Below are 57,472 nucleotides of genomic sequence, written 5' to 3' on the forward strand. Positions count from 1 at the left end.
GGGGCAGCTTCCCAATGTGCTACGGCTCGGATTTCATCTCCGAGCATATCGAGCAGGCGTGCATCGCCCTCAAAATCCGCCTCATCCATTCGCTGCCGGGGCGTCCTCGCGGGCGCGGCAAGATCGAGCGGCTGTTCCGCACCATCAACGACATGTTCCTGCCCGACCTGCCCGGCCACCTGATCGCGGGCAAGCCGCTGTCGGCGCCAGTGCTCACGCTCGACGAGCTGCGCGCCCGCTTCGAGGCGTTCGTGTGCGGCGTCTATCATCGTCGCCCGCATGGCAGCACCGGCGAACCGCCGATCACGCGCTGGCAGAAGGGCGGGTTCCTGCCCGCAATGCCCGACAGCCTTGAACAGCTCGACATGCTGCTCGTGCACGTGCCCAAGCCCCGTAAAGTGCTGCGCGACGGCATCCGTCTGATGGGCAGGCGCTATGTCGAACCCACGCTCGCGGCCTTCGTCGGCGAGCAGGTCGAGGCGGTCTATGACCCCCGCGACCTGACCGAGATCCACGTCTACCACCAGGGCCGGTTCGTCTGCCGTGCGCTCAGCTCCGAGCACGCTGGGCACCCGTCGTTGCGCGCGATCCAGCGCGCCCGGCGCGGCGCGAAGGAGCGCGACAAGCAGGTGCCTGCCCCCACGGAGACCTTCGATGGCGACCAAGAGGATACGGCTTCCCGGCCCACCACCTACCGAGGGCTCCGGCTCTACGCCGCTGACGATTGAGTTCCTGGTCGAGCAGCCGTTCCTGGCGACCCGCGAACATGCCCGGTTCGTCGAGTTTGCCGAAGCCTGCGCGCACTACCGCTATATCGGCGTGTGTCATGGCCGGCCGGGCGTCGGAAAGACGCGATCGGCGCGCGAGTTTTCCAGCTTCCCCGACCTGGGGGAATATGCCGCGCTCCGTCCCATTGCCGCGCTCCTTGGCGAAAAGGTCGCTCGCTGCCGCGCCGTCTTCTACACCGTGTCGGTCAGCAACACGCCCAAGACGATCGACGCGGTGTTGGGCCTCAACCTCATTAAGCTGGGCTATGCCCGGCTGACGGTCGCGGGCGGCTCGCAGGACGAAATCACCCATGACGCCGCCCGCATCGCCTGCCCCCTCGTCATCGTCGACGAGGCCGACCGCCTGACCATAAAGTCGCTCGAACATCTCCGCGACATGGCCGATCGCCACGGCTTCGGGCTGATCCTGATGGGTATGCCGGGCTTGGAGAAGCGCCTCGCCCGCTATGCCCAGCTCTACTCGCGGATCGGCTTCGTCCACGAGTTCAAACCGCTTACCGAGACCGAAATGCGGCTGCTGCTCGCGACCCACGCCGGCGATTTCGGGATCAGCTTCGACCCGGCCCAACTCGACGCGATCGAAGCGCAGGCAGCCGTGATCCGCATCACGCGCGGCAACTTCCGGCTCATGGAGCGCCTGTTCGCGCAGATGCGGCGGATCATGACCCTCAACCGCGTCGAGGAGGTCACCGCTGACATCGTTCAGGCCGCGCGCGATTGCCTCGTCATCGGACCCGGCAACTGACAAATAGCGCGATCAGAACGCCGCCATTTAGCGCGAGCGTTTACACGCAATCGCCCCGGGGCGCGTTACCCCGCGAAACTCTGTATAATCGCAAGGGCCGCAGGATGGATGCCGAACAGGCGGGTTGCCCTGTGCCAAAAGTCATCATTGGCGGTGGGCAGGGCCGCCGATTCTTGTATTGGCAAGTCCGGACAGATACCATCATTATTTGCTCATAAGGGCTGAGGCTTGACTCCCAGCTTCTGTCCATCCCAGTCCAAGCGACTTCTGTATGGCAACATAGCTGGCGGTGAGGGCCGCAACCGCACTGTGCAGGTTTGCCTCTGCAAGCCGCTGCTGGCGGTCAGCCTCAAGAGCGTCGCCTCTCGAAATGACCTGCCGCGCATAGCGCTGCCGCATCAGCGTTGCCGCTTCATCTGCTGACCGCTTGATTTCGGCAAAAGCGGCGACGTTTCGCCTTTGCTGTGCAAAGCGCGCAAGCGACGTCTCCGCATCCTCAAGCGCGCCGAGCACTACCTGCCGATATTGTGCCTCGGCTTCATCGCGACCAGAGCGTGCCTGTGATATCGCCGCTGACGTTCGTCCAAAATCGAGCAAGCCCCATTGCAGCTGAGGGACGGCGATGTTGGAAATATTGCCCAGATCTACCAGGTCTCCGATCGACGTGCCGCCAATCCCGAGAATCCCCATGAAGCTGATTTTCGGAAAACGAGCTGCTTCCGCGACTCCTATCCGGGAAGTTGTGGCAGCGAGACTGCGCTCCGCAGCGCGGATGTCGGGACGGCGACGCAGGAGCGCCGAAGGGTCTCCGATCGACACCCGCGCAGGGGGCATCGGGATATCGCGCCGTGGCGTCAATAGCGGATCGAGAGATCCCGGCGCTTCACCGGCGAGAACCGCTAGCGCATTCATATATATTACGATCTCAGCATCGGCTGCGGCGAGATCGCTGATCGTGGCCTGAACCGCGCGGTTCGCTTGGCCGACAGTAAAGGCCGGGATTGTGCCTTGCCCGAAACGCTGCCGGGCTAGGGCGAGCTGCTGCCGCTGAATGTCGAGACCTTCGCGAAAAGCGGCGGCGCGCTGCTGCCGGTCACGAAGATTGGTATAGGTCTGCGCGACTTCAGCGCTGAGCTGGACCTTTGCGTCTGCAACATTATACGCCGCTGCCGCCGCCAGCGCGTTTGCCGCTTCGATTTTTCGCACCTGCCCGCCCGCGAGATCTATTTCCCAGTTTGCGTTCAGACCAAGGTTGTAGAAACGCAGAGACGTGTCCGCATCCTGGGCGGATGAAGGCGCCGGAACAGGTGTGGGTGTAGTACTTCCTTGACTGGTCTGGAGATCGATCCCGGGAAGATCGGCAAATATGGCCGTGCCCTGAGCACCAGCCGTCGGCAGGCGGTTTGCTCGCTCCTGGCGTACAGACGCACGGGCTTGGCGAAGTCGGGCCTGCGCAACATCAATCGAGGGATTCGCGACAAGAGTGCGCCGCTCGAGCTCATCGAGAACCGGATCTTGCAGCGTCGCCCACCATTCGGCGAGTTCAGGCTCGCTGGTCGATGCATCTGCTGGTTGACGAACGAATGTTGGCCGCGGCGCGGCTTGGCCGAGCTCTGGTGGTCCGGAATAGTCCGGGCCGACCACACATCCACCAAGGAGCAGCGGAAGGATGAGACCACTTAACTTTGCCATTACCACCTCAATGCATCGTCAGCGACATCCCCTTGGGGAGCGGGCGAAGGAAAAACACGAACGGGAGCGTCACAAAAGTCGCTACCGCCATCGTCAAAAATATGTCGTTATAGGTCATGACGAACGCCTGCTGCTGAATAGTGCCAGCGAGCGACTGAAGGCCGGCGTCCATATTTCCCAGAGTATGAGACATCCCCGCGATATACTCCTGCACGCTTGGATCGTTTGCCCACAGCGTTTCCTCCATCCGTCGGCTGTGGAGTGACATGCGCTGGTCCTGGAACGACGTCAGGGCCGCCAGAGCGAATGAGCCACCGAGGTTTCGCGCAGCATTGAAGATGCCCGAGGCATCTCCAGCATCCTCCTTGCTGACTGAGGTAATGGCGGCTTGGTTCAGAAAGAGCATGACAAAGATCATCCCCACCCCGCGCAGCAGCTGACCGGTAGTAAAGGCTTCGCCTGCGGATTCCACTGTGAGACTGGTGTTCACAAAGCAGCTAGCAGCCATAAGCGCGAGGCCAGCACCAACGGCCAGCCTGATGTCGACAAACCGCATCAGAAACGGTACGAATGGCATCACAAAGAAGGCAGGAACGCCCATGAGAAAAATGACCTGTCCGGTCTCGAGGGCATTATAGTCGGCGATAAGCGACAGGAATTGCGGGATGACGAAGGTCGATCCGTACATCACCATGCCCAGCGCTAGCGCCATTATAACGACGCTGCCGAACTGTCTGCTCATGACGATTCGCAACTTAAGGACGGGCTTTGTTGCCCGGATCTGTCCGATCCCCAACATCACAAACCCTGCTACTGTTATAAACGTCAGCCGGATGATAAGCGTCGATTCGAACCAGTCTTCACGGTGCCCCTCCTCGAGCACGATCGTCAGTCCTCCAAGGCCAAGGATCAGGCCTATAATACCCAACCAGTCGGCCTCGCGAAGATAGACCCAATTCGTACGTTCGTGCGGCAGGCCGAGCAACAGGAGCAAGAGGAGTATCCCGCAGACCGGCACATTGACGAAGAAGGCATAATGCCAGCTCAAATTTTCCGTCAGCCAGCCACCGAGCAAGGGGCCAAGAACGGGCCCCAAGATTACTGTCATTCCGAAAAGGGCCATCCCGATAGGCTGCTGGGGTGGCGGGAGTCGCTTTGCGACAATCGTCATGGCGGTCGGTATCAGCAGCCCTCCCATAAGGCCCTGCCCGGTTCGTCCGATGATCATCGTCATAAGGTCGGTGGCGATGCCGCATAGGATGGAGAACCCGGTAAAGGCAGTCACGGAAATGAGAAGGAGGGTTCTCAGTCCCAAAAGCCGCTCCAGCCAAGCGCTCAGCGGAATGACGACGATCTCGGCAACGAGAAAGGCGGTGGCGATCCACGTTCCCTCAGTGCCGGTTGCTCCGATTTCGCCTTGGATCGTTGGCAGTGCCGAGTTGACGATCGAGATGTCGAGGGTCGCCAGCAGTGCGCCGAGCGAGCCGGCAGCCACAGCGATCCAAGCGGTCAAGTCCGCACGCGCGGAACGAGCTGCGTCTGGAGATGCTGTGACCGTGACCACTGTCAACGCTTCCGGCTTACGGCCTGACGGAGTCGATCCATCTCTCCTCTGGCTGAACGCGTATCGACCGTTACTCCAACCGACATTCCCGGCACAAGGAGCCTGCGCACTTCGAGAGGAGCATCGATTGCAATGCGTACAGGCACGCGCTGTACGATCTTTGTGAAGTTTCCGGTCGCATTCTGGGGGGGGAGCACCGAGAACTGGGCGCCCGTGCCAGGAGCGACACTGGCAATACGCCCGGTCAGTTCGACGCCAGGGAGCGCATCGATTTCGATGCCAACAGGCTGGCCGACGCGCATAAGCCCCAGTTGAGTCTCTTTGAAATTCGCCTCTATGAACAATCGATCGACAGGAACCAGTGTCATCAGGCGCGTACCGGGCTGCACGAATTGCCCGACACGGACAGCCAGGTCGCCCACACGGCCATTGATGGCAGCCTTAAGCACTGTCGATTCGACGTTGACGCGCGCCACCTTGAGTTGGGCACGCGCGGCCTCTGCTTGCGACTGGGCCTGACGTACCTGCGCGCTCAGTGTACCGACACGCCGTTGCGCGGCAATCAGCGCGGCATGCGCAGCATTGGTTCGCTCGCGAGCTTGCCGTGCCTGCGTCTGAAGCTGCGCGAAACGCTCCCCTGGCTCGGCGCCGGATGCGGCAAGCGGCTGATATCGCGTAACCTGCTGTGCGGCGAAAGCAGCCTCGGCGCGCGCCGCGTCGAGCTGGGCTTGCGCTTGCGCTATGGTTGCCTGTTGTTCGGAAATCTGAGAGCGCGTCGTATCCCCCGCAGCCGTTGCCGTTTCGATCTGGCTGGTAATCTGTTCAGTCTGCGCCCGATATTCGCGGGGATCGAGTTCAGCTAGAGACTGCCCCTGCCGAACCGTCTGATTCTCGATAACGAACACCCGTTCAACATATCCGGCGATCTTGGGCGCTGTGATGACGGAATCCGCCGCAACATAGGCGTTGTCGGTCACCTGCATGTATCGGCCCCGGTTCTGATGATCCAAGTACCAGACAAGGCCACCAATGAGCAGCAAGATCGCGCTAATGAGCATCGCCAGGCGAACGCGTGGCGATTTAAGCGGGGACGCTGCCGATTCGCCGAGGCCCTCAGGATCCGCCGAAGCAGTGGCCGACTTGTCCGCCATATAAATTACAATTCCCCATGATGCGCGGTGCGGTTCTGCTCTTGCAGCATTAAAGGGCGCTCGGCAATTGCATATTATATGGAACCTCAGCGTTTACGCCCCTATCATTCGCTCTTGCCCGACGCCGCTGGACCGGTACTAACCATCAGCCGCCCTATCAGGCTGTAGCTCCCCCCAACTTCACGTCAGAATCAGAATATACCGAGGAACGATTTGTTAAGCTGGGGCACAAATACAGAAGCTGAACGCGCATGATGCCCACCATTTCGGCGAGAAGATTACTGGTGCCTACAGGACGGTCGATAAAAACTGAGCCGAGATCCGATGTCCAGGTTCAATCCGCGCAACGATGGGCTATCGTGATATGAGCAGCGCCATCCGAAAATTGCCGTGCCACTTTGATTGGATGGGTGCCGTCACCTTGTCCGACAGCGATATTATGGGCGGTCTCGACCGCTAGTACTTTCTTGTTAGTCTCGCCGGAGTTATTGCCCTGCAATGCCAAGCTCACGAGATAATGCGCAGCCTCACACAGCGGCATTGAATTCAATAGCGTCAGCTTTCGTCGTTAATTTTTACTACCCGGACAGCGCCGTGCGAGCGCTGTTCCACGAAGAAAGCCGCGGCGCGCGAAGCCGGCGTCGATTGCTGACGCCAGGCGTCTTTCGGCCGGAGCTGCGCCCGAAATCTCCCGAACTAAGCCCCGAAACGGTATGATTGTGTTAACAATAGTTTTTCCTCCAGCCTCGGCTAGCCGACCAGGCCTGTTCTCTTTTTTGTTGTTGCCGACGGCAAAATCAGGTCCGAGGACGCTATCGAGCTCCGTGGTTGCGGCCTTGATCTGCGCACAGGATTTCAAACCGGAGAGGCCATATGGATTTTCTTGCGCTCTTTCCAGAATAACTGGAATTTCAGTTTTGGCCGCGCCAATATCTTTCGCCGGCTGAGTGACGATTTCCCGACCGCGGTCAACTGTCTCATCTTTTCTGGCGGGTTGCTCGGGGCTTTGTCCAAGAGCCGCCATGGCAAAAATAAGTATCATCATCCGCCAAATATCCTGAAGACAAGGTTGAAAGCATAAACACGACCGCTGTGGGGTTCACTGTTGCCGCGCTTGAAATAACAGCAGATGCCCACAAGGGCATGACGATCACATTGAGTGGCGCCCGTGAAGAACGGGCGCCACTATGATCATTGACCGCCGGTCAATGCTGAAGGAAGAAGTGCCTTCCCGTTGGTGAGTTCTTGCTCAAGTGTGGGAACGGCGGTGCCCGCGACTTGCTTCAAGGCTGGGTCGGTGCCGTCTTGCGCATAGCCTTTGTTGATGGCCCATGCCGCCTGCAGTACCTGGGCGGACTGGGATAGATAAAGATTATCGAAGCTGCCGCGCGGCGTCTTCTGGAGCAGCTTCACGAGTGCGGCTCTGTCGGAGGAAAGCGATGACGATGGCGCTTTTATCGTCCGCTGATCGTTGCGCAGCGCCGCCATGAGAGCTTTCTGGGCGATTTGCGCTTCTGTCTGAACACGTTTGGCATAAGCCTTCACATCGTCACGCTGGGCCTTGGTCACGGCGAGCTGCGCCGCTTTTATTTGATAGAGGTTCGCATCCGATGCAGCCATCACAAACGCTGGCTCATTCTGTCCAGCTATCGGTGTCGTGCCGGTATCCATGCTCGACATTGAACCTGTGTTCGTTGGCGAAACAGCTTGGGCAAGAGCCCCTGAACCTGAAAGCGCTAGCGCGCCCGCGGCCATAATGACTTTCAGCATAGTACCTTCTCCGTAGAATAGATTGCGAGCGGTCAAGTGGCCGCATCACGTTAAACGTGACCACGTCGTAACGATGCTGTTGGATAATCGTTCCACCATCACCCGCATTGCATAAATTGAATTGTCAAATCAATAGCAATTGAATCGGCAGCAGATTCCATTGGCTAATCGGATAGAAATATTAGGAATTGCAAGATTTGACTTATCACATGGTCGATATGCTATCGCTTATTAAGACCTGGAACCCGATATTCACTATCTTACTTAATTTGGCTCCGATCGGGTCGGTCCTTCAAATAAAAACAAAACTCGTAGATACCTACGAAGGTATCCGGCGCATGGCGATTTTGTACATGCAATTACGCCCGAAAGTTGCTGAGATCGGCGACAGGCTCATGATCAATTTATCTCCTGCTTGCGATCCATCCGATCCTTGGATGTATCTAGCGCGCGCTCTGTGGAATGCTTCCGCGCTGTATCCGCGGACCAATCCGTCAATTCTGTGGTTGAGCGAGCTACTGCACGATCGAAAGCGGCGACTATCCCACTTGTGGTATTTGCGGAAGCTGGCTCCTGCACCAAGAAGCGCTTGGCCTCGACGGGACGACGATCAGAAAGATCAAACAGGGTTGCATCGCCTTCGATAATGACAGTGGGCGGTGCTTTTTCACCCCCATCTAGGGCATACCTTGCTTCGAATCGCTCGATATCAATCTGCAGCGCATGCGATGCCCCGGTGGCGTTTCTCACGCCCGTCAGGCGCACGTCAGGTGCCCGCGCCGCATATTGACGCATCAGCGCCTGGGTGAAAAGATCGGGGACCGGCGCCACCCAACGAACCCCCTTGAGGTAGAGCGCACGCTCCCCCCGCGTGGTGAGCATGCGATCGCCCTCCACCTCCTGCGAGAACCGGGGGCGAAGCAGAGATACAGAGCGAGTCGGGAGCGCACCCTGCATCCCGGTGACGGGCGTGGGGTCAACCACGCCAAACCTGAAAAGGTCAGCGCGCTCGCCGCCGCCTAGCAGGTTTCCACAGCTAGCCAGCAGCAAGGCGCTCGACAGAAGTGCAAAAGTCCGATTCCTGGTTGATAATGTCACTTAGGCAACTCCAGTTCAGTACCCCGGCTTTTGGCCAGAGCTTCGCGGGGACTTTGTCGGATCCCGCGAATTAGCCCGTCCAGCGATTCAGCTGTTTCTTGCAATGTCAGCATAGTCGCATTGATATTAGGGATCGTGGTCGTGCCGATATCGGCGCTTTGCGTGTCGAGTTTGGCGATCACGCCGCGAGCCTCATGAACTGCCGATTTGAGCTCGTTTGCCGCTTGGGAGATGTCGGCGAAGGCGCGCTTGCCATCGCCATCGGCAATCTGCCGAACGGACGAGGCCGCGCCCTGAATATCGTCAGCCGCCCGATCCAGTTTGGCGAGCGCAGAACCGGCATGGGCGAACATGGTCCGATTGGCCGCCAGTTCCGCCGTAGTCATTCGGACATCGCGAATGGCGCCGCCGATGTTGGCGATATTACGGTCAGACAGGACCTTGTTCACACGGCTCAGTGCCTCGGTCGCGCTTGCCACCACCTGTCCGCCGCCTTGCAGCAACGAAGACATAGCGTTGGGCTTGCTGGGGATGACAGGTCGCTTACCGTGATCATTGGTCTTGAGAAGGGGCTTGCTCGGCGTGCCAGCGCTGATTTGAACGATGCTGACCCCTGAGATGCCCTGACTTTCAGAGGATGCGACCGAATCTTCGCGGACCGGTGTCCCGCGCGTCAGTTCGATATCCGTGATAACACGGTTGGGGTCGCGTTGGTCGAGGCGGATTCCGCCGATTTCCCCGACCTTGATGCCGTTGAACTGCACTTCGCCTCCAACGCTTAAGCCTCTGACCGGCCCATGAAACACGATCTGGTAAGAATCACTTCCTTTGGCCGAACCGCCGAGCCAGACAACAAAAACAAGCGTGGCGATAAGCAACGCGATGGAGGCGGCGCCTACCAGAGCATAGTTGGCATGGCGTTCCATCAGCTTTCTTTCTCTTTTTTGGCGGCACGGCCTCGCGGTCCCAGAAGATAGCTCCGGATCCACGGGTGATCTGACCGTTCAAGTTCTTTGATCGTTGCAACAGCGGCGATTTTCTTGTCAGCGACAACCGCAACGCGGTCGCAAATCGCGTACAGAGTATCGAGGTCGTGGGTGATTATGAACACGGTGAAGCCAAGAGCATCCCGCAATGTTCTGATAAGATCATCGAATTCGGCTGCAGCAATTGGATCGAGGCCGGCAGTCGGCTCGTCGAGAAAGAGGATATCCGGATCCAGCGCGATTGCGCGGGCTACCCCCGCGCGCTTGCGCATTCCGCCAGATAGCTCGGCAGGCTTCAAGCAGCCTGCATCTTCCGGCAAACCAGCAAGCTTGATCTTCAGCCTTGCAAGATCGTGCACATACTCATGTGTGAGTTTCGTATGTTCTAGAAGTGGCGCCTCGACATTTTCCTGTACGGTGAGAAAGGAGAATAATGCGCCTTGCTGGAACATCACCCCAATCCGACGCTCGACTTCACTGTGCGCTTGCGGATCGCGGATGTCCTGCCCGAATATCTCGACGGATCCGCCATCGGGCTGCTTGAGGCCCAGGATAGTGTTGAGCAGCACCGACTTACCGGAACCCGATCCGCCAACCACACCCAATATCTCACCGCGCTTGACCTCAAGGCCGAGATCCTCATGGATGACCTTGTCGCCAAAAGCCGTGCGCAGGCCTTTGACGCGAATGGGCACGTCTTCGGCATCGGTTTCCAGAGGCGCGCTCACAGATCGAGCGCCATGAAGATCACCGCGAAAATCGCATCGAACATAATGACCATGAAGATTGACTGGACGACCGCGGATGTCACATTTTGACCAAGGCTTTGGACATCGCCGCCGACCATAAGGCCATGCCGACAGCCCGCAGCAGCGATGATCAGAGCCAGAAACGGCGCTTTGCACATGCCTATCCAGAAATGCTTAATGTCTACCGTTTCGAGCGTACGCTGGATGAAAAAGACCGGGCTGATATCAATCGTCACCCAACTGACCAACAGTCCGCCAGCAAGACCGCCGATATCCGCGCAGAAGGTCATGAGAGGCATCATGAGAAGCGCGGCTAATATGCGCGGGATTACCAGCGCATCGAAACGGTCCACACCCATAACCTGCATCGCATCGGTTTCCTGGTTCATCCGCATCGAACCGATCTGAGCGGCAAAGGAAGATGCGGAACGTCCAGACAGAAGGATGGCGGTGATCACTACGCCGAACTCGCGCAGGATGGCCACGCCCACCAACTGGATCGTGAACACCTCAACGCCAAGCGTTGTCAAAAGGTTGGTGCCAACAAGCGCAATGACCGCGCCGATGAAGAAGGTCATGATAAAAACTATCGGAAGCCCATTAATGCCCGCGTCCTGCATGAAAGCGACAAGCGGCGTCATGCGCAATCGGCGAGGATTGCCAAGCGTACGGCCGAGCGCGATAATAAGCTGTCCAGTGAACACCAGCATCTGGTAGGCGTCACCGGCGGTCCCGATTACCTGACGGCCGAAGCGCTCGAAAAATCCTAGAACACCAGTGACGCCAGCCTTACCGGACGACTCTTGTTCAAGGGCAGGTCGAACAAGGTCTATCAGCCTTTGCAAATCCTCTCTTTCGCCAAAGTCAATTTCGGCGCCTGGAGCCATGGACCGCAAAAGTAGGAGGGCACCAGCAGTGTCGATCCGCCCTAGAGCAGAAAGATCGAGACGCTGCACGTCTAGACTCCTGGCCGCCTGGGCATCCAGGCGCCCTTCCGCATCGCCCAAAGCAAGCGAAGTCCAGTCACCGCTCACATGCAGAGTCTGGCCGCCACCCTCGTCAATATGCCAATCTGCCGCGATCATCGCACTGGCAGCATGGGAATTGAACAGCGGACGATTTCGGCTGCTGCTGGCATCAACGCCACGCAGCGCATATCTTGAACTACGCCATGGTCAAGCATTGGGGTCTCACGATGACGATCGAGCAATGGCGCGCCAAAGGCCAAGAGCGGTCAGCTTCGTCGCAGTCATAACTTTATCCTCTCCTCTTGCCATGCCATCAAAGATTGAGCAAGGACATAACATATGGAACCTCAGGAAGTTCATTTGCGCGCGCTCGCGACGGCCTTTGGCTGGACCTGGTACAGAATGCGGCGGCTGATCGACGCGCACCTTGCGTCCCAAGGTGCATCGATGGCCCGTCTTAAGCTGCTAGTATATCTCGCCGAGCAACCCAGCCGCTCAACCGATATTGCAAGCTTCTTCGATCAGGCCCCGCGCACGGTAACCCAGGCGATTGACTGGTTGGAGCAGAATGGTCTGGTCACACGCTCGCCCGTTGAAGAGGACCGCCGTGTAAAGCTCGTGGAAATCACGGACGCAGGCAGGGCGATGCTGGAGCAGGCCCTGCCACTCTACGATGGCATTGTGGCAAAGACCTTCGGCAGCTTGACCGCGGAAGAACTGGAAGCATTGGATAGGGCGATCCTTCACCTCGACAAGGTCGTGGATCAACTCGAAACGCAAGCTGGCTTCCGCCAAGGTCGGGTCCCCACGCTCAAGGCACATAACGATGGCTGATCCTCATTTGATGGACGGGCCTGAAGCGGTCGCATTGAAGGAGCGGGAGCGGTTCGCACAAATCCTGCTTCTGTTCGGGCGACATGGCCTCAAGGGAATGGCCTCCCGGCTAGGTCTCAGACTGGGTGGTGAGGAACCATTTGATAGCGCTCGACCAGAAGCAGTCGTTGCGCTGCTGCAAGATATCGGTCCTGCGGCGGTCAAGTTCGGGCAGATTCTTGCAATGCGAAGTGATCTGTTGGAGCCCGATTGGATCGATGCGCTTTCGAAACTTCAGGACCGGGTTCCGCCGCTGCCGTTCGCCACCGTGCGACCACTTATCGAAGAGGCGATCGGCGGAACTGTGGAAAGCTATTTCGCCTCGTTTGAAGACGAAGCGATTGCGGCCGGCTCGATCGCTCAGGTCCATGCAGCAACGCTGCTCGACGGCCGGGACGTTATCGTCAAGGTCCGTCGTCCCGGGATCGAGCGGATTGTCGACGCCGACCTTCGGCTGCTGCGCCGCGTCGCCCGGATCGCAGAGCGCCGCATCCCCGAGATCGCGCGACTCAAGCCGGACGAACTGCTGCGCCACTTCGCTGAAAGTATCGATCGGGAAATGGACCTCGGCGCGGAAGCTCGCGCCAGCGATACGATCGGAGAGTATCTCAAAGCTTTCGGCGTGCGAACGGCTCGCTTCGACTGGGAGTTGTCCGGCAGGCGTGTCAACATACAGGAGCGGTTTCGAGGCCTCGCGGCAAGCGATCTGGAGGCGGCACGGCAGGGCGACCTTGATCTCACGAGCCTCGCCAGCACCTATGCGCAGGCGATCCTCCACATGATCGTCATCAATGGTCATTTCCACGCCGATCCCCACCCCGGCAACGTCTTTTTCCTGGAGGACGGAACGCTGGCGCTTATCGACTTCGGAGCGGTGGGGACGCTTCTGCCGAGACGCCGGGAGGAATTGGTACGGCTTGGCCTGGCGATCGCGGCGGCGGACACAAGCGGGGTCGTCGATATTCTGCTGCTTTGGGCGGGCGACCCTGATGTTGACCGTGTCAGGCTGGAAGAGGCCCTGGACGAACTGATCAACCGTTTCAGCAATGTTCTGCTGGAGCAAATTGACCTTACCGACATTTTCAAGATGGTCTTTGCGATACTGCGCGACTTTCATCTCGCGCTCCCGCCCGATCTGGCACTGGTGCTCCGGACGCTGCTCACAGCAGAGGGATTTGTCCGGCGCATCGATCCGACATTTGACATCACTCGAGAACTGGCTCCGCTGGCAAAGGAACTGATGCGCGAGCGAACGAGTCCTGCGCGATTGCGTGGCGAAGCGGGCAAGCTATTTGCAGCGCTTGGAAGAGCCGCCTTGTCAACGCCGAGCCTGGTGGGACAGATCGAGAGAGTTGCGCGTACCGGGTCTATCACCGTCAGTATCGCACCCAGGGATCTTGAACGATTGCGCGGCGATGAGCGCAACAGCAGAGCCACTCCCCAGCTCTACCCCGCAGCATTGGGAATATGTGCTGCAATCCTTTTCGCCTCGGAACCGATGATCGCCGGGCTGCTGGCGGTGCTTTCCATTGCCCTGGCAATTGGCGAACGAGTGAAGCGGCGATGATCACGTTCCAAATCTCGCGAAAAGTCAAAGCTTATTTGTCGCGCTGCCGGCTCCAGGATTTCTAGGTCGCATGGAAACGCGTTCGAACTGGTTGAAGGTGAGCCTTGTTGTCGGCCTGCTCATAGCCGCCGTCATTGGGTTCACCCTGTGGCTCATCCAGTCGCGTGAGGCTGACGGGGCCACGTATGAGGTGCAGTTTAAACAATCGGTCGACGGCGTTCAAATCGGATCGGGCGTCAACCTTCTTGGTGTTCCCGTCGGGAAAGTAACCCAGGTCCGGCTCCAACCTTCAAATCCGGGTACGGTGATGGTCCGGTTCGTCCTTACCAAGGACATCTTACTCCATCGCGGCGTGACAGCGTCGATCGATAAATCATTCTTCGATGGATCGGCAGAAATAAGCCTGGCGGGAAGCAACAAGCGTGAACCGGCACTTACAGTTCAAGCGGGACAGCCATTCCCGCTTGTGCCAGTGAAGACCGGCGGTCTCCTGAGCGGTGATCTCAATCCAGGCGAGATGATCGCCAAGATATCGTCAGGTGCCGAGAGCATCTCAAAGAAGCTGGACCCTGCCGGTCAGCGATCAATCGAGGAACGTCTTGGCCAACTCGCGCTGCGCTCGCGGGACTGGAAAAGCGATGCCAGTCAAATCGCGGCGGAGGTCCTGCAGGAAGACAGGATCCATTCTCTAGGGAATGTGATGGCTCGGGCGGGAGACGACGCGGAGAGGCTTCGCCTGAGGCTCGAGGCATCGCGGGGCGGTCTTCGCGACAGCCTCGGCCGGCCCTTGCATGATGCCGAAGGCAAGGCCCGGTCTCTGGGCCTATCCATTGCACACGCACGGCCCCGGATCAGGCAATTGGAAGGGGATGCGCAACAAATCGCCGAAACCGCCCGCTCCGTTCGCGAACCAGTTCGACGCGTGGGCGATGCGGCCAAGAAGATTGACCGGGAAGGCTTGGGATCTCCCAAACTACCTGACTACCGGCCCACGACTGAGGAACGGAAATAGATGATCGCGATCGACCGCTCAGGAACGGACCAACCCTCGTCTTCATGCACAGGCGCGCAATCAGCTTCTGTGAAGCACGAAGTCAGGACGATAGAACGACCCTCTCAATTCTTCGCGCGTGTGTGGATGCAACGTCCTGAAGTGGCGCAAAGGCAACGCCAAAAATGGACTAAGGGGTTTATCTTCAATCGGGCCTGCAAGACCGAGACTGGTGGATGACCGGGAAGAATCGCACAATCGATGGAGCCGCTGGTATCAGCCTGGCTGTTGAAGTGAAGGGCGAGTGCGGGGCGATGCCCGTCTTGCTTGCCCACGGGGCGGGTCAGACTCGCCGCGCCTGGAAGCGGGTAATGCAAGATCTGGTCGAGGCGGGGTTTCGCGCTATCGCTATCGACATGCGTGGGCATGGCGACAGCGACTGGTCGAGCGCAGGTGCCTATGACGTGCGCGACTTTGCGGCCGATCTCGTCGCGGTAGCATCAAGAATGGATCGCAAACCGGCTCTGGTAGGCGCCTCCCTTGGCGGCCTTGCCGGAATGATAGCCGAAGGAGACCTCGCCCCAGGCAGCTTCGCGTCGCTCACTCTTGTAGATATAGCCCCGCGTATCGATCCGGGCGGCGTGATGCGGGTGGTCAGCTTCATGCAAGAACATGTCGAGACTGGCTTTTCGTCTCCGGAAGAAGCTGCACAAGTCATTGCGCGCTACATGCCTCATCGTCGCAAGCGCAGAGCGGGTGATGGCCTGCGGCACTATCTCCGGCATAAAGAGGATGGCCGCTATTACTGGCACTGGGATCCAGCATTTATTAGCAATATGGTGGCTGCACATTGCAGCGATACCGCGCATCAGGAGCAGCAAGTCAATATATTATACAAGGCTGCCGCTAATTTGACGCTACCGCTTCATCTGATCAGGGGCGGATCTAGTGATCTTGTCTCGAAAGGCGCTGTCGAACATCTACGCGAATTGGCGCCGCATGCTGAATATACCGACATAATCGATGCCACGCATATGGTCGCAGGCGATGCAAACGACGCCTTTTCTGCCGCAATTCTCGGCTTTTTAGGGCGCCAGTCGACCTCCTAGAGGGACGAGCATGGGAGAAGAGATTTTGCTCCAGATCATCGAGGGTCGGACGACTTGCTGTGCAGAGCGCCATACATTGGTGGGTTTGCCTAAGATGACACTCGGTAACTGGCTGCTGCCTCGCTCACTGGACTGCTATCCATAACGAAGGTGACGAAAGTTGACGACCAAAAATCTGACCGGCATGCTGGCCAAAAAGATGCCGCAGGAAACAGGCACCGCGCGCACAAAGGGCGAAACCCTGTTCCAGCTATTCTTTGCGCTCATCCAATGGCCTTGGCTGTTGAAAAGCCTTTATGGGGGAAACAAAGCTGAAAAAAATGCTGTTCTTGAGCGTATAAACCTTGAACAGGACGCCTTGCCTCATCTTGGCAGCTGGAAAGCAGACACTTACCTTCTTCACAGGATTGTTGATGAGATTGAAGTCCGACAACCGAAAAATGTTGTGGAATTAGGTTCCGGAGTAACTTCGCTGGTTATCGCCAAAGCATTGTCGCTTCACGGTGGCGGGCATTTATACAGCTACGATCAGTATGAACCGTTCGTTGAGCAGATGGGCATTTGGCTCGCTGAGCACCACCTGTCGGCAAGTTTCAGCCATGCTCCGCTGAACTTTCGGGACAAGGCCTGGCCTGGATTATGGTATGTCTTGCATCACCTTCCAAAGACAATTGATCTGCTTGTCATAGATGGACCGCCTTGGTCAATACATCCCTTTACCCGAGGAATGGCGGAACGCCTTTTCGAACGTATCGCACCGGGAGGCCTTATCATGCTCGATGATGCAGCAAGACCAGGAGAAAGATACGTGGCGCGACGCTGGAGGAAAACCTGGAGAGACTTCGAGTTCAAGTTCGAAGGCAAGGGCGCCAAAGGCCTGCTAACGGGACGGAGGATCGACGGATCAGATAATCGCCAAAAGTGACGCTGCAATGCATTATCGACTTCCGTTGCTGATTCGGTTTGATCATTCCCAAGGGTTCCGGACGAGTCTTTGAAGGGCACGTCCGGAGCCTTTTGAGCACCAATGCTGCATTGGAGCGGATCATCTTGCCCATCCTCGAAGCATGGCGCAGCATGCGCAGCCAGACCGCAGAGCTCGGGAAGCAGCTCGTTTGCGGGGCACCAGAGCGACGCGTGCAAGCTGGCAGTCATAATGCATCAGATGCTGAAGACTGGCGAGCTGTTCGACAGGTCAGCAAACGCAAAGCCTTAAACCAGTTCACGAGGAAGCTAGAAGGAAAAACCATAGCCGATCACGCCGGTATCCGGCGCCCGGTCGTCTCGTCGGGACGTTGGTCAGGCCATTCCGTCCAACAACGTTCCAGTTGCAATTACTGTCGGCAAAATGCGCGCACCACACTGGAAGGCCTCTCTTGCGAAACCCATCATGCGGCGGAACATGTCGACCGCGCAGACAACCATGCTCCTGGCAGCGCCCACCTTAAAGGCGCCAGGGTACCGAGCCTGTCGATCTTTATGACTGCAGCTGCCTGTCATCCCGCCACGGCAGCCCAGTGATGTTGCGAAAAGGTGCTTGCTCAGCGGTTCGCGATTAGACAACACCTTGGGCACAATCTAAGAAAGCCGTTGCACCGCCCCGTGCTGGCACCAAAGAAGGCCTCGAAATACAAAGGGGCTAGGGAGCAGCTGTCGATACCGGGCGCGGTCATTTCAACCTGTCCATCAGGCGGCCGACGGCGCCCGCTTCGGCGGCCAAATTACGGTTGTAGCTCAGTGGCATTCGTGGCGACTTCCACCGCAAAGCATCCATGATACCCGCGAGATCCTCGCCACTCGCGAACAAATCCTGGTTCAGCCCGATCCGTGTCGAGTGCGCGCTGATCCCTTTTAGCAATCTGGCCAAATCCTCGGCTGTCAGATCGGGCAGCGCGCCGAGGTCGAACGCCCGCTTGATGATCGACCGGAAAATCGGCCCGATCGAGCCCGGGTGGAGCGCCAGGCTGCCGATGTCATATTCGACGCGCGCCTTCACGGCAGGCTTCGAGAGTGTCTTGCGCAGGTCCCAAGCCTCACGACCTGAAATGCTGTCGATCGCCCGACCGCGCACGGCGGCGCGCGCCTTGTAGCGCCGCACCTGCACCCGCCGGAACAGCGGCCCGGCCGATAGCTCGGCAGCCTCGGTCCAGGCCATGATCGCCGCGACGGTGCGGGGGCTAAGATAGGCGGTCGCCCCCTCCCCGTCCTGATCGCCCTTACTGCGCAGGATCTGCAGCAGGCGTGACTCGGGGTCGATCGCCTCCTCGATATGCTCGACGGCCACCGCCACGAGTTCGGAGGCTCGCAGGCCGGTATCATAGGCCGCCGACAGCAATGCACGATCGCGAAGGCCCGGCAGATCGTCTCCGCAGCTCTCTAGCAGCGCGCGGATGTTGAGCCCACGCGCCTTGTCACGCTCGACGTCGCGCACCGGGCCCTTGAACCGCAGCGGCCGCGCCTGCTTCTGCGCCGTCCCCTTCTCACGGCGCACGGCCTGCAGCCGCAACTTGACCAGCGGCGCCGGCGTCGGATCCTGGCGGTCGAGCAGTTGATGAATCTTGGCGATCGACGCCTTGTACCGGGATAGCGACGCTGGACGGCTCCCCTTCCCCGCCCGCGCATCCAGATAATCGGCCACGGTCTCAGCCGTCGCCGGCAGCGCGATCCGGTTGGTGCGCCGACACCAGCTGTCGAATGCTTCGATGTCGGACTTGAGCGCGCGGATGCTGTGAGGCGACGAAGCGGCCTGATAGGCGGCGATCAGCGCCTCGTTGACGGCAATGCGCTCGCCCGCGCGCATCTGCACGATCGTCCAGGCAAGGTCGGCCGGCGCGCTAACGGTTGGCAGGATCGCCTCAGGCGCCGCCACAGCGTTTTCTGACCCTTCTAAGCCGGTTTCGGTGCCCATCCTGCGCCACGCTCCTCAGCGGCCCTTGTAGCTCACCTAATAAAGAGAGGTCAATTCCGCTTATGCGATAACTGCAATTATCACATGTCGATTTCCCATCAGTATCGGCTGCCTCAACTAACATGTGACTTTGGTTGAGATCACCGATAACCATATCGGATGCCGAGGCCGCCCTCCCCTGCCCCACTGCTGCTCATCGGTCGGCTCGACGGTCGTCTTTTTCGTAGTCCAGCACGCGACATTTGGCTTGGGAGAGCGCGAATGTCAGCGACCTCAACAGTTGCCGCGCTCGCGGGGCTACCGGTCGACACAAGCGACCTGCTTGCCTGGATTACAGGCCGGAGCCCTCCTCCTCGCCACTGTGAAGGCCTGAATGACCCCATGTCGGTCGCAGCACTCGTGCACTTCGTGCTGCTCGCACAGGAAGCAGAAGGTGATGCCGTGGCCAAGGCGACGCTCAACGCGCTGCGCCTGCTGCTCGACGATCGAGAGGAGGCGCAGACCTGGGGCCGCCACGACCTCGTTCTATTCGGATCGGCGTTTCGAGCGGCCAAGCGGAGGTTGGCCGAACCATATCCAGCCCCTACCCTTCTGGCGGTCGCAGAGCGCCTCCTGGAGGTCCACGCGGAGCTCGAGATCGCGCCGGTCGGCGGTCGGTCCCTAGCGACGCTGGACGGGCGCCAGCTCACCGTCGATCCCCGAACCTTCGGCACGATCTGGCTGTTGGCCTGCCATCTTCCAATGGCGCTGCTCGCCGCAGGATTTACCTCCCAGATCATCCCGTCGTTCGTGTGCCTTCCAAGATTCTTCGGCGTCACTGCGCGCGATCTTGCCGTTGATCTCGAAAAGCGCCTTGGAGACACCGCGCTGACTGGCCTGAAAGAACTTGATGCCGTTGAAAGGCTCGATGCCAACCTTCCCAAGGAGCTCGGCGTCACCCGGCGCAGTAAGCTCCCTGCCCTCATGCGCTTAGAGGCTGCCTTTCCGGGCATCCGCATCCCTGCGATCGCACGGCTTCTTAAAATCTCTCCTCAAGGAGCGGCGAAGCTTGCCAGCCGGGCGAGAGAGAGACGCGGCCACCCTTATTGAGGCCAGTGATAATCGAGAAGGTCGCGTAATGCTGCTTCGGCCTCCGCTCGACTCCCGCCGCCTTTGTGGAAGAGCGTCAGCGTCACGCCACGCCTGTCCTTTCCGTCGACGCGAAGCAGTGCCGTGCCGCCGGGGCTATGCACGACCACGGAATCCGATCCTGTCCTCTTGGGGGCTTTTGCCGGCTTGGGCTCCTTCTTGCGCGGCGCGGCCGACCCGACCACCGCTAACAGGGCGCGAATCGTCTCAGGAGCATTGGCGGGCAACCCCTCATTGCCTGCCGCGCGCGCTTCAAACAGACGACGCGCCTCGGCGAGCACACGCGAGCGATCATCGTCGGATTTCAGCACAGGCTTCAGACTGCCGATATGCGAGATCTTCAGCTCGAAAGGATCTGGGAAAGCCGCGACGACGGCTTCAGGCAATCTGGCTAGATCAAGGTAACGGCTGACCCACGCCTCGGACTGGTTCAGCCGCCTCGCCATCTCCTTCTGGCTGCCGCCATAATAGAGATCGAGCGCCTTAAGATAGTCTCGCGCTCGCTCCAGATCGCTGAGATCCTCGCGCGCCCGGTTCTCCAGATCGGAAATGCGAAACGCCTGCTCATCCGTCAGATCGCGCACTTCCACGAGGTAGCGCACCTCGGGATGATTGTTCGCCCGTAGCCAAGATACCGACCAATGGCGGCGAGCCCCGCAGATGATCTCGAAATCATAGTCCGGCTCATGAATGCGCCGAACGATCGCGGGGACCTCCTGCTTGCCCTGCGCGAGGATACTCTCGATTAGATCGTCACACCGTTCACGGCTCAGTGCGCCGTAGTCCCGATTGTGCCGTTCCCAAATCCGGCAGCGCGCCGGATCAACGAGTTCCTGCGGGTTATTCACCACCGCACCGGAAGCTAGTTCGGCCAAGCGATTGTTACGGCCGCCAAGGACCCCTACCCCCAAACGCGGACCACGCTCCTGACCTTCGGCGCTGGGCTCCACAGAGGACGCCAGATCGCCTAGAAAGCTCTTGTTCTTCGAACTCATTTTGCCCCCCTATTTGCCGAAATTGCAGGGCTGCAATTCTTGTCCATCACGCATGCCCATCCTTGCGCAAACGGCTCAGATGGCTGGGCCAGGTCTTACGAATATCAAGCTCGATCTCGGCATTCACGCCATCGAGATAGGTCAGGCAGCGATCACGCACGGTCTTGCTCGTCATCGGGCCGTCCAGTTCGTAAACGGTCATCAGACGGGCGGTAGCGTTGTCGATCTCGGCAGAGTCCTTGAGCGGCGAGCGTACCATGGCGGTTCCGTAAACCTGCCGCATCAGGTCGAGCAGGCCCTTCTGCATCGATTTGCCCTCATCCACCTTCGATGCCACGAAGCGCAGGAAGGACAGCTGCGGCGCGAGGTCGTGCGTCGAGAGTTCCTGAATGGTCTCGTCGAGCATGGCGAGAAAGGCAGCCGTCGAGGAGAAGTCCATCACGGTTGGTGGAACCGGCACCACCAGTGCGTTGGCTGCCCTGAGAACGGATAGGGAGATTGCTCCCAAGGCTGGCGGCGGATCGAGGATCACTACATCGTAGAGATCCTGCACCGAGGCGATACCCTGCGCCATTCGATCGAGCAGAGCCCCCTGCCCCCGCGCCATACGCGCCGCGAGTTCATATTCCGACTGGAAGAGACGCAGGTTGGCCGGGATCAGGTCAAGACCATCGAAATGGGTCTTGCGGATCGCATAATCGAGGGACTTGCGTTCACCCTCTCGCAGGTACGGATAGAGCGTGTCGTTCTCGTTCAAATCGAGATCCGGCACATAGCCGAAAAGGGTCGTAGCAGACGCCTGGCTGTCGCAATCAATCAGGAGGACACGATAGCCGCGGATCGCCAGATATTGCGCCAGATGGACCGACACCGTCGACTTGCCGACACCACCCTTGAAGTTCTGGACCGCGATGACAGAACACGGGTCGCTTGGATCGCGCCATGGGCGCGTGCCAAAGGCGCCACGCATGTCATTCAACTGAGCAAGCGTGTATCCCATGCGCCGACCGCTTTCTGTCCGCGGAGGTGGCACAAGACGGCCATCGCTCTCGGCCTCGCGAATCGCTCCGGTCGTCCGCCCCACCAGATCGGCGGCCTTTCCGATCTGAAACGTCGGTTCTCGCCGCTCGTCGGCGCGCGCGCTTCGGGCCGAGTTGCGCAGCTTTTCAAGGACAGAGGAAGACCGAGCAGCGAGCGACGCAACATCGAGTGTTTCCCCCATCCGCACTTCATCAATTGCGGACGCCATAGCTGCTCCTGTTAAAGTCTGGAGCATCCATGTTCGATTTTCACTTTTTGGTCAATATCCGCCCGAAATTTGACAGTTGGACCATGGAGACCGTCGGATCGCCAGCCCGTACTTCTATCCTGTCCTCTTGGGGGCTAATCGACGCCTTCATGGCAGGAATTGCAGCCCTGCAATTTGTGCCAGACGCGCCTTCCGCTCGCAACCTGACTCGGTGGGGGCACAGGATTGACGATAGCGCGACGTTCATCCTTGCGGGTCGCAAGTGACCGCGTTGATATGTGTCGTCATGACAGAGAGCCTCAACCCCGCGCTTGCCCGACGCATCGCCCTTGCCGCGCAAGGCTTTGGTGAGGCCATGCCTTCTATTGTCAGGGCTAACCATTTGCGGCGTACTATCGCCCGGCTCGGTCTCCACCAGATCGACAGCGTCAACGTGTTGACGCGAGCTCACTACCTTCCGGCCTATTCGCGCCTTGGTGTTTATGATCCGAGGTTGCTGGAGGCCGACGCCTGGGGGCCACTCCGATCGCGTCGGCTCTTCGAATATTGGGCGCACGAAGCGTCTTTGATCCCCCTCCCCCTCCAGCCGTTGCTGCGATGGCGACAGGCAATGGCAGACGCTGGCGAGACTGGATGGAAGGGTCTGCGCATATTCGCGCGCGATCGGCGGGCGGACGCGATCTCGATCCTCGAGCGCATCCGCAACGACGGACCCCTCGCTGCATCCGATATCGAAAGCGGGAAGCGACGCGCAGGCTGGTGGGAGTGGGGCGACAGCAAGATGGCGCTGGAGTGGCTTTTCTGGTCCGGCCACATCACCACTGCGACACGACGTGCGAGTTTCGAGCGAGTGTATGATCTCACCGAGCGCGTGTTGCCACAGACGATCCTCGCTCTCCCCACCCCGGAACCTGCGGCAGCCAGACGCCAACTCATTGAGCACAGCGCCCGCGCCCTTGGCGTAGCAACGGCAAAAGATCTGCGTGACTATTTCCGGCTTTCTCCAACAGAGGCTCATCCAGCTATTGCGCAGCTCGTGGAGGAGGGCGTCCTTCAGCCCGTGAAGATTGATGGGTGGAACCAGTCAACGTGGTTGCACCGGGAGGCGAGGCGCCCACGACGAATACGCCATGCCGCTTTGCTAGCGCCATTCGATCCATTGATCTGGGAACGCGACCGCGCCGAGCGCCTCTTTGGCATACGCTATCGGATCGAAATATACGTCCCTGCTCCGCTGCGCACCTATGGATATTATGTTCTACCGTTCCTGCTTGATGAGCAGATCGTCGCACGGGTCGACCTGAAGGCAGACCGGAAAGCGAAAGCGCTACTCGTTCAACAAAAGACGTTCGAGAGCGACGCGCCTGCTCATGCCGGCGAAGAGCTGGACGAGGCCCTCCGGTCAATGGCGCGGTGGCTGGGATTGGACCGTGTGATATTCGGCGATGCGGTGAGGGGCGTGTGACCGCCTGCACGACCCTTTGTGGCACAAATTGCAGGGCTGCAATTTGTGCTGTTACGGCCGGCCTCGCCGATTGAAAAAGGCTTCGCACCAGCCCTTCCAGGACTTTTCGAGTTTCGTACCGGACAGGGTGTTCAAGCGAGCGCCCATATGGTCGCGATAGGCCTCGGCGATCATGTCGACGTCCCAGCCACCGCCATAGCGAACTCCAATCTCACGAGCCGCCTCCTCGGTAGCCCCGAAATGCAGCCGGCCCCGGGGGAACCTTGCCCACAATTCTACCCCGCCCGACGACGCCGCGTCCGAGCTTACCAGCGCAGCAGTTACCTTCTTCAGGACATTCGCCACGTCCACGCCGTCGACGGTCGGGCTGTGGGGAAGGGGACTATCGCTTGCCACGACCTTCTCGACGGTATCGTCGCGCCTAGCTTTCCGTCCCTTCGAATGACGCTCGAGTTCGTCGACCGTTGCAATCTGCGCCGGCGCATCTTTCGAGACGAACCGGAACTCGATCTCGATCACGGCACGGCCTCGCCGGATCTCTTGCCATTCGACTGTGAAGTGGGCGAGCTGGTCGATCTCTGCCTTGGCGACCGTCAGAACCTTGCGGCGTAGCTGAGCGAAGTCGGCATACTTGTCGGGATCGATCCCCAGCGCCGCGCGCAAACCCACCATATCGACTTTCCACACAGGTTGCCGTCTGTGGAGGCGAAGAGCGCCCTCTTCGTACAGCTTCAGGGCATAGGCTGACCTGAACCCTAGCACGGCCTGGCGGTTCATCACCGCATAGGTTTCGGACTCCTGGATAAGCCGGCGAGCGTCAGGCGTGAACTGCCACTCGATCCAGCCCGTTTCCTTGTCGTTGTCCTCGACCTCTTCCCAAGACGCCTGAATAAGGTTGAAACGCTTCGTGGCGCGCTTGCCGCGCCAAGATTTGTCATCCTCTGCGAAGAGCGTTCTGTGCAACTCTTCAAGCATATCGACAATTCGTTCGTTGCCCTTGTGGCCGCGACGGATGTCCGACTTTCGCATACGGTGCGTCGTGTCTTGCCAGGCATCGCCGCCCGCAGTCAGGATCATGAGGGCGAGGAGGCGGGAGGCGGTCAGACTGAGCGATTGCCCTTTGACGAAGCGGACCTCGACAAGGCGACCGGGTTTGGCGAACTGGTCGCCACCCTTGCGAGCGAGCGCTGCAGCCACGCGCATCGAGCGGGCGGCCGAAGTCTCTTCGCCGCCTTCCTCGTCTACGCTTTCCGCTGGCACTCCCATGCGATTCACCTCACACTGTTTCGGAAACTGCCTGTCCTGACCTCGTTCGTCAAGTCAGGTCAGGTTAGACTCTTCTTAGAGCCCCCAAAAGGTCAGGATAGATTCGCCGTGAGAATCGGACATTCCGCCTGTGATTCCGCCGAGTCGCAATTGTCAGCGGTATCGCGCGAAACAGGGACCAAAAAGCGGCTCGAAACACATGGTTCGGTCACGATACCACGCCTCCCCCAAGAAGACAGGATGATCCCCAAGAGGTCAGGTTAGAGCCCCCGCCAGGACAGGTTACATCCCCCGCGAAGTCAGGCAAAAGCCCCCAAGAGGTCAGGTTAGACCCTGATTCAGTCTGTGGTTTCAAACACATAGCGGCCCTGAATCATAGAATCATTAGAATCTTAGAATCACCCCGACGCTGCGCGCCGGGCGTTTTTATAGATGGAGTCTTTCAGAAGAAGTGATTCGGTGGTGCCCGGTGACCAGCGGTGGCAGCTATCGCTCATCAAGATCCGCATCATCAGTCGGGCGTAGCTCGTCCCCAAGATCAACCGCCAACCATCGAGTGAAGACGGCCTGTTGCTTCCCCTGCCTATCCCTCCAACTGGGGGGATAGGAGCCCAGGTCGTGCTCCCGTACCGTGCAGCCCACGGCAGCTCAGCAGTCATATGGCGTGCGAAATCCGATCGTTTGCTCGTTCATGTTTGCTCAGCGCCAAGCTGGAGGCACCATGATCAACTTCGCAAAGTTCGAGATTATAGGGCGGATCGGGGAGATCGACGCCAAACCCAAGGTCACCAATGTCTCGGTCTGCGCGAATTATCGCCGCCGTGGTGAAGGCGATGAGTGGATCGAGGACAGCTACTGGAACCGCGTCGTGATCTTCAGCGAGGGCCAGAGAAAGTATATCGAAGAACGTGTCCATGTCGGCGATCTCGTCCGGGTAGCGGGCCGGCTACGCGACAGTTCCTACGAGCGTGATGGAACGACCCATTACACGACCGACCGGATCGTCGAGGAATTCGGTGTCCTCGCACCAAAATCAGCATAGCGCCGCGAAGAGGGGAGGGGGCAGGCCGGGTTTGCGCTTCCGGTTCGAGAAGGAGTTTCCCTATGCCTGCCTCTTTAGACGCAGCGACTCGCGCAAAGCAGATCGTCGAACGCCTGGGCGGCCGATGGACAGGCTCACACGGCGAGTGCCGATGCCCTGCGCATGATGATCGATCGCCAAGCCTGTCCGTTCGCTTGGGAACGAAGGCCATCCTGTTCAAATGCTTTGCCGGCTGCACCTCGATCGACATCCTGAAGGCGCTCGATCGGCAGGGCCTCCATGACCGCGCCCCCATTCACGTTGAACCGCGCCTGCCTGCTCGTGATCTGAGCGGTCTCGCCAAGACCTTATGGCATCGCAGCGTTGCTATCGATGGCACGCTTGCTGAAACCTATCTCAGCGCCCGAGGCGTGTTCAGCCCGACACCGGAGTTGCGGTTCAATCCCTCGACTATCATCGGGAAGGGCAAGGATAGACGAAGTCTGCCGGCGATGATTGCCGCCGTGAAAAACGAACTCGGACTGGTCGCGGTCCATCGCACGTTCCTGGATCCTTCCGACATCCTGCATCGCCCGTTTCGCAAGCCGAAGCTTGCGCTCGGGCTGCTGGGATCGGGCAGTGTGCAATTCGGCGTACCGCAAGACACGCTTGGATTGGCCGAAGGGATCGAAGATGCCCTTTCAGCGCGCGACTGGTTTGACCTGCCAGTCTGGGCGGTGCTCGGCGCCGAGCGCTACGCCCATGTCGGCATACCCTCGAGCGTCAGGCGGGTCATAGTATTCGGGCAGCGCAATGAGGCGGCACGGACATGCTTTGAGCGCGCCTACGAACATCTCTCTGCCAACGACCGCCAGGTCGAACACTGGCTTCCAAAAGATCATGACGACTGGAATGACGCCCTGCGCGACAGGCTTGCCCGCAATTCGGTTCCCAGGTCCGGTCTGCTGACCCAGCCATTGTAGAGAGGAGAGGGGGCCTTCGGCGAGGCGGCCCGGTGCTGATCATCGGGCGACATCAAGGAGCCCCATTATGCCCGCTACCGCCTCCGCCGTTGCTGAACTCGACTTCTCCGACCCCGCCATCATTGCCGCGCGCGAAATCGCCGCAAAGATCGGGAGCAATATTCCCATCGATCGACCCACGCTGATCGGCGCCATGACCCGCGCCTATGGCTCGGCACCCGCGAGCGGGGACTGGTCGATCCGTGATGCCTATGATGTGCTCGAACTGGGGCAGGTGCTCTTCCTGTCCGGCAGCACATTGCCGGACGCGGCGCCGGCTCAGCTTGCGCTTGTCGCCGCCATGGTCGCGCGCCTGCCGGTTCATAGCGTACGCAGCGAGAAGCAGATTGATCTCCAGCAATTCTCGACACCGGCATCGATCGCCCTGATCGCGACGCGGCTCGCCGGCATCGGCGAGCGCGACGTCGTACTCGAACCCTCGGCAGGGACTGGCCTGCTCGCCATCTTCGCCCGTCGTGCCCAGGCTCGTCTGATCCTCAATGAGATTGATCCCTGGCGCCGGGCCATGCTCGCGGCTGCTTACCCCGATGCCCGCATCTTCGGCCATGACGGTGAGCTCATCGACGACCTCCTTCCCGTCGATCTGGTGCCGGATGTCATCCTGATCAATCCGCCCTTCTCGCGCAGTGAGGGCCGCGGCCGTGATCGGGTTGCCGGCCTTCGCCACCTGCGCTCTGCCCTCACGCGCCTGCGTCCGGGTGGTCGCTGTGTCGCAATCCTTCCCACCCGCGTTGATCCGCAATCGAGTGAATGGAAGATCGCGACGGCCGGTTCTACGCTCTTCCGCCAGATCGAATTACCAGCGTCTGCCTATGCGCGGCACGGTACGACACAAGCTGTCCAGCTTCTCCTCCTGCACAAGGGCGTTGAAGGCGTCCCTGCCAGCGCGATCGCCTGCGCAACCTTAGACGAAGCCCTCGATGCCTGTTCCCTTCACCCAATGCTCACTGCGGCGACGTCGTCCATACGCCCAGGCCGGGTGGTATCGCGCCCGTCAGCTCTGCTAGCCGGCGCCCGCCGTGGTGCCATCAAGCCCTTGGCACCGAAGCGCATCGACGTGGCTGCCCCGGCGGAACCCATCGCATTCGAGGTGCTCGACGCCCCGGCGCCGGTCGGTGAACCCTCCGGGCTCTACCTTCCCTATCGACCGAGCCGGATCGCCCTGGCAGCAGCGCGGCCTCACCCGACGGCGCTCGTGGAATCGATCGCCATGGGTTCGATCGCAGCGCCCAAGACACGCTATGCGCCGATCCTGCCGCCGAGATTGCTCACCGAAAATATACTCTCGGATGCGCAGCTCGAGACCGTCATCTACGCAGGCGATGCGTTCGAGCGCGATCTTCCGGGCCGATTCCTGACCAAGGATGAAGGTCTCACTTTGACGCCCGACGAGGCGGGCAGCGGGGTTCGCACCGGCTTCTTCCTGGGTGATGGCACCGGCGCTGGCAAAGGCCGCCAGGTTGCAGCGATCTTGCTCGACCAGTGGCTGCGCGGCCGCCGCAAGCATGTCTGGATCTCCAAGAGCGAAACGCTGCTCGAAGATGCCCGTCGTGATTGGGTTGCGGTCGGCGGGCTTGCGCTCGATCTCCAGCATCTCAACCAGTGGAAGCTCGGAACGGCGATCGGGGCCAGTGAGGGCGTGCTCTTCCTCACCTATGCTACCTTGCGGTCGAGCCGGGGCGACAAGGGCACGCGCCTCAAACAGATCACCGATTGGCTGGGTGACGGCTATGAAGGCATGATCGTCTTCGACGAAGCCCATGAAATGGCCGGCGTGGCTGGCGGGGAAGGGCGGTTCGGCACCTCCAAGGGATCCGAGCAGGGCATCGCCGGCGTCCGACTGCAAAATCTCCTACCCCGCGCCCGCGTTCTCTACGTGTCCGCGACGGGGGCTTCGGACGTCAACAATCTGGCTTATGCCACCCGGCTCGGCCTTTGGGGTCCGGGAACGGCCTTTTCCGACCGCCGCGATTTCGTCGAAAGCCTGCGCCGGGGCGGCATCGCGGCAATGGAACTGATCGCCCGCGATCTGAAGGCACAGGGTCTTTATGCGGCACGCGCGCTCAGTTTTGCTGGCGTCGAGTATGACATTCTCGAACACCAGCTAACCCCGGACCAGATCGCAATCTACGATGCCTATGCGGATGCCTGGGGTATCATTCACCGCAACCTGCAGGCCGCGCTCGACGCGACCCGTATCACCGACAGTTTCAGCAAATCGACCTATAATGGCGGAGCGAAGGCTGCGGCGATCTCCATCTTCGAATCGACCAAACAGCGGTTCTTTGCCCAGCTTCTGATTTCACTGAAGCTGCCATCGCTGATCCCCGCCATTCATGCCGATCTCGCGCGCGGTGATTGCGTGGTGATCCAGCTCGTCTCGACGGCCGAGGCGATGCTCGACCGGACGCTTGCCGCCCTGGATGCCGAGGCGAGGGCCAATCTGGATATCGAATTGTCGCCGCGCGAGTTCCTCATGGATTATCTGAGCGCGGCGTTCCCGACGCGACAGATGCGAACCTACACCGACGATTCCGGCAATGTCCGGTCCGAGCCGATGACCGACGAAGACGGGCGACCTGTTCACAGCCAGGAGGCGCTGCAGATGCGCGAACAGCTGCTGGAAGAACTGTGCGCTCTCCCAGTCGTAGGCTCCGCGCTGGACCATATCATCGGCCATTTCGGCGTCGATCAGGTTGCCGAGGTCACCGGACGATTGCGCCGGATCGTGGCTGACGCGCGCGGTGGACAGCGTCTCGAAAGCCGGTCCCCACGCAGCAATCTTGCCGAGACCGATGCTTTCATGCGCGGTGCCAAGCGCATCCTGATCTTCTCGGATGCCGGCGGCACTGGCCGCAGCTACCACGCCAGTCTCGCGGCCGAGAACCAGAGCCGCCGCATTCACTATCTGCTCGAGCCGGGCTGGCGAGCCGACGCCGCGATCCAGGGGCTCGGGCGTACCCATCGCACCCATCAGGCATCTGCACCGCTATTTCGTCCGGTATCGACGGACTGCCGGGGCGAACGCCGTTTCATTTCGACGATCGCGCGCCGTCTCGACAGCCTGGGCGCACTTACCCGCGGCCAGCGCCAGACCGGCGGACAGGGTCTGTTCAATCCCCACGACAACCTGGAATCGGATTTTGCCAAGGATTCGCTCGTTACCTGGTTCCGGCTGCTCTTCGCCGGTAAGCTCGCCTCGACCAGCCTCACAGATTTTCAGGCGCTGACGGGCCTCAATCTCGAGGGTGAGGGCGGTGGCATGGTAGAGGATCTGCCGCCCATACAGCGCTGGCTAAACCGTATTCTTGCGTTGAGGATCAGCCTTCAGAACGCGATCTTCGACGAATATCTCGGCTTGATCGAGGCCCGGATCGAGGCGGCGCGGGAAGCTGGTACGCTCGATGTCGGCGTCGAGACGATCGATGCCGAGCGGATCACCATTCTCGACCGGACCTGTATCCGTGAAGACCCTGTGAGCGGCGCTGTCACGGAAATCCTGCGGCTCGAGACCGAGCAGCGCTATCGTCCGGTCAGCCGCGACCGTGTCGAATGGCTCCTCCAGGGTGGCGAGAGCCGGTGCGTGGTGAACCGCCGATCTGGCAAGGCCGCCATCTGCAGCGCCACCCATTCGCTCACCGACGAGGACGGCCAGCTGGTCAAGCGCTGGGAGCTGGTCCGCCCGGCACGGACCGAGCGTCACCGTCAGGACCTGTTTCTCGAAACGCTGTGGGAAGATGCGGATGCCGAGGAATTTGCGAAGCTCTGGGATCAGGAGGTCGAGGAACTGCGACACCGCACCCGAACCGAGACGATCTACCTCGTCACTGGCCTCCTCCTTCCCGTCTGGGGCAAGCTTCCCGACGATCATGTCCAGGTCTGGCGCCTGAAGACTGAAGATGGGCAGTCGCTGCTTGGCCGTCTCATCCCGGCGCCAATGGTGTCCAAGGTCAGCAGCGCATTCGGCGTGGCGGGCGGGATCGAGATCGCACCGACCGATATTGTTCGGCACGTACTCGATAGCGGCGGCGTGGAGCCGGTTGGTGCATATCATCTCAAGCGCAGTCTCGTGGCGGGCGAGCAGCGCCTCGAGCTGATCGACTGGCCTCCAAGCCGGCTGGCCGAACTCAAGGCGCTGGGCTGCTTCTCCGAGATCATCGCCTATCGCACCCGACTGTTCCTGCCGCCCGCCCGTGCTGCCGATATCCTGGCTCGCATCGCTGCCTGATCCTCTCGGCGGCGATCACGCGTGCCGCGCCGCGACAACCGGCGAGGGAAGACCGTGATCGTCGCCGCATTGGTCCTGTCGCGCAGTGTCTGGCGCGCGTCCGCACGTCTTCGACGGTCCTCATCACCCTTTCTGTGAGAGGGGAGGGGGCTTCGCCTTGGTGGGCCTGATGAGCAGGTCCCGAGCGCGGCACGCTGGCGCTCGTCTCTCCTTCGGAGAAATTCGATGATCCAATCCGTCAAAGTGAAGAACCTGTCCCTGTCCAAGGACAATGTTCGCAAGAGCAATCGCGACCTCGATATCGAGTCCTTCGCTGCCACCATCGCGGCGCACGGGCTGCTGCAGAATCTCGTGGTCACCCCCCTGAAGAAGAACGGCCATTTTACGGTCAAGGCCGGTGGGCGTCGTCTGCGCGCGCTCCAGCATCTTATCGCGACGGGCGTCCTGCCCGCTGATCATGAAGTGCCCGCATTGGTTCTGGCTGACGATGCCGACAGCACCGAGGCGAGCCTTGCGGAGAATTTCGGCCGCTTGCCGATGAACCCGGCGGACGAGGCAACCGCATTCAATCACTTCATCGACAAGGGCGCGTCGGCCGAGGACGTGGCCAAGCGGTTCGGCGTGACCACTCGCTTTGTTGAGCAGCGCGTTCGCCTCGCGGAACTGGCACCCTGCATCTTCCAGGCCCTTGCTGCCGGTGAAATCAGTCTGGGCGTCGCACAGGCCTATGCGGTCACCGGCGATACCGACCGCCAGGCGCGAGTCTTCGAACAGATGAAGTCGGCCTATTACGGCAATCAGCCCGACAATATCCGGCGTGCGATCCTGAACGGCACCGTCAAGGCGAACGACGCCAAGGCGCGCTTTGTCGGCCGGGACGCCTATCTCGCCGCCGGCGGCCGCATCGAGGGCGATCTGTTTGCGACCGAGGGCGACGAGAACTGGATCGATGTCGAGCTCCTGGAGGATATGGCGGCACAGAAGCTCGAAGCTGCTGCCGCCGAACTGGCCGAATCTCAGGGTCTCGCATTCGTCACGCCGGTGGCGGCGACGCATGTGCCCTACGATACCGAACGGCAGCTCCACGAATATCATGCCACCGCCCGTCCGCTGTCGGAGGCCGAACAGGAACGGGTCGATGCCCTTGCGGTGGAAAATGACACGCTGGTCGATCAGCTCGAAACGGAGCTGGTCGACGGCACCGACGCGGCTGACGCCGCGAACGCCCGGCTCGAAGAAATCGAGCGTGAACTCGACGAACTCGACGCCGCCCGCAAGGTCGTCGACCCAGAGGTCCGCGCCCAGCTCGGCACGTTCGTCTATATCGGCGGCGACGGCACTGTCCGCGTCCATACCCGGATGTTCAGCGAGAAGCCGGTGGTCGATCCGAACGCACCTGTCGTCATCAGCCCGATTGGCGGGGCCGACGATGTGGGCGAGCAGGGGGTGAAGCTCAGCGCGACGCTGGTCGACGAGCTCGCTACCCAGCGGCGTCAGATCCTCGTCGCCCACCTTGCAAGCGACCCGGCTCTCGCGCTCGACCTGACCATCTTCCTGATGGCACAGGATGTCGTCTTCGCGAACAATTACGTCCGCAGTCACTCGACGCTGAAAGCATCACCATCGCAATTCCCGATCTTCGCGTTTCGCGACGAGGGCTCGCTTGCGTCGCAGACGATCGCCGATCAACGGCAAGCGCTCGATACCAGCTGGGCAGGGCACGATACGATGTCGGCGCGCTTCGATGCCTTCCGCGCGCTTGACGACGAAGCCCGGGGTAACTGGGTCGCCTTCGTCATCGCCCAGACGCTCGAGCCGACGCTGAATGCCGGTGATGGCGGTCGGCTGAACGGGTTCCACGATCACCTCGGCCGGATTCTTGATATCCAGGTCGAACAGTGGTGGCGTCCCACCGCCGCAAACTTCTTCGGCCGGGTGAAGAAGGATGTGATGCTGGACGCGCTGGAGGACATCGGCGGCCCGATCCTTCGCGGTCGCTACAAGGATGCCAAGAAGGGCGACCTTGCCAGCACCTGCGCGTCGCTCTGCAATGGCCAGGGTATCGTCGAGGCTGAAATCCGCGAGAAGGCGACCGCCTGGTTGCCCGACGCCATGCGGTTCGATGCGATCGAAAAGCCGGAACGTTATCCCACCCGCTCGGCCTTCCTTGAGGCCGAGGATGACGAGGATGTCGAGGCGGTCGATGACGCGCTGGACGGCGAGGACGTCGAGCCGGTGGGCGAGATCACCGACGACGATGACCTGAGCGAAGCGGCCTGACGCTCAGCCGACAGTTCGAGGCGACTTGGGGCGGTGCTCTTCTGAGTGCCGCCCTTTTTTTCATGATCCGTCAGCCGTCGGGTCCGCCTCTTTTCAAATCGGAGATTGATCGTGGCCAAGACCACCGACAAGCCATGGCCCGCTGAATTCATCACCAGCACCATCATCGACAGGCTCGAAGCCGGCGTTCGTCCGTGGGTGAAGCCCTGGCGCCCCGGGCTCGGTGGTCGTCCGCTGCGCGTGACGGGCGAGCCCTATCGCGGCATCAACTGCTTCTGGCTCTGGCTGGTCGCGGAGAGCGCTGGATATGCCGCGCGCACCTGGATGACCTACAAACAGGCTCAGGCGCTCGGTGGCCAGGTCCGCCAAGGTGAAAAATCCCAGTTCGCGATCTTCTACAAGACCTTCACCAAGGAGGTCGCCTCGCCAGTGACGGGAGCCGTGACCGACGAGGTCCGGGCGATGCTGCGCAGCTATGCGGTCTTCAATGTCGACCAGATCGAGGGGCTGCCCGCAGACTATTATCCGAGCCGTGTCGCACTCGTCGCGCCGGGTGACGTATTGCCCGACCGGGCAGATCGGTTCGTGCGCGCCCTTCCTGCATCCGTGCAGGTTCGTGGCGACCGCGCCTTTTACGACCGCGTCGCCGACAGCATCACCATGCCGCCGATCGAGTTGTTCACCACGAAGGCCTATTGGGCATCGACGCTCGCCCATGAGGCTGGGCACTGGACGGGCCATCCCGACCGCCTCAATCGCGAATTCGGCAAGAAATTCGGCGATGACGCTTATGCGTTCGAGGAACTGTGCGCCGAGATGACTGCTGCGCTGCTCGGGGCTGATCTCGGCCTTCCGACCGCGCATCTCGATGACCATGCCAGCTACATCGCCTCATGGCTGCGCGTGCTCAAGCGCGACAGTCGGGCGGTCATGACCGCTGCCGCCAAGGCGGAAGCGGCGGCGGGCTATCTGCTGCGCGCTACCGGTCTTGCCGATGCCCATGATCGAAACGAGACCGTTCGTGAAGCGGCGTGATCATGGACGGCCTCCCCGACCTCGCCGCCTACCGCCGCTTCGTCGTGGCCTTCAGCGGCGGCAAGGACAGCCTCGCCAGCCTTCTCGTCCTGTTGGCGCACGGCGTTCCTCCAGCACGGATCGAATTGCATCACCATGATGTGGACGGTCAGGGGCCGAGCTTCATGGATTGGCCCTGCACACCGGCTTATGTCGACGCGCTCGCCCGCCATCTTGGGATCGTCCTATACCGGTCCTGCCGGGTCGGCGGTTTCGCGCGGGAACTAGACCGGGAAAATGCGTCGACCGCGCCGATCATGTTCGACACCCCCGATGGTTCGCGCGTTGCGGGCGGGGCCGGGCCATCGGGCACTCGGGGCCTGTTCCCCCAGGTCTCGGCCGATCTTCGGGTGCGCTGGTGCAGCCCGGCGCTCAAGATCGATGTGCTTGCGGCGGCCATCCGCAATCAAGGCCGCTTTTTCGAGGGCAAGACCCTCGTTCTCACCGGGGAGCGCGCGGAGGAAAGCCCCGGCCGTGCTCGCTATGCGGTTCTCGAACCCCATCGGACCATGAGCGGCCGGCGCCATGTCGATCATTGGCGGCCGGTGCTGCTTTGGACCGAGCAACAGGTGTGGGACATCATCGCGTCGGCGCGGATCAGGCCGCATCCGGCATATCGTCTAGGTTGGGGCCGCCTCTCATGTCGATGCTGCATTTTCGGGACGGCGGATCAATGGGCGACCCTGCGCCTGATCTTTCCAGACGCGTTTGAGGGCATCGCCCGCCGCGAAGCGGCGAGCGGCAGGACGATCCATCGCTCGTTTAGCGTGACCGAGTTGGCCGACCGCGGGTGCCCCTATCCCGCAGCTCTGACCCATGAGGATGATCGGTCGCAGGCGGATGATTCCGTCTGGCGGCTGCGGATCACGCTCGACCCTTGGTCGTTGCCGGCAGGCGCGTTCGGCGAACGTGCTGGCCCGACCTGATCTTGGCTGGAGCGAGAGGAGAGGGGGCCTTCGGCGGGGTGCGCATCATTGCGCCAAGCTGGAGGCTGACCGATGTTCTACGATACGCTCTATCGCCATAATCAGGCGCTCATTCCCGACCCGGATGCAACCATAGGCGCTGCGCTTCATGGGTTGCTCAGTGCGATCGACGACTGTCGGCGCGCCGGTAAGTCCATCGAACAGGACGCAGCGATCCTGCTTCTTATCCGGGCGCTGGCCGGCAGCGCTGCGCGCGCCGCACCGGATGTCGCCGCTCTTGCCGCACGATGCGCGGCCGATCGCGCAGCGATCCTCGCGCATCCGGCTCTGCTCGCCATTGCCGGCCATCGGGTCGGCGGGGACCGTATCGCCAAGCGGACCTTTCATGCGCAGGCGCGTCAGGCGCTTGCGCGCGTCACCGAGGCGCTCGGTCTCGCTCCAGAGGAGTGCAAGATCGTCGTCACGGCTGGTGGCGATCATGAGGATGGCATGACCGAGCTGCGCCATGCCGACTTCACCGTCCGCGTCGTCCCGCGCGGCTTTTTGCCCGATAGCGAGGTAACCTGGTTCCGCTGCGCGCGCGGCGTGATTGCGGGGCATCCCTGTCACGGCAAGGCGGCGCTTCTGCTCGATCCCGGCGCCTTCGCTCGCCGCCTTTCGGCGCTGCGCCCCGCTCGCACGCCCTTGCCGGTCGCGGCCTAACCACCGGTTTCATCCATGCGCCAGTTCGTCCGGCGCGCAAATCAAGGAGGCTATTGTGGCTGACTATTACACGCATTGTTCCTGCACGCTCGATGTCGGGAACCGCGCCAATGTCGAGCAGGCGCTCGCCTTGTACGCTGATACGCTCCCAAACGAGGATGGCCTCACCTTTCCCGATGGCTTCAGGCTCGAACCGCCCGCCGATGAAGGCACCGAGCTTTGGATCCACGACGATGGCGGAGGCGATGTCGAGCTGGTCATCAGCTTCGTGCTGCTTTGCGCCGAGAGGCTCTTCCTGGAGGGGCGGTGGGGCTTCGAATATGGCCTGACCGCTTCGCGTCCGTTGCTCGATGGCTTCGGCGGGGGCGCGCATGTGGTCGACCTGTCCGACCGCAGTTCCCTCAGCTGGACGTCGACGTCGGAGTGGCTGGCCGGCGTCCTGGCAGGAGGCGACGGCAATGCCTGAGCTTGTCACCACCAACGTCTATCGGCTCCAGGAGCTGTCGGCGACCGCTAAGGATGCGGCGCGCCGCTGGTATCGGCAGGACGCACCCTGCGATGACTGGCATGAATTTGTGTTCGACGACTTCGCGCGCATTTGCGAACTCATCGGCGTCGAACTGAGCAGCCATGCCGTCCGCCTGTACGGGGGAGGGACCCGGCAAGCACCGCGCATCTGGTTCTCAGGCTTCTCGAGCCAGGGCGACGGAGCGTGTTTCGAAGGGCGCTACCGCTATGCCCGGTCTTCGGTGAAGGCGATCCGCGCCCATGCGCCGCGCGATGGCGAACTCCACCGGATTGCGGATACGTTGGCGGCGATCCAGCGGTTGAACTTCTACCAGCTCGGGGCCGGCATCACCCATCGCGGCCGCTATTATCACGAATATAGCATGACGATCGACGTCGAGCGGTCCGGTCCTGTCGAAAGCGCGATGACCGACGGTGCCGAAGAGGTGGTGGTGGAGGCGCTGCGCGACCTCGCACGGTGGCTCTATCGCCAGCTCGAAGCCGAATATGCGTATCAGACGGCCGACGAGCAGGTCGATGCGGCGATCATCGCCAATGACTACAGCTTCACCGATGACGGTGTGCGCTTCCCATGACGCGGCCCCCTGTCATCGCTGCATGGGGCGCCGGCGTCGATTCAACCGCGATGATCATCGAACTGGCGGAACGGGGAGAGCCCATCGACATGGTGCTGTTCGCTGATCCAGGTTCCGAGAAGAACCAGACCTATGCCTTCATCCCACTCTTCCGCACCTGGATGGAAGAACGCGGCATCGCCTCCGAAATCGTTCGGTATCAACCGCGCAATTTCAAGCACTGGCCGCCTTATGCGACCATCGCCGAAAATATGCTCTCGAATGCGACGCTCCCTTCGGTCGTGTTCGGTGGGGGGTCCTGCTCGCAGAAATGGAAGGTGGCCCCCCAGGAAGCGTGGACGGCGGGCTGGGAGCCGGCGCGCCGTTGCTGGGACGAAGGAGGGCGGGTCACCAAGCTGATCGGCTACGATGCTTCAGCGCGCGATACGCAGCGTTACCGCCATGCGCTCGTCTGCGAGGATCCGCGCTACCACTACCGTTATCCGTTGCGCGAATGGGGATGGGATCGCGCGCGGTGCGCGGCGCGGATTGCAGCCGCGGGTCTGCCCGTTCCCCCCAAGTCGAGCTGCTTCTTCTGCGGCGCGATGAAGCCGGACGAAGTCATGGACCTGTCGATCGATGAGCTGCGCGTCATCGTGTTGATGGAGGCACGCGCGCGGCCACGTTTGCGCAATGTGCAGGGTTTGTGGCGCAAGCCGGTGCTCGGCTGTCGCGGTGCGATCCCCCGTCCCGGCAGCATCACCGAGTTTATCCGCGAGCGGGGGCTGCTGCCACCGTCCGAGATCGACCAGATCATGGACATCGCGCCAGACGCGCTTTTGGATTTTCAGGCGGCGCAAGCCGCCCTTCCTGTCGAGAAGCGGACGCCGATGGGCGACTGGCTCTACGATTTCCAGCACGCAGCTGCAGCGCTGCGCACCACAACACGCCTGCCTGATGATCCCGAGCGCGCATCAGCCAGGTCGCGTTTCAGCCAAGGAGGACCGGATGCCACGCTATAACCACCTTGTCACGATCGCCTTCAGTATCGTTTCGGACCACGAGCGCGGCGAGGATTTCACGCCAGCGATGCTCAAGGAGGCATTGTTCGCGCGGATCCGTGACCTCGACACTAGCACCGACGGGGTCGAGTGGCTCGAAGCGGTCGGCGCGCCATGCGACACCTATGAGGAAGAGCCGCCTGTGGTCTCCGATCGCTGACACCAACGACGGTTGCGCGAACGATGGCCCGCGTCGGACCATCTCGATCAGGTCAGCGATCGTGACGACAGTGGGCGCAAGCACGGGCACGAACTTGCAGCGTTCTCGACCATGATGACGCCATCTCACCCCGCGTTGGTCTCGCCCTTAAATCGTCCAGTATCGGTGCGAGGAGGTCGACGCGCCTTGCGCCATAGCGCGCCTGACCACTCCCGTTGGACGAGCGGCGCAGTGAGCCGATCTTGAACCATTTGCTCTGACCTCGAAGATCCGCTTGTGCGGACGCTGCCTGTCATGGTGCGGGCACCAGATGACGATGCCGGTGCCATGCCGGATTGGGGGTTATGACACCGCCGAGTGCAAACGGGTGACAGCGCGATCCGAAGCCCCAGATCTCGCGATCAGCGCCTGCGAGGGGGATTTTGGGCTCACCGTCTGAACCGACAGCCTCGCCGCCAGAGGATGCGGCACATGGGCGGTCGCGAGGGCCTGGCAACCCTTTCGCTGCGGGCCGTGTTGCCGCGTGCCGCGGCTGCCCGCTCCACCCCGCCACGAAAGGGTTTCCCTCGGCTGCGCCTCGGTGCCTGACCCTCTCGATCGACCGCCCAGGAGGTGCGCATCCGGCGGAGAGGCCGCCGGTTCAGAACCGAAAGGCAAGCCAACATGTCCACCTCGCTAGCAGCCGCCTTGGCGGCACTGGAACTGGGCCATCTCGAACCTGCCGCCGAAGAACTGTCGGGCATGGCGCCACCGCCGATCGAGGCCCTCGAGCAAACCGTCACCGCCATCTGGAGCGACCTCTTCACGACGATGACGAACACGTCGATCGAACGCGACATCGAAGATCTCGGCTGGAGCCTGGTCAATCTCTTCCACCGCGCCGCCGCCAAGAAGCATGGGCTGGTCGACCGGCTGACCGACGACATTCGGCTCCTCCTCGCCGAACAGGACGGCTCGGAGATCAGCACCAACGACCTGGAGGAGAAGATCGACCTCGCCAAGAAGGTCGAGGAATCCGCAGGCGCCTTCGAGGTCATGCGCGATGTCGCTGCCGCTCACTATATGCGCGAGACGGGGCGGTCCTGGGTTCCCTCTTCCGGCAACCGCATTTCGCTGGGCGTCACGGCCGCGATCGTCGACGGCAACGCCTTCCTGCGGGCACGTCGCGAACGTCGCCTCGAGGCCAATACTGCCCGCGGCACGCCGGTTGTGTTCGCAGGTGGCCGCCTGACCTTTGCCAATGATGCTGACCTCAAGACTTTCGCTGACAATCTGCTGGCGACGCTCAACAAGGTCCGCGCCCATGTCGGCGACATGTACCTCGTCCATGGTGGCGACATGAAGGGCATCGAGCGGCTTGCAGCCTCCTGGGCCGAACAGAAGGGCATCCAGCAAGTGCGGTTCGGTCTCGATCGCAAGCTGGGGGATCGCGCTGGCTTCCGCCGCAACGAGCAGATGCTCTCGCTCAAACCCCGGTTCGTCATCGCATTCCAAGGCAATGGTGTGACCGAACGGCTCGTGATCGAGGCGAAAGCCCGCAACATCCGTGTCGTTGACCGGCGCGGGCCGCTCGGCGCCCCTCCGGCATCCCTCAAAGCCGAGGGCCGTCAGCGATCAAGCTGACGGCCAGGGGAGCACCCTGACGTGGGTGCCTTCCCCCTTTTTTTAGCCTCATCGGGAAAGAACGCCCGCCAGCCAGAGGGGAGGTTGCGACGGCGTGAGCGGGCCGCGCGGGATCGCCGGCTCGGCTTGAAACCATCCCTACTGGAGACATGAAATGGATCATGCAGCACCGCTGACGCCGGTCAATATCGACTGGGGCGCCGTCATGGCACGCCACGCCGCTTACGAGGCGAAGACCGCCTCGCTCATGCCATTGAACAAGGCTGCGCTGTTCGATGCGTTCCAAACTGTCGGTATCACCTTGGTCACGGTGGCTTTCGACGGCGGTGGCGATTCCGGTCAGATCGAAAGCGTTGATGCCGTCGCCGGCGACGAACCGGCGGATCTGCCCCAGGTGCAGATTACCCTGCTCAAGGCGCAGCCGGATGGCTCCGGAACTGAGACGGCGATCATGTCAGTCGCCGACGCTATCGAAGACCTTGCGTATCAACTCCTCACCCAAAGCCATCCGGGCTGGGAGAATAATGACGGCGCCTATGGCGAATTCCGCTTCGACGTGTCCGCCCGGACAATCACGCTCGATCACAACGACCGCTACACCGCGGTCGAATCCTTCGAGCATGAATGGTGAGGAGGGTGTGATGGGACATTGCTATCACCACGCGCTGTCGTCGGTTCGTAAATGGGGCGGCGTGGCCGAGGATTATCTGCCGCTGCATCAGTGGTTCGATGAATCGAAATCCATCACCGCCGATTATCGGCATCGTGCGCTGCGGCACCATGCCGAAGGCATTTTCATGCTCGAGCGCTTTTTCGGCGCCACCATCACCATTTCGACTGGACGCCAGGTGCCGGTTCGGTTGATCGGCGAGCAGCACGTCATGGAAGACCTCGGTTTCATTCCGAGCTTTGTCGACTGGGTTCGGTGCATCCAGCCCAAGCCCTGGATGGGCCGCGCGCAACCGATCCATACCGTTGTCGACCCATTCGCCGTGGCCGATGGCAATGCCACCGAGCGCGCGACAGCGTAATGGCTTCGCATGCGGCGGGGCAGACGCGCCGCATCCGGGCTGGTGAGTGCGGCCCGGAAGGTCACCTCCTCTGCGATGAGGTGACCTCGGCCGCTCTGTCCTGATGTGCCGCAGGCGGGGCTTTGGCAGTTGACCGTTGTCCTTCGCGCTTGTCGATCCGCAAGGCCAACACCAACGCCAGGCAGCAGTGAAGGCCATCATGCCATCTCTGGGAATTCCGCAGCGCTCTATCTGCCGTGTTGCTGACGCTTGGGGCCGAAGTGTGGGGCAGATGGAGAGAGCTGTACCACCCCCGGTGGAGATTGTGGGGATCGTGGGCTGACGGGGCGGGGATAGACGACGTCCGGCATGGTTTCCGTCAGATCGTGCCGGCAGTGAGGAATAACCCCTTCTTATTCACCTGCCCCCTAAGTCGGCCGTCCAGCGTCTCCAACCCGCGAACCTTCGGGCCGAGTTGCCGTGTGCCACGGCTGCCCGCACCACCCCTCGTTTCGGGGTTTCCCTGCGCGCTGTCGCGCTCCGGTGGAGGCGCTGTCCTGGCCGCCTTTTTCGGGGATCAGTCGAAGGGATCATCCCTCGGCCGACAGAAAAGGAAACCTCGACATGCAGAACATCGTCATCCTCGCCGGCAACGTCGGCGCCACCCCCGAAGCCCGCACCACGCAGGGCGGCATCAGGATCACCCATTTCAGCCTCGCGACTTCGCGGCCCAAGCGCGACAGCGACGGCAAGGTCATCAAGGATCGCGACGGCTACCGCGTCGAAGACACCGAATGGCACCGGATCACCTGCTTCAACGGCGTCGGCAAGACCGTTGAGGAATATGTCGACAAGGGCATGAAGGTGATGGTCCGCGGCCGCATCCATTACACCAGCTGGACCGATCAGGACGACATCAAGCGCTACGGCACCGAGATCATCGCCGACGAGGTGACCTTCCTAACCCGCGCCAAGCCGGCGGATCGCTCGGGCAACGACATGCCGGATGACGAAGAGATTCCCTTCTGAAGCCGGATCGGCCCGGTGGCATCTGCCACCGGGCCTTTTTCATGTGAGGATCGGCACATCGATAGCTTCGGCCTGGCGCTCTATCCAACTTCGGCAGGCTTCGAGCTCAGGTGAATAGGAATTCTCGCCATTAGGCCGATGCTTAATCGCGCCAGACAGCGGGCATTCAGCCTATGACGTGGTCTGGGACAGTGCTGCCGTTCCAAATTGATAGATCGGATGGCAGCTCCTGTCTGGAGCCGACATACATCGTTTGCCTGACTGGCATCACAGATCGGCAGAAAGTGGGCCGATTGTTGACCGTCCTCTTTTGGGGAGAAATCGGCTAAAGCTGCCGTCAAGCAGCTGACTCTTAATCAGCGGGTCCTAGGTTCGAGCCCTAGTGCGTCCACCACATTTCCCTTTTTCGTAAATCAGATACTGAGCTTGCGAGATCGGGCTATTGAGAGCATTTTTTTTGCTAAGCAGCTCTCTAGGTAGCAGAGCGCTAATTCGGCGCTGCAGTGCAGTGAACGGTTCATGGCCTGCGCTCTGTCGAACTGAGCTTGAGCGAGTAATCGGCTCACCTTCCCGCCAGCGGCGCACGCTGGGATGGCAGCTCGGAAACTCAGGCAGCGCGGTGTCGTGCTGACAGCTAGGCCGCCCGAGCGCCCGATGGACAAGAATGACGCCCTTGGCTGGATGCCCTGCCAGCTCGGATACGCCCCATAGACGGTAAGAACGGTCAGACGGTTATTCGTGGAGGCTAAGAGCAGATTGGGGCCAGGGGCGCGATAGGCCTGGTGCTCGAACCGTCAGTCGCGCAGCACCCGCTCGATAGCGGTGTCGACACTGGTCCGATCACCGCACCGCTGAGCGCCTACCGCCGATCCGGTTTGCGTTCTGTTCCTTCGAGCGATAATATCGTCATCTGACGCTAAAGCATCTCGAGTGGACGGCGGTCGCGGGGCCTGGGAAATTCCGCATCGAGTGTCGCAATGTCGGCGTCGGAGAGCACGATATCTGCGGCCGCGCGGTTCTCCCGCACATGTGCAATCGAACTCGCTTTCGGGATGGCGATAAGGCCATCGTGGCGCAACGTCCAGGCAAGTGCGACCTGCGCAGGGGTTGCGCCAACCTGGGCCGCTACTTTGTCGAGGGCGGGATGGCTTGAGAGGCGTCCCTGCTCGACGGGACTATACGCCATCACTGGCACTTTGTGCTGGGCGAGCCACGGCAACAGGTCCAACTCAGGGCCTCGACGGACGAGATTGTAGAGGATCTGATCGGTCACGCAGCCATCCCCGCCGGCAGCGATAAGCTCGTCCATATCGTCGGTATCGAGATTGCTGACACCCCAATGCCTGATTTTCCCCGCTGATTTGAGCGCCTCCAATGCCTCCACAGTCTCAGCGAGCGGCACCGATCCCCGCCAATGGAGCAGGTAGAGGTCCAGCCGGTCGGTGCCGAGCCGCTTCAGGCTCGCCTCGCATGCATCGGCAAGGCGGGAGCGCGATGCGTTCTGCGGATATGCCTTGCTGACGAGGAACAACTGGTCGCGAACGCTGCCCAGCGCCTCGGATATCAGCGTTTCCGCCGCACCATCGCCGTACATTTCGGCGGTATCGATGAGCGTCATGCCCAGTTCGACACCGGCGCGTAGCGTGGCGATCTCATCGGATCGGCGCTCGGCACGTTCGCCCATCTTCCAGGTGCCTTGACCCAGTGAAGGAACCACTTCCCCGCCGGGCAATGTCACGTGTTTCATGTGCTTTCGTCCTATGAGATGAGTTCGACTGTTCGGTCGGGGGGCAGATTGGCAGATGACCACCATGAAACGATCATATCGCGGCCGGCCATCGATCGAGCGCCATTTTGGCGATGGAGAGCAGTTCGTTGATCGTAGCGCCGTCGCGCGCCTGAACGGACATGCCTTCCATGACCGTATTGATGAATTTGCCTAGCACGGCCGGATCGGTGTTGGCCGCAAGCTCGCCCTGCGCGGCGCCGCGTTGCAGACGCTCGATTAGGAGGGCCTCCGCCGCGATACGCTTGTCGCGCAGCAGGCATTCGATGGCGGCGGACGCCGGCGAAACGGCTGCCGCTGCCGAATACATGAAGCAGCCGGCCGGCGTTCCAGGTTCCGAGAATGATGACGCCGCTCGTTCCAGCAGGCCTTTGACGGCTTCGTAGGTGGACAACGCCGGATCGTTGATGGGTGCATAGAGGTGGACGCTGAACGTCGCGGCGTAACGTTCGATCACCGCCGCAAACAGCCCCGCCTTGTTGTCAAACGCTGCATAGAGACTGGCGGCGGCGACGCCAGTCTCCGCCACCAGATCGGCCATCGATGTCGCCTCGTAGCCGCGCTGCCAGAACAGCCGCACCGCCTTGTCGAGCGCAGCGTCAGTGTCGAACACACGAGGGCGACCTGCGCGGCGACGGGCTTTCGTCTCTGTCATCTCTGATGCACGATATGGAACGATCGATAAATAATATCTTGAAACGGGTGGTCCGCTCCCTTACAGAACGATCATTAAATAATCAAGGAGTCTCCAATGAGCCGCATCGTCCGTATCCATGAATATGGCGACGCCAGCGTCCTCAGGATTGAAGATGTGGCAGTGCCCGGGCCCGCGGCCGATGAAGTGCAGATCGCGGTGAAGGCGATAGGCATAAACCGCGCCGAGGTGATGTTCCGCAACAATGCCTACCTTCAGGAAGCCGAGTTCCCGAGCCGCCTCGGCTACGAGGCTGCCGGCACTGTCGTTACGGTCGGCGCGGACGTGACCGGGTTTGCGGAAGGCGAAGCCGTCAGCGTCATCCCCCCGCTCGATATCGCACGCTGGGGCACCTATGGCGAAGTCGCCAACGTGCCCGCCCGCCTCGTCGTCAAGCATCCGGCGGCGCTGTCGTTCGAGGAAGCGGCGGCCGTGTGGATGCAGTATGTCACCGCCTGGGGTGCACTGGTGGAGCAGGCGAAACTCGGCGAGGGCGATTTCGTCATCGTCACAGCTGCCTCCAGCAGCGTCGGCCTTGCGGCCTTCCAGATTGCGCGGATGGTCGGCGCGACGGTAATCGCGACGACGCGTACCGGCGCCAAGCGCCAGGCCCTGATCGATGCCGGTGCGCATCATGTCGTCGCGACCGGGGAAGAGGACCTGGTAGCGAGGGTGATGGAGATAACCGATGGTCAGGGTGCGCGCGTGGTGCTCGATCCGGTCGGAGGCCCGTCGTTCGAGCCGCTGACCGAGAGCATGGCACGCGGCGGCATCCTGCTCGAATATGGCGCGCTCAGCGGCGAACCGACGCCGTTCCCGTTGTTCTCCGTGCTGGGCAAGAGCCTCACGCTCAAGGGGTATCTCTACAGCGAGATCGTCTCGGACGATGCCGCCCTCGATCGCGCCAAGGCGTTCATCGTGGCGGGTCTGGAATCGGGCGCGCTCAAGCCGCGGATCGCGCGCACTTTCCCGCTCGACGCCATCCAGGACGCTCACCGCTTCCTCGAATCGAACGACCAGATCGGCAAGGTCGTCGTTACGGTCTGACCGGCATACCGGGGGAGTGAGCGATCGCTCCCCCACGAATTTGCGCTGACGCAACGGCCTCGCACCAGCAATCAGTTTAACTCAACGAGGGTATCCCAACATGAAATCTCGCGCCGCTGTAGCCTTCGAGGCGGGCAAGCCACTCGAAATCGTCGAGATCGATGTCGCCCCACCCCGGAAAGGCGAAGTCCTCATACGGGTGACGCACACCGGTGTGTGCCACACCGACGCGTACACTCTGGCGGGGAGTGATCCGGAGGGTGTTTTCCCGGTGGTTCTGGGCCACGAGGGCGCGGGCATCGTTGTCGAGGTCGGTGAAGGCGTCACCAGCGTCGTGCCGGGCGATCACGTGATTCCGCTCTACACCGCCGAATGCGGCAAGTGCGACTTCTGCCTGTCGGGCAAAACCAACCTGTGCGTCGCTGTCCGCGAAACGCAGGGCAAGGGCTTGATGCCCGATGGGACCACCCGCTTTTCGTACAATGGTCAGCCCCTCTATCATTACATGGGCTGTTCAACCTTTAGTGAATATACTGTCGTCGCCGAAGTCTCGCTCGCCAAGATCAATCCCGAGGCAAACCCCGAACATGTCTGCCTGCTCGGCTGCGGCGTCACGACCGGCATCGGCGCAGTCCACAATACCGCCAAGGTCCAGCCCGGCGACTCGGTCGCCGTGTTCGGCCTCGGCGGCATCGGCCTCGCGGCGATTCAGGGTGCGCGCCAGGCGAAGGCGGGTCGCATCATTGCCATCGACACCAATCCGTCCAAGTTCGAGCTGGCACGCCAGTTCGGTGCGACCGAGTGCATCAACCCCAAGGACCATGACAAGCCCATCCAGCAAGTGCTGATCGAGATGACGGGCTGGGGCATCGATCATACCTTCGAGTGCATCGGCAACGTCCAAGTCATGCGCGCCGCGCTTGAATCAGCGCACCGTGGCTGGGGTCAGTCGATCGTGATTGGCGTTGCCGGCGCGGGCGAGGAAATCTCCACCCGCCCATTCCAGCTCGTCACGGGCCGCGTGTGGAAGGGGTCCGCTTTCGGCGGCGTCAAGGGACGGACACAGCTTCCCGGCATGGTCGAGGACGCGATGAGAGGCGATATCGATCTGGCTCCGTTCGTAACCCACACGATGGGCTTGGAGGAGATCAACGAGGCCTTCGAACTGATGCACGAAGGCAAGTCGATCCGCTCGGTCATTCACTACTGACCCGCCGATCCGAATCGGCGCGAGGCGCCCGGATCGACAACTCGCGCGTCATCATGCCCGACCCGGCCATGATGACGCTCGCTCTGGCAAAGTCGCAACGCGTCGCGATGCGGTAACAAGCGTCGAAGTGCGATCGTTACATGCCGATAGCGGCACGGACCAGGGCCGCCTGGCCCAGACGCTTACCAGCGGAGTGCGTGTGGCCTCGTCGCGCGACCCAACGGGAAAAATGGTTTTGTCGTAACCTTTGTCTGATGCTGGAAAAATATTTCAAAGGTGCCGAACATCGGGCCAGCCTGGCCGTTGGATGCATTGGGTCGGAAATGTGTTCATCTGTTGCCCGACCGTGATGAACCCCGGGCCGCACAGGCGGATATGGCAGGAAGACTGAATTGAAGAGCAAGGATATTCACGCGGCGACGCCGGCCACCGATCATGGGCATGCGGGGCCGCCTGCTTGCGTGCAGGTTCGCGGCGCGCGCCAGAATAACCTCAAAAATATTGACGTCGATCTACCGCGTGACGCCTTCGTGGTGTTCACCGGCATATCGGGCTCGGGCAAGTCATCGCTGGCGTTCGGCACCCTTTATGCCGAAGCCCAGCGGCGTTATCTGGAATCGGTTGCGCCCTATGCCCGTCGGCTGATCGACCAGGCTGGGGTTCCGGAAGTCGACGCGATCGACGGTTTGCCGCCCGCGGTCGCGTTGCAGCAGCAGCGCGGCTCGGCCAACGCGCGGTCCTCGGTCGGCAGCGTGACGACGCTCTCCAGCCTGGTGCGGATGCTCTACTCGCGCGTCGGCGAATATCCGCGCCATCAGCCGATGCTCTTTGCGGAGGATTTCTCCCCCAACACGGTCGCGGGGGCCTGCGCGACCTGCCACGGCATCGGCCGCGTATATGACGCGACCGAAGAGACGATGGTTCCTGACGACAGCCTCACCATTCGAGATCGGGCGATCGCCGCCTGGCCGGCTGCCTGGCATGGCCAGAACCTGCGCGATATCCTCGTTTCGCTCGGCTATGACGTCGATACGCCGTGGCGCGACCTGCCGAAAAAGGATCGCGACTGGATCCTCTTCACTGAAGAGACGCCGACGGTGCCGGTCTATGCGGGACTGACGCCCGAACAGACCCGGACGGCGCTCAAGCGCCGCATGGAGCCGAGCTACCAGGGCACCTTCACCGGCGCGCGCCGCTATGTGCTGGAAACCTTTGCCAACACGAAAAGCGCGCTGATGAAGAAGCGCGTCTCGCAATATATCATCGGCCGCGATTGCCCGACCTGCGACGGCAAGCGCCTGAAGCGCGAAGCACTGTCGGTCAAATTCGCCGGCCTCGACATTGCCGAGTTCGGCGACCTGACGGTGCTCAAGCTGAAGGACTTGCTGATCCCCGTCGCGCATGGCGAGTATGGGGCAGTCTCCGCCCCCTCAAAGGGCCATGTTCTGGAAAAAGCGGCCCGCGATGCAGCGGTTGAACAACGGGTTGCGGCGGGCGGCTCTGCGCACAAGAGCGCGCCCGACGTACGCCGCACGCCCAATCTCTCCGACGAGAAGCGGATCGCTGCCCAACGCCTCGCCTGCGAATTGATCGAGCGGCTAGAGCCGCTGATCGATCTTGGCCTTGGCTACATTTCGCTCGACCGCAGCACGCCGACGCTCTCCTCCGGAGAGCTGCAGCGCTTGCGGCTTGCCACGCAATTGTCGTCAGAGCTTTTCGGCGTGGCCTATGTGCTTGACGAGCCTTCGGCAGGGTTGCACCCGGCAGATGGCGAAGCCTTGCTCACCATCCTCGAGCGTCTCAAGGCGGCGGGCAACTCCCTGTTCGTCGTCGAACATGATCTCGACGTGATCCGCCGCGCGGAATGGCTCGTCGATGTCGGGCCTGGAGCCGGGGAAAAGGGCGGTGAAGTCCTCTACAGCGGGCCGATAGAGGGGCTTGCCGACGTCGAGACTTCGATCACCCGCCGCTACCTGTTCGCAGAGCCGCTCCGCAGTGAGCGCACACCGCGCCATCCCAAGGCATGGCTACGCCTGGAAGGGATCAGGCGGAACAATCTCCATGGTCTCGACGTCGAGTTTCCCATCGGCTGCTTCACCGCTGTCACCGGCGTTTCGGGATCGGGCAAATCCAGTCTTGTCAGTCAGGCGCTGCCCGAGCTCGTCACGGAACACCTCGGCGGCTCCCCCGTGGCCGAGGAGGAGGATATCGATCCGCTGCTCGATGTTGCGCAGAACGACACTGAAGGACGCATTGTCGCAGGCATGGAGCATGTTCGCAGGCTGGTGCGGGTCGATCAGAAGCCGATCGGCCGCACGCCGCGCTCGAACCTATCCACCTACAGCGGCATGTTCGACCATGTGCGACGGATCTTCGCTGATACGCCGCTCGCCCGCCGGCGGCACTACAGCCCGGGAAGGTTCTCGTTCAACGTTGCGCAAGGCCGCTGCCCTGTGTGCGAGGGCGAGGGATACGTCATGGTGGAGCTGCTGTTCCTGCCGAGCGTTTTTGCCCCGTGCTCGACCTGTCATGGCTCTCGCTACAACCCGCAAACGCTCGAAGTCGAATGGAACGGGCGCAATATCGCCCAGGTGCTCGAACTGACGGTCGACGATGCGTGCGATTTCTTCGCTGGCGAGGCATCTGTGATGCGCTCACTCGACGTGTTGCGGGAGATCGGTCTTGGCTATCTGCGGCTCGGTCAGCCAGCGACCGAGCTGTCTGGCGGGGAGGCGCAGCGCATCAAGCTGGCGACTGAACTGCAACGCGCTCAACGCGGCAACACGATCTACATCCTCGACGAGCCAACTTCGGGGCTTCACCCCTCCGATGGCGACCGGCTGATGCAACACCTGCAGGGCCTCGTAGACGCTGGCAATACCGTCGTAGTCGTCGAACATGACATGCGCGCCATCACGCAGGCGGACTGGATCATCGACCTGGGACCGGGGGCCGGGGAAGATGGAGGCCGTATCGTTGCCAGCGGCGTCCCTGGCGTTGTTGCGGAAGCGGAAGGCAGTCTCACCGCCCGCTATCTCAAGGCGGCGCTGTAGGTCGTAAATCTGGCCGAACGCACCTTCGATCAGGTGCATCTCGACCACACGTTGGAATGGGTCGAATCTGGAAGCGGGAGCCGGCGATGTGTCACCGCGGTTGACGCGGCTTAGGGTTTGACTGCCCGTCAGGTGCGCCGTGTTCGTATGATACGCAGCGTGGCGGACAGCCAGCAGCGTGGCGGACAGCCAATCGCTGGCCATCCGCCACGCTTGCTTTGTGCGGACCTTCTCCAGGAAGAGGGCCCTCACATGGTTCGTCGAAACGCCCCGTCTTAATTCCCTGCTGCGAGCGCTGCGCCCACACCTTCTGCGATTTCCTCAACGAGTTTGGCGCAGAAGGCGGGCAAATCATTGGGATCGCGGCTGGTAACAAGGCCGTTGTCGACCACGACTTCCTCATTGGTCCATGCACCGCCGGCGTTCTCGATATCGACCTTCAGCGTCGGGTAGGACGTCACGGTGCGACCCTTAAGCACGCCCGCCTCGATCAATGTCCAGGGTGCATGGCATATAGCCGCAACAGGTTTTTTCTGATCGAAGAAAGCCCGGATGAAAGCAATTGCCTCGACGCTGCCGCGCAGCTTGTCGGCACCGACAGTCCCTCCGGGCACAACAAGTCCGTCGAAATCGTCGGCTTTCACCTCGGAAAACGTCTTGTCGATAGTATAGCTGGCGCCCTCGTCAAGATCGCTATTGACTGTGCGAGCCTTGCCCGGTTCAAAACTGATCACGGTCACTTTGCCACCAGCGTCCTCGACAGCTTGCTTGGGCTTCGAGAATTCTGGTTCTTCCGTCCCTCGGGGTGCAATCAGAATGGCAACCGATTTGCCTTCCAAAGTCATAATTTATTTCCTATTCCGTCGAAGACTAAGGTCAGGTGCCCGGCTTGAGCACGACCTTCGTCCAGCCTGCATCGCGCTCGTCGAAATGCTTGTAGGCGTCTGGTGCCTGATCGAGCGGCAGTCGGTGCGAGATGATTTTGGCAGGATTGGCCCGGCCTTGCTCGATAAGCTTCATCAGTCGCCGGTTGTAGTGCTTTACATTGCACTGGCCGGTGCCAATCTTCTGGCCCTTGAACCAGAAGTTGCCGAAGTCGAACGCCATCTTGCCTTCCTTCTGGAGATCGTCGGGCGCGTTCGGGTCTTCCGGAATGAACACGCCGACGACGCCGATTCCGCCGGTGGCCTTCGTGCTTTTGACGAGGCAGTTCATCGTGTAATTGCTGCGCTCCTTGCCGTGGCGATCGCAACACTGATACCCGACCGCCTCGACCCCCCGGTCGGTCCCGAGGCCGCCAGTCGCGTCAAGGATCTGCTGGGCGGGATCGCCCTTGCGCATATCGATCGGAATAGCGCCCATCGCCTCGGCCAGTTTCAGACGGTCATCGTGAGAATCGACGACAAAGATCTGAGAGGCGCCGCGGATTTCGGCCGAGTGCGCGGCCATTAGACCGACCGGACCGGCGCCGTAGATCGCAATGCTTTCGCCAGGCAGGAAACCCGACAGTTCGACGCCATGCCAACCGGTGGGGAAGATGTCGGAGAGCATGACATAGTCATCCTCCTTCTCCTCAGCGTCCTCAGGCAGCTTCAGACAATTGAAGTCCGCATAAGGAACGCGCATCAACTCGGCCTGACCACCTTGCCACGGACCCATCTCGGCAAAGCCATACGCTGCGCCGGCGGTTCCAGGGTTGGTCGTGAGGCAAAAACCCGTCAAACCGCGTTCGCAATTTTCGCAGAAACCGCAACCGACGTTAAACGGCATGCACACGCGATCGCCCTTCTTGATACGATCTACGGCAGCGCCAACTTCGATGACCTCGCCAAGGTTTTCGTGACCGAAGACCCGGCCCTTTTCGAAGCTGGTACGGCCCTCATACATGTGAAGGTCCGACCCGCAGATATTGGTCGTGGTCAGCCGGATGATAACATCGGTCTGCTTTTCAATCTTGGGATCATCGATGGTACTGACAGAAACATCTTTGGGCCCGTTGTACACGACAGCTTTCACGGATCCTTTCCTTTCGCAGCTCTTCTCAACGCGTCATCAAATCGAGACCTTGCTGATGATCCGGTCCATCGCAGCGGCGGAGGACATCGCACCCTTCCAAGTGATCTCAGTTTCCTGAACCTTGTGCTACCTGAGAGGTTCCTTCCCGTGGGCTATCCTGGGATCGATTCACGGCGGTTTTCTGAATAACTGGGCCAGAATGGCCGAATAACGCTCTAAACGGAGGCGACCCGCGCCGCGCGGGAGGCGCGCCCGCCGCCGTCGACTGAACCGCCTTCGACTAAGCGGGCACCGCCGCGCCCAGCTCCGCGCTCCAAGGCTCAGCCGCGCGCGAACGCCTGCGCCGCTGCCTCGGCCACGCTCTCGTCCTCCTTGCCGGTGCCGCCCGACACGCCCACCGCGCCGATCACCGTCTCGCCCTCCTTGATCGGCACGCCCCCGGCGAAGATCATCACCTTGCCGTCGTTTGAGGCATGGATGCCGTAGAAGTCGGCGCCCGGCTGGGCGAGCTTCGCCAGCGCCTTGGTCTCGACGTCGAACGCGCGCGCCGCCCACGCCTTGCCGATCGCGATGTCGACGCTGCCGCGCCACGAATCGTCCATCCGCGCGAACGCTAGGAGGCAGCCGCCCGCGTCCACCACCGCGATGTTCATCGGGTTGCCTGTCCGCTCGGCCTCCGCGATCCCCAAATCGATGATCGTCCGCGCGTCGTTCAGGTCGAGCGTCTGGGTGGTGCGCATGGAGTATCTCCGTGGCCGGTTCGGGGAAAGCCGCTCAACGCACGCCGCCGCGCCCGGGCCCCCCACGCGGGCGATGAGAGCGACGCGCTAGGGTGCCGACCGCTCGGCTATTTCGCGGCCAGCAGGGTGAACTTGTGAATCTGCGGCGGTTCAGAAAACAGTTCTTCTGCCTTGTCCATCAGTGCGGCGGCAACCTTGCCGTCAAGATGGGCCTGCCGATCCTCCTCCGTGTCGAACGTATCGAAGATCGCGTACGCACCGGGACCTTCCTCGATCGCATACCAGGTCAGAGTGCCCGGCTCAGCTTGAACGAGCGGCAATGCCGAGGTCAGGAAATCGGCGACATCGCGCTCTTTTCCGGGCTTGGCCTTCAGTGGTACATACAGGGCAAGTTTGGGCATAAATCACTCCTCAAGTTGAACGCTCAGCTATTCTTCGGCAAAGTAACGGACGAGCGGGCCGGTACGTTCCCCACGAGGCGGAGCACACGCGGCCCCGCCTCCTCGTCGAAATCAGAACTCCTGTGCAGTCGGCCTGATGACGATCGCGTTGACATCGACGTCATCAGGTTGTTCGACAGCGAACGCGATAGCACGCGCCACCGATGCCGCCGGGATGGCCTGCTTGTAGAAGTCCAGCACCGTCTCGGCGGCCGCGCCAGAGGTCGTGAACTTCAAATCGCTTTCGACAGCTCCAGGCTCGATTGACGTGACCCGGACCTTTTCCCCCACCTCGTGGCGCAAGCCCTCGCTGATCGCGCTGACGGCGAACTTGGTGCCGGAATAGACCGTGCCGCCCGGTGCGAAGACCTTGATGCCCGCAACCGAGCTTAAGTTGATGATGTGACCGCTGCCCTGCTCGAGAAAACCGGGAAGGGCCGCCGCGATGCCGTAGAGCGTACCCTTCAGATTGACGTCGATCATCTGGTCCCACTCGTCGGTGTTGACCTCGGCCATCGGACGGATCGGCATCAGCCCGGCGTTGTTGATCAGCACGTCGAGGCGGCCGAAGTCGGCAATGATTGCGGCGACGACGGACTGGACCGCCGACTTGTCGGTGACGTCGAGCGCATAGGCGCGTGCCGTTCCGCCCGTTGCGGCAATGTCCGCGACGACCTCGTCGAGCCTGTCCTTGCGCCGCGCGGCGATGGCCACTTTGGCGCCGCGGTCAGCGAGAAGACGCGCAGTTTCCGCGCCGATGCCGCTGCTGCCGCCGGTAATGAGAATTACCTTGCCTTCGATACCCTTGGTCATGATTGTGTTCCTTCAAGTCAGTTGTTGATTTTTCGCCGGATCGCGGTCCCGCGCGAGCCCGCCCGGCCTGATGGGTTCACCGCGAGCGCAACAGGACGGGAGCGGCGCCGACCTTGATGCGGAGCAGCTCGTAGGGCTTGCGGCGCAGGTCCCGCCCGCCGTGGAAGCCGGGCTGGCGGTGGAGCTGGTTGGCGGTGAAGTAGAGGTAGCCGTCGGTGCCGATCGATAGCGTGTCGGGCCAGCTGATGCGCGGGTCGCTGACCACCGTCGTCCAGCGGCCCTGGTCGAGCACGCGGATCGCGTTGTTCTCGTAATCGCCGGCGAACACGCGGTCCTTGTCGTCCTCGGCTATCCCGTCCGAGGCGCCTTTGCGCCCCAGGCTGCGGACCGCGCGGCCTAACGCCTCCTCGGACACCGCGGGATCGCGCAGCATCGCCGTGGGCACCGCGTGCAGCGTGCGGCCCGACAGTGGCCCGTAATACAGCAGGCTGCCGTCGGCGCTGAGCGCAATCGCGTCGCTTGCGATCGTGACCGGCGTCGCGGGGCCGTCGGCCGGGCGGTTCATGAGCACCGCGCCGTCGACGACCGGGGTGAAGCCGGGCTCGGGGTTGGTCGTCGCATGGTTCGACAGGCGCCGGATCGCACGCCCGCTGGCGATATCGACGACGATGATGCCGCCGACGCCGTCGTTGCTGCTGTCGGTGATGTAGGCGACGCCCTCGGCGCCCTGACGCAGATCGAAGCGCACATCGTTGAGGTAGGTCGTGGGCAGCACCACGCTGGGCGGCAGGACGATCGTCTTCACCACCCGGTTGGTCGCAAGATCGATCGCCACCAGCTTTGCACCGCCGGCCCGTGGTTGAGAGAATTTGGGCGCCGCCGTGTCGAGCACCCACAGGCGATCGGCGCCGTCTGCCACCACGCTCTGCACCGAGATGAAATGCCCCGCCGGGTCGGCCGGATCGGGCCGGTTGGTCGCGGCGTCGGGATAAGGCACCGCCTTGCCGTCGACCAGCTCGGCAACCGTGAACGGCGCGTTGTCGCCCCATTGCGGGAAGTTGACGAAGATGCGCCCGTTGGGGGCGACGGTCACGCCAGTCGGCATCGCGCCATCGAAGGTCGCGACCTGTTCGATCCGGGGCGCGGATGCACCCTCCCGGGTCGTCGCGCAGGCGGCAAGCGAGAGGGCAGCGCCAGCGGCCAGAAGCAGTTTGACGGAGATTTTCATGGCGTCATTTCCTTGAGAATGCGGCCCACTTCGTGAGGCTCGGACCGGAAATATTGCGGGGGCGCCTTGACCGATGCACCAAGCGCGGCGGCGGCGTGCCAGGGCCAACGCGGATCCCACAGCGCAGCGCGGGCAATCGCTATGGCGTCGGCATGCCCGTCTTCTAGGATGCGCTCCGCCTGGTGCGGATCGGTGATCAAGCCGACAGCGATTACAGGCATAGCGACCGCGTCCTTGACCGTGCGGGCCAGCGGTACCTGATAGCCGGGGCCGACCGGGATCTGCTGGCGCGGGTCGAGCCCGCCGCCGGAGACGTGGATCGCCGCGCAACCGCGCCGCTTCAGTTCCTGCGCAAACCTTGCGGTTTCTTCCGCTGTCCAGCCGCCTTCAACCCAGTCAGTCCCGGAAACGCGAACGGTCACCGGGCGGTCGGCCGGAAACGATTCGCGCACGGCATCGAACACTTCCAGCGGGAACCGCATCCGGTTGTCGAGGCTGCCGCCGTATTCGTCGCCGCGCCGGTTGGAGATCGGCGAAAGAAACTCGTGAAGCAGATAGCCATGCGCGGCGTGGATCTGGACGGCTTCGATGCCGAGCCTGCCGGCGCGCCGGGCGGCATCCGCGAACGCCTCCCGGATGCGGGCAAGCCCTGACTTGTCCAGTTCGACAGGGGGATGGTCGTCCGGAGCGAAGGGAATGGCGCTGGGTGCCACGGTCTGCCAGCCATTCTCCGTATCGGGGGGAAGCTGCGCTCCGCCGTGCCACGGCTTGGCGCTGCTCGCCTTGCGGCCGGCATGGGCCAGCTGGATGACGAGCGGCATGTCCGACCACTGACGGACGCTTTCTAGCACGCTTCGCATCGCCGCTTCGGTACGGTCATCGTACAGGCCGACGTCACCGTAGGTGATGCGACCTTCGGGGCTGACAGCGGTCGCCTCTATCGTCAGCGCGCCCGCGCCCGACAGCGCCAACTGGCCGAGATGCATCCGGTGCCAATCGGTCATCGCGCCGTCCTCGGCAGAATACTGGCACATCGGCGCGATAACGATGCGGTTGGCAAGCCGCAGCCCCGCGACCTCGAGCGGTTCGAACAGGCGCGCCATCACCATGCGCCCGTGTTGGGCATGGAGGCCCAGGGTTCGGCCGGGGCCATGTGTTCGCCTTTTTGGAGCAGTTCGATCGAGATCCCGTCCGGCGAGCGGACGAACGCCATGTATCCGTCGCGCGGGGGGCGATTGATCGTCACGCCGCCCGCTTGCAGCCGCGCGCACGTCTCGTAGATGTCGTCGACCCCGTAGGCGAGATGGCCGAAGTTTCTGCCCCCCGTGTAAGTCTCGGTAGCGCTGCCGTCCTCGGGCGGCCAGTTGTACGTCAGTTCGACCTCGGCATCGCCCTGCTCGCCGTCGCCGCGGAAATCCTCGTCGGCGGCAAGGTAGATCAGCGTGTAACGCCCGGCCTGGTTCTCCATGCGCCGGGTCTCCTTAAGACCCAGCAGCGTGAAGAACCGGATCGCTGCCTCGGGATCGGCGACGCGCAGCATGGTGTGGAGATAGCGCATGATCAGGCGACCTTGTCCTTGAGGGCTTCCATCACGAGCTCTGCGGTGAGGGTAGCGCTGGCGGGGTTCTGGCCGGTCACCAGATTGCCGTCGCGCAGGGCGAAGGGGGCAAAATCGGGGCCGCCCTCGTGCTTGCCGCCGAGTTCCTTGAGACGCGTTTCGAGGAGGAACGGCACCGCCTGATCGAGACCGACCGCGCGTTCCTCGCTGTCCGTGAAGCCCGCGACACGGCGGCCGGCGACGAAGGGCGTGCCATCGGCCTTCTTCGCCGAGACCAGCCCTGCCGGTCCATGGCAGACGGCGGCGACGATCTTGCCTTCGCGGTCGAAGCGTTCGACCAGGCGGGCCAGTTCGTCACTGACGGGGTAATCGAACATGGTGCCGTGGCCGCCCGGCAGGAACAGCGCGTCGTAGCCGGCGGGATCGATGCTTGTGAATACAAGGGTGCTGGCAACCTCGCCCTTCAGGGCCTCGTCCTTCAGATAGCGCTCGACCGAAGCGTCGTTCTCGCCGTCGGCGTTGACGCTACGCTGGTCGACGGGGATGGCGCCACCCTTGATCGAGGCCAGCGTAACCTCGGCGCCCG

The 57,472-nt window shown here is 61.7% G+C and carries 53 protein-coding genes (1 of these 53 cut by a window edge); 29 read left to right on the forward strand and 24 right to left on the reverse strand.

Annotated features, from left to right (window positions below; translation table 11 throughout):
• On the forward strand, positions 1 to 728 hold a 728-nt coding region (locus tag A7Q26_RS07290), incomplete at its 5' end, for a Mu transposase C-terminal domain-containing protein (protein ID WP_198162869.1).
• Positions 655 to 1,533, forward strand: coding sequence for an AAA family ATPase (locus A7Q26_RS24525; protein ID WP_009824028.1), 879 nt, complete (start codon positions 655 to 657; stop codon positions 1,531 to 1,533). The genes A7Q26_RS07290 and A7Q26_RS24525, both read left to right, overlap by 74 nt.
• A gap of 204 nt (positions 1,534 to 1,737) precedes the next feature.
• Here the strand turns inward: A7Q26_RS24525 and A7Q26_RS07300 are convergent, their stop codons facing one another.
• The 9 genes from A7Q26_RS07300 to A7Q26_RS07335 form a co-directional block, all read right to left on the reverse strand.
• On the reverse strand, positions 1,738 to 3,225 hold the full coding sequence (locus tag A7Q26_RS07300; protein WP_050763085.1) for an efflux transporter outer membrane subunit: 1,488 nt from the start codon (positions 3,223 to 3,225) through the stop codon (positions 1,738 to 1,740).
• Positions 3,226 to 3,232: 7 nt separating this feature from the next.
• Positions 3,233 to 4,738: an MDR family MFS transporter gene (locus A7Q26_RS07305; RefSeq protein ID WP_009824031.1), complete on the reverse strand. Its 1,506-nt coding sequence runs from the start codon at positions 4,736 to 4,738 to the stop codon at positions 3,233 to 3,235.
• Between the two features lie 53 nt (positions 4,739 to 4,791).
• On the reverse strand, positions 4,792 to 5,940 hold the full coding sequence (locus A7Q26_RS07310; protein ID WP_009824032.1) for an HlyD family secretion protein: 1,149 nt from the start codon (positions 5,938 to 5,940) through the stop codon (positions 4,792 to 4,794).
• A gap of 568 nt (positions 5,941 to 6,508) precedes the next feature.
• On the reverse strand, positions 6,509 to 6,982 hold the full coding sequence (locus tag A7Q26_RS24530; RefSeq protein WP_009824033.1) for a hypothetical protein: 474 nt from the start codon (positions 6,980 to 6,982) through the stop codon (positions 6,509 to 6,511).
• 149 nt (positions 6,983 to 7,131) lie between these two features.
• Positions 7,132 to 7,710 (reverse strand): DUF4142 domain-containing protein, encoded by a 579-nt coding sequence (locus A7Q26_RS07315; RefSeq protein WP_225870697.1) that lies wholly within the window; start codon positions 7,708 to 7,710, stop codon positions 7,132 to 7,134.
• 399 nt (positions 7,711 to 8,109) lie between these two features.
• Entirely contained in the window at positions 8,110 to 8,808 is a 699-nt protein-coding gene (locus tag A7Q26_RS07320) for an ABC-type transport auxiliary lipoprotein family protein (protein WP_139114816.1), read from the reverse strand.
• Positions 8,805 to 9,734 (reverse strand): MlaD family protein, encoded by a 930-nt coding sequence (locus A7Q26_RS07325; protein WP_009824036.1) that lies wholly within the window; start codon positions 9,732 to 9,734, stop codon positions 8,805 to 8,807. The genes A7Q26_RS07320 and A7Q26_RS07325 overlap by 4 nt, the downstream gene beginning before the upstream one ends.
• Positions 9,734 to 10,522 carry an ABC transporter ATP-binding protein gene (locus A7Q26_RS07330; protein WP_009824037.1) on the reverse strand — a complete coding sequence of 263 codons (789 nt, stop codon included), beginning with the start codon at positions 10,520 to 10,522 and terminating at the stop codon, positions 9,734 to 9,736. Before A7Q26_RS07330 ends, A7Q26_RS07325 begins: the two co-directional genes overlap by 1 nt.
• On the reverse strand, positions 10,519 to 11,628 hold the full coding sequence (locus A7Q26_RS07335; RefSeq protein ID WP_031291247.1) for an ABC transporter permease: 1,110 nt from the start codon (positions 11,626 to 11,628) through the stop codon (positions 10,519 to 10,521). The genes A7Q26_RS07330 and A7Q26_RS07335 overlap by 4 nt, the downstream gene beginning before the upstream one ends.
• Positions 11,629 to 11,850: 222 nt before the next feature.
• On the opposite strand from A7Q26_RS07335, the gene A7Q26_RS07340 reads away from it, so the two are divergent.
• From A7Q26_RS07340 to A7Q26_RS25525, 6 genes are all read left to right on the forward strand, one after another.
• A complete protein-coding gene (locus A7Q26_RS07340) occupies positions 11,851 to 12,345 on the forward strand; it encodes a MarR family winged helix-turn-helix transcriptional regulator (protein ID WP_009824040.1) in 495 nt (164 codons plus the stop codon).
• The gene (locus tag A7Q26_RS07345; RefSeq protein WP_009824041.1) at positions 12,338 to 13,951 is read left to right on the forward strand and encodes an ABC1 kinase family protein; all 1,614 of its coding nucleotides are present in this window, start codon (positions 12,338 to 12,340) and stop codon (positions 13,949 to 13,951) included. Before A7Q26_RS07340 ends, A7Q26_RS07345 begins: the two co-directional genes overlap by 8 nt.
• A 70-nt stretch (positions 13,952 to 14,021) precedes the next feature.
• Complete coding sequence (locus A7Q26_RS07350; protein WP_009824042.1) at positions 14,022 to 14,963, forward strand: MlaD family protein; 942 nt, start codon at positions 14,022 to 14,024, stop codon at positions 14,961 to 14,963.
• A 215-nt stretch (positions 14,964 to 15,178) separates the two neighbouring features.
• Entirely contained in the window at positions 15,179 to 16,051 is an 873-nt protein-coding gene (locus A7Q26_RS07355; protein ID WP_021245287.1) for an alpha/beta fold hydrolase, read from the forward strand.
• Positions 16,052 to 16,211: 160 nt separating this feature from the next.
• On the forward strand, positions 16,212 to 16,976 hold the full coding sequence (locus A7Q26_RS07360) for a class I SAM-dependent methyltransferase (protein WP_021245286.1): 765 nt from the start codon (positions 16,212 to 16,214) through the stop codon (positions 16,974 to 16,976).
• Between the two features lie 92 nt (positions 16,977 to 17,068).
• Positions 17,069 to 17,572: a hypothetical protein gene (locus A7Q26_RS25525; protein WP_174401673.1), complete on the forward strand. Its 504-nt coding sequence runs from the start codon at positions 17,069 to 17,071 to the stop codon at positions 17,570 to 17,572.
• A 148-nt stretch (positions 17,573 to 17,720) separates the two neighbouring features.
• Here A7Q26_RS25525 and A7Q26_RS07365 read toward each other — a convergent pair whose 3' ends face one another.
• The gene (locus A7Q26_RS07365; protein ID WP_021245284.1) at positions 17,721 to 18,959 is read right to left on the reverse strand and encodes a site-specific integrase; all 1,239 of its coding nucleotides are present in this window, start codon (positions 18,957 to 18,959) and stop codon (positions 17,721 to 17,723) included.
• Positions 18,960 to 19,340: 381 nt separating this feature from the next.
• Between A7Q26_RS07365 and A7Q26_RS07370 the strand changes: the two genes are divergently transcribed.
• Positions 19,341 to 20,048 (forward strand): hypothetical protein, encoded by a 708-nt coding sequence (locus A7Q26_RS07370; protein ID WP_230588552.1) that lies wholly within the window; start codon positions 19,341 to 19,343, stop codon positions 20,046 to 20,048.
• Here the strand turns inward: A7Q26_RS07370 and A7Q26_RS07375 are convergent.
• The gene (locus tag A7Q26_RS07375; protein WP_004212859.1) at positions 20,042 to 21,082 is read right to left on the reverse strand and encodes a ParB/RepB/Spo0J family partition protein; all 1,041 of its coding nucleotides are present in this window, start codon (positions 21,080 to 21,082) and stop codon (positions 20,042 to 20,044) included. The genes A7Q26_RS07370 and A7Q26_RS07375 overlap by 7 nt on opposite strands.
• A 46-nt stretch (positions 21,083 to 21,128) precedes the next feature.
• A complete protein-coding gene (locus tag A7Q26_RS07380; protein ID WP_004212858.1) occupies positions 21,129 to 22,331 on the reverse strand; it encodes an AAA family ATPase in 1,203 nt (400 codons plus the stop codon).
• A gap of 29 nt (positions 22,332 to 22,360) precedes the next feature.
• On the opposite strand from A7Q26_RS07380, the gene A7Q26_RS07385 reads away from it, so the two are divergent.
• Complete coding sequence (locus A7Q26_RS07385) at positions 22,361 to 22,597, forward strand: hypothetical protein (protein ID WP_004212856.1); 237 nt, start codon at positions 22,361 to 22,363, stop codon at positions 22,595 to 22,597.
• Between the two features lie 20 nt (positions 22,598 to 22,617).
• Positions 22,618 to 23,796 carry a winged helix-turn-helix domain-containing protein gene (locus A7Q26_RS07390; RefSeq protein WP_004212855.1) on the forward strand — a complete coding sequence of 393 codons (1,179 nt, stop codon included), beginning with the start codon at positions 22,618 to 22,620 and terminating at the stop codon, positions 23,794 to 23,796.
• 51 nt (positions 23,797 to 23,847) lie between these two features.
• On the opposite strand, the gene A7Q26_RS07395 is transcribed toward A7Q26_RS07390, so the two are convergent.
• Positions 23,848 to 24,999, reverse strand: a complete 1,152-nt coding sequence (locus A7Q26_RS07395) for a replication initiation protein (protein WP_037492281.1) — start codon at positions 24,997 to 24,999, stop codon at positions 23,848 to 23,850.
• Between the two features lie 784 nt (positions 25,000 to 25,783).
• On the opposite strand from A7Q26_RS07395, the gene A7Q26_RS07400 reads away from it, so the two are divergent.
• From A7Q26_RS07400 to A7Q26_RS07470, 15 genes are all read left to right on the forward strand, one after another.
• Entirely contained in the window at positions 25,784 to 26,104 is a 321-nt protein-coding gene (locus A7Q26_RS07400; RefSeq protein WP_004212853.1) for a single-stranded DNA-binding protein, read from the forward strand.
• 62 nt (positions 26,105 to 26,166) lie between these two features.
• Positions 26,167 to 27,066, forward strand: a complete 900-nt coding sequence (locus tag A7Q26_RS07405; RefSeq protein ID WP_037509285.1) for a DUF7146 domain-containing protein — start codon at positions 26,167 to 26,169, stop codon at positions 27,064 to 27,066.
• Between the two features lie 67 nt (positions 27,067 to 27,133).
• Positions 27,134 to 31,354 (forward strand): strawberry notch-like NTP hydrolase domain-containing protein, encoded by a 4,221-nt coding sequence (locus A7Q26_RS07410; protein WP_037509287.1) that lies wholly within the window; start codon positions 27,134 to 27,136, stop codon positions 31,352 to 31,354.
• Positions 31,355 to 31,579: 225 nt separating this feature from the next.
• Positions 31,580 to 33,634: a ParB/RepB/Spo0J family partition protein gene (locus A7Q26_RS07415; protein ID WP_037509289.1), complete on the forward strand. Its 2,055-nt coding sequence runs from the start codon at positions 31,580 to 31,582 to the stop codon at positions 33,632 to 33,634.
• 111 nt (positions 33,635 to 33,745) lie between these two features.
• Positions 33,746 to 34,669 (forward strand): ArdC family protein, encoded by a 924-nt coding sequence (locus tag A7Q26_RS07420; protein ID WP_037509358.1) that lies wholly within the window; start codon positions 33,746 to 33,748, stop codon positions 34,667 to 34,669.
• Positions 34,670 to 34,671: 2 nt separating this feature from the next.
• Positions 34,672 to 35,634: a phosphoadenosine phosphosulfate reductase domain-containing protein gene (locus A7Q26_RS07425; RefSeq protein ID WP_037509292.1), complete on the forward strand. Its 963-nt coding sequence runs from the start codon at positions 34,672 to 34,674 to the stop codon at positions 35,632 to 35,634.
• 72 nt (positions 35,635 to 35,706) lie between these two features.
• Entirely contained in the window at positions 35,707 to 36,336 is a 630-nt protein-coding gene (locus A7Q26_RS07430; protein WP_037509294.1) for a hypothetical protein, read from the forward strand.
• 55 nt (positions 36,337 to 36,391) lie between these two features.
• Complete coding sequence (locus A7Q26_RS07435) at positions 36,392 to 36,802, forward strand: hypothetical protein (RefSeq protein ID WP_037509295.1); 411 nt, start codon at positions 36,392 to 36,394, stop codon at positions 36,800 to 36,802.
• Complete coding sequence (locus A7Q26_RS07440; protein WP_037509296.1) at positions 36,795 to 37,439, forward strand: hypothetical protein; 645 nt, start codon at positions 36,795 to 36,797, stop codon at positions 37,437 to 37,439. Before A7Q26_RS07435 ends, A7Q26_RS07440 begins: the two co-directional genes overlap by 8 nt.
• Positions 37,436 to 38,440 carry a hypothetical protein gene (locus A7Q26_RS07445; protein WP_066858771.1) on the forward strand — a complete coding sequence of 335 codons (1,005 nt, stop codon included), beginning with the start codon at positions 37,436 to 37,438 and terminating at the stop codon, positions 38,438 to 38,440. Before A7Q26_RS07440 ends, A7Q26_RS07445 begins: the two co-directional genes overlap by 4 nt.
• Entirely contained in the window at positions 38,427 to 38,639 is a 213-nt protein-coding gene (locus tag A7Q26_RS07450) for a hypothetical protein (RefSeq protein WP_037509313.1), read from the forward strand. The genes A7Q26_RS07445 and A7Q26_RS07450 overlap by 14 nt, the downstream gene beginning before the upstream one ends.
• Before the next feature lie 663 nt (positions 38,640 to 39,302).
• Positions 39,303 to 40,262 carry a DUF2493 domain-containing protein gene (locus A7Q26_RS07455; protein WP_037509315.1) on the forward strand — a complete coding sequence of 320 codons (960 nt, stop codon included), beginning with the start codon at positions 39,303 to 39,305 and terminating at the stop codon, positions 40,260 to 40,262.
• 205 nt (positions 40,263 to 40,467) lie between these two features.
• Complete coding sequence (locus A7Q26_RS07460) at positions 40,468 to 40,893, forward strand: DUF6878 family protein (protein ID WP_232313716.1); 426 nt, start codon at positions 40,468 to 40,470, stop codon at positions 40,891 to 40,893.
• A 10-nt stretch (positions 40,894 to 40,903) separates the two neighbouring features.
• Entirely contained in the window at positions 40,904 to 41,293 is a 390-nt protein-coding gene (locus A7Q26_RS07465; protein WP_037509318.1) for a DUF6915 family protein, read from the forward strand.
• Between the two features lie 603 nt (positions 41,294 to 41,896).
• A complete protein-coding gene (locus A7Q26_RS07470; protein WP_037509321.1) occupies positions 41,897 to 42,301 on the forward strand; it encodes a single-stranded DNA-binding protein in 405 nt (134 codons plus the stop codon).
• Between the two features lie 916 nt (positions 42,302 to 43,217).
• Here the strand turns inward: A7Q26_RS07470 and A7Q26_RS07480 are convergent.
• Together A7Q26_RS07480 and A7Q26_RS07485 are read right to left on the reverse strand one after the other, a co-directional pair.
• Positions 43,218 to 44,048, reverse strand: a complete 831-nt coding sequence (locus A7Q26_RS07480) for an aldo/keto reductase (protein ID WP_031297415.1) — start codon at positions 44,046 to 44,048, stop codon at positions 43,218 to 43,220.
• 73 nt (positions 44,049 to 44,121) lie between these two features.
• Positions 44,122 to 44,742 (reverse strand): TetR/AcrR family transcriptional regulator, encoded by a 621-nt coding sequence (locus tag A7Q26_RS07485; protein WP_009823891.1) that lies wholly within the window; start codon positions 44,740 to 44,742, stop codon positions 44,122 to 44,124.
• 96 nt (positions 44,743 to 44,838) lie between these two features.
• Between A7Q26_RS07485 and A7Q26_RS07490 the strand changes: the two genes are divergently transcribed.
• The 3 genes from A7Q26_RS07490 (at position 44,839) to A7Q26_RS26135 (ending at position 50,091) form a co-directional block, all read left to right on the forward strand.
• The gene (locus tag A7Q26_RS07490) at positions 44,839 to 45,828 is read left to right on the forward strand and encodes a zinc-dependent alcohol dehydrogenase family protein (RefSeq protein WP_066858773.1); all 990 of its coding nucleotides are present in this window, start codon (positions 44,839 to 44,841) and stop codon (positions 45,826 to 45,828) included.
• A 100-nt stretch (positions 45,829 to 45,928) separates the two neighbouring features.
• Complete coding sequence (locus A7Q26_RS07495; RefSeq protein ID WP_066858775.1) at positions 45,929 to 47,038, forward strand: S-(hydroxymethyl)glutathione dehydrogenase/class III alcohol dehydrogenase; 1,110 nt, start codon at positions 45,929 to 45,931, stop codon at positions 47,036 to 47,038.
• Positions 47,039 to 47,430: 392 nt separating this feature from the next.
• Positions 47,431 to 50,091 carry an excinuclease ABC subunit UvrA gene (locus A7Q26_RS26135; RefSeq protein WP_269747232.1) on the forward strand — a complete coding sequence of 887 codons (2,661 nt, stop codon included), beginning with the start codon at positions 47,431 to 47,433 and terminating at the stop codon, positions 50,089 to 50,091.
• A gap of 275 nt (positions 50,092 to 50,366) precedes the next feature.
• Here A7Q26_RS26135 and A7Q26_RS07505 read toward each other — a convergent pair whose 3' ends face one another.
• The 9 genes from A7Q26_RS07505 to A7Q26_RS07545 all read right to left on the reverse strand — a co-directional run.
• Positions 50,367 to 50,936: a type 1 glutamine amidotransferase domain-containing protein gene (locus tag A7Q26_RS07505; RefSeq protein ID WP_066858777.1), complete on the reverse strand. Its 570-nt coding sequence runs from the start codon at positions 50,934 to 50,936 to the stop codon at positions 50,367 to 50,369.
• 31 nt (positions 50,937 to 50,967) lie between these two features.
• On the reverse strand, positions 50,968 to 52,107 hold the full coding sequence (locus A7Q26_RS07510) for a glutathione-independent formaldehyde dehydrogenase (protein WP_021225594.1): 1,140 nt from the start codon (positions 52,105 to 52,107) through the stop codon (positions 50,968 to 50,970).
• A 320-nt stretch (positions 52,108 to 52,427) separates the two neighbouring features.
• The gene (locus A7Q26_RS07515) at positions 52,428 to 52,847 is read right to left on the reverse strand and encodes a GlcG/HbpS family heme-binding protein (protein WP_021225595.1); all 420 of its coding nucleotides are present in this window, start codon (positions 52,845 to 52,847) and stop codon (positions 52,428 to 52,430) included.
• Positions 52,848 to 52,954: 107 nt separating this feature from the next.
• Positions 52,955 to 53,248 carry a putative quinol monooxygenase gene (locus A7Q26_RS07520; RefSeq protein WP_009823882.1) on the reverse strand — a complete coding sequence of 98 codons (294 nt, stop codon included), beginning with the start codon at positions 53,246 to 53,248 and terminating at the stop codon, positions 52,955 to 52,957.
• 111 nt (positions 53,249 to 53,359) lie between these two features.
• The gene (locus A7Q26_RS07525; RefSeq protein ID WP_021225596.1) at positions 53,360 to 54,100 is read right to left on the reverse strand and encodes an SDR family oxidoreductase; all 741 of its coding nucleotides are present in this window, start codon (positions 54,098 to 54,100) and stop codon (positions 53,360 to 53,362) included.
• A gap of 76 nt (positions 54,101 to 54,176) precedes the next feature.
• On the reverse strand, positions 54,177 to 55,328 hold the full coding sequence (locus A7Q26_RS07530; RefSeq protein ID WP_009823880.1) for an L-dopachrome tautomerase-related protein: 1,152 nt from the start codon (positions 55,326 to 55,328) through the stop codon (positions 54,177 to 54,179).
• Positions 55,325 to 56,431, reverse strand: a complete 1,107-nt coding sequence (locus tag A7Q26_RS07535) for an NADH:flavin oxidoreductase/NADH oxidase (RefSeq protein WP_152528027.1) — start codon at positions 56,429 to 56,431, stop codon at positions 55,325 to 55,327. Before A7Q26_RS07535 ends, A7Q26_RS07530 begins: the two co-directional genes overlap by 4 nt.
• Positions 56,431 to 56,889, reverse strand: coding sequence for a VOC family protein (locus A7Q26_RS07540; RefSeq protein WP_031297871.1), 459 nt, complete (start codon positions 56,887 to 56,889; stop codon positions 56,431 to 56,433). The genes A7Q26_RS07535 and A7Q26_RS07540 overlap by 1 nt, the downstream gene beginning before the upstream one ends.
• Positions 56,889 to 57,472 carry the 3' portion of a type 1 glutamine amidotransferase domain-containing protein gene (locus tag A7Q26_RS07545; protein WP_009823877.1) on the reverse strand. Its footprint extends 112 nt past the window's final position, so 584 of the gene's 696 nt are visible here — the last part of the coding sequence; its start codon lies beyond the right edge, outside the window — the gene reads right to left on this strand; its stop codon occupies positions 56,889 to 56,891. The genes A7Q26_RS07540 and A7Q26_RS07545 overlap by 1 nt, the downstream gene beginning before the upstream one ends.

Origin of the sequence: Sphingobium sp. TCM1, assembly GCF_001650725.1 — a bacterium.
Lineage (GTDB): Bacteria > Pseudomonadota > Alphaproteobacteria > Sphingomonadales > Sphingomonadaceae > Sphingobium.

Bases quoted from the DNA above. Each gene is read 5' to 3' on its own strand.
- A7Q26_RS07415 (WP_037509289.1), top strand. From the start codon at position 31,580: ATGATCCAATCCGTCAAAGTGAAGAACCTGTCCCTGTCCAAGGACAAT.
- A7Q26_RS07400 (WP_004212853.1), top strand. From the start codon at position 25,784: ATGATCAACTTCGCAAAGTTCGAGATTATAGGGCGGATCGGGGAGATC.
- A7Q26_RS07405 (WP_037509285.1), top strand. From the start codon at position 26,167: ATGCCTGCCTCTTTAGACGCAGCGACTCGCGCAAAGCAGATCGTCGAA.
- A7Q26_RS07335 (WP_031291247.1), bottom strand. From the start codon at position 11,628: ATGATCGCGGCAGATTGGCATATTGACGAGGGTGGCGGCCAGACTCTG.
- A7Q26_RS07365 (WP_021245284.1), bottom strand. From the start codon at position 18,959: ATGGGCACCGAAACCGGCTTAGAAGGGTCAGAAAACGCTGTGGCGGCG.
- A7Q26_RS07530 (WP_009823880.1), bottom strand. From the start codon at position 55,328: ATGAAAATCTCCGTCAAACTGCTTCTGGCCGCTGGCGCTGCCCTCTCG.
- A7Q26_RS07465 (WP_037509318.1), top strand. From the start codon at position 40,904: ATGGGACATTGCTATCACCACGCGCTGTCGTCGGTTCGTAAATGGGGC.
- A7Q26_RS07490 (WP_066858773.1), top strand. From the start codon at position 44,839: ATGAGCCGCATCGTCCGTATCCATGAATATGGCGACGCCAGCGTCCTC.
- A7Q26_RS24525 (WP_009824028.1), top strand. From the start codon at position 655: ATGGCGACCAAGAGGATACGGCTTCCCGGCCCACCACCTACCGAGGGC.
- A7Q26_RS07445 (WP_066858771.1), top strand. From the start codon at position 37,436: ATGACGCGGCCCCCTGTCATCGCTGCATGGGGCGCCGGCGTCGATTCA.
- A7Q26_RS07310 (WP_009824032.1), bottom strand. From the start codon at position 5,940: ATGGCGGACAAGTCGGCCACTGCTTCGGCGGATCCTGAGGGCCTCGGC.
- A7Q26_RS07370 (WP_230588552.1), top strand. From the start codon at position 19,341: ATGTCGGTCGCAGCACTCGTGCACTTCGTGCTGCTCGCACAGGAAGCA.
- A7Q26_RS07485 (WP_009823891.1), bottom strand. From the start codon at position 44,742: ATGACAGAGACGAAAGCCCGTCGCCGCGCAGGTCGCCCTCGTGTGTTC.
- A7Q26_RS07355 (WP_021245287.1), top strand. From the start codon at position 15,179: ATGACCGGGAAGAATCGCACAATCGATGGAGCCGCTGGTATCAGCCTG.
- A7Q26_RS07325 (WP_009824036.1), bottom strand. From the start codon at position 9,734: ATGGAACGCCATGCCAACTATGCTCTGGTAGGCGCCGCCTCCATCGCG.
- A7Q26_RS07455 (WP_037509315.1), top strand. From the start codon at position 39,303: ATGTCCACCTCGCTAGCAGCCGCCTTGGCGGCACTGGAACTGGGCCAT.
- A7Q26_RS07425 (WP_037509292.1), top strand. From the start codon at position 34,672: ATGGACGGCCTCCCCGACCTCGCCGCCTACCGCCGCTTCGTCGTGGCC.
- A7Q26_RS07300 (WP_050763085.1), bottom strand. From the start codon at position 3,225: ATGGCAAAGTTAAGTGGTCTCATCCTTCCGCTGCTCCTTGGTGGATGT.
- A7Q26_RS07440 (WP_037509296.1), top strand. From the start codon at position 36,795: ATGCCTGAGCTTGTCACCACCAACGTCTATCGGCTCCAGGAGCTGTCG.
- A7Q26_RS07395 (WP_037492281.1), bottom strand. From the start codon at position 24,999: ATGCGCGTGGCTGCAGCGCTCGCTCGCAAGGGTGGCGACCAGTTCGCC.
- A7Q26_RS07470 (WP_037509321.1), top strand. From the start codon at position 41,897: ATGCAGAACATCGTCATCCTCGCCGGCAACGTCGGCGCCACCCCCGAA.
- A7Q26_RS07315 (WP_225870697.1), bottom strand. From the start codon at position 7,710: ATGCTGAAAGTCATTATGGCCGCGGGCGCGCTAGCGCTTTCAGGTTCA.
- A7Q26_RS07390 (WP_004212855.1), top strand. From the start codon at position 22,618: ATGACAGAGAGCCTCAACCCCGCGCTTGCCCGACGCATCGCCCTTGCC.
- A7Q26_RS07430 (WP_037509294.1), top strand. From the start codon at position 35,707: ATGTTCTACGATACGCTCTATCGCCATAATCAGGCGCTCATTCCCGAC.
- A7Q26_RS07515 (WP_021225595.1), bottom strand. From the start codon at position 52,847: ATGCGCACCACCCAGACGCTCGACCTGAACGACGCGCGGACGATCATC.
- A7Q26_RS07350 (WP_009824042.1), top strand. From the start codon at position 14,022: ATGGAAACGCGTTCGAACTGGTTGAAGGTGAGCCTTGTTGTCGGCCTG.
- A7Q26_RS24530 (WP_009824033.1), bottom strand. From the start codon at position 6,982: ATGATACTTATTTTTGCCATGGCGGCTCTTGGACAAAGCCCCGAGCAA.
- A7Q26_RS07505 (WP_066858777.1), bottom strand. From the start codon at position 50,936: ATGACTTTGGAAGGCAAATCGGTTGCCATTCTGATTGCACCCCGAGGG.
- A7Q26_RS07375 (WP_004212859.1), bottom strand. From the start codon at position 21,082: ATGAGTTCGAAGAACAAGAGCTTTCTAGGCGATCTGGCGTCCTCTGTG.
- A7Q26_RS07520 (WP_009823882.1), bottom strand. From the start codon at position 53,248: ATGCCCAAACTTGCCCTGTATGTACCACTGAAGGCCAAGCCCGGAAAA.
- A7Q26_RS07410 (WP_037509287.1), top strand. From the start codon at position 27,134: ATGCCCGCTACCGCCTCCGCCGTTGCTGAACTCGACTTCTCCGACCCC.
- A7Q26_RS07525 (WP_021225596.1), bottom strand. From the start codon at position 54,100: ATGACCAAGGGTATCGAAGGCAAGGTAATTCTCATTACCGGCGGCAGC.
- A7Q26_RS07345 (WP_009824041.1), top strand. From the start codon at position 12,338: ATGGCTGATCCTCATTTGATGGACGGGCCTGAAGCGGTCGCATTGAAG.
- A7Q26_RS07480 (WP_031297415.1), bottom strand. From the start codon at position 44,048: ATGAAACACGTGACATTGCCCGGCGGGGAAGTGGTTCCTTCACTGGGT.
- A7Q26_RS07495 (WP_066858775.1), top strand. From the start codon at position 45,929: ATGAAATCTCGCGCCGCTGTAGCCTTCGAGGCGGGCAAGCCACTCGAA.
- A7Q26_RS07460 (WP_232313716.1), top strand. From the start codon at position 40,468: ATGGCACGCCACGCCGCTTACGAGGCGAAGACCGCCTCGCTCATGCCA.
- A7Q26_RS07340 (WP_009824040.1), top strand. From the start codon at position 11,851: ATGGAACCTCAGGAAGTTCATTTGCGCGCGCTCGCGACGGCCTTTGGC.
- A7Q26_RS07380 (WP_004212858.1), bottom strand. From the start codon at position 22,331: ATGGCGTCCGCAATTGATGAAGTGCGGATGGGGGAAACACTCGATGTT.
- A7Q26_RS07385 (WP_004212856.1), top strand. From the start codon at position 22,361: ATGTTCGATTTTCACTTTTTGGTCAATATCCGCCCGAAATTTGACAGT.
- A7Q26_RS07535 (WP_152528027.1), bottom strand. From the start codon at position 56,431: ATGGCGCGCCTGTTCGAACCGCTCGAGGTCGCGGGGCTGCGGCTTGCC.
- A7Q26_RS07450 (WP_037509313.1), top strand. From the start codon at position 38,427: ATGCCACGCTATAACCACCTTGTCACGATCGCCTTCAGTATCGTTTCG.